Below are 57,671 nucleotides of genomic sequence, written 5' to 3' on the forward strand. Positions count from 1 at the left end.
CTCCGGGATATTCAACCCATTCTCCCCTCCCATTAGTTACCGTGATTTTCGGCATTTTGGTTTCATCCAACTTGGGTTTATAGATGATTTTCCATTCCTCTCCTGGAGTTAATTTCAGTCGAAACGGAAACGAATCCACTATGCCCTGTAAGGAAACTCTGTTTGGACGCCCTTCAACCATTTTCAAGACAGGGTAAATAACCGGCCTGTAATCTATAGTATTCAATGCACGAGTTTCAGAGGCTTCTGAATAATTTTCTCGTTCAGCATCGTTAATAAAAGCGGTTAAACCTGTCCCCGAAGAGGGAACAGCATCTTTCACCAGGTGACTGACATCGGTATAATTCGCCGATACATAAGCCCGCTCAATTTTCCATTTACACCAACCTCCGCCACTAAAAGGCAATTTCGTCTGAAAATAACCCGTTTGGGGATCAGTGGTTACCTTCTGGTAAAGCACATGATAAGTCGGTACTTTATGAGGTGTCATCGTCGCACTAAATTCATATTCAAGACAAGATTTTGAGATATATCTTGCTGCCACGTACGGCTCGGTGTATTTCGGCATGACGCCTTCCACCGTAATCAACTGTTTCTTCTCGTCAGGTGAAAAAGGAAAAAGCCAGTCAAAAAAGGTATCTCCAAACGCCCAGTAAATAGAATAGAGAAATAATAAGAACAGCGTTATTTTCAATGTTTTCATACGGACAGTTCCTTTTAATAACAGTATTCTCATGTTGGCATTTAGATAAACTGGTGATATGACCTTAGTAGAACGTTACTTTATGTAACGGGTATCTACCATTTGGGTATTGATTTCAATATGTCCTCCGGGATATTCAACCCATTCACCTTTCCTAGTTACTATAACCTTCGGCATTTTAGTTTCATCCAGTTTAGGTTTAAAAGTGATTTTCCATTCCGCTCCTGGAATTAATTTTAGCCGAAAAGGAAACGAATCCACTACACCCAGTAAGGAAACTCTGTTTGGACGTCCCTCTACCATTTTCAAAACAGGGTAAATAACCGGTCTGTAGTCTATAGTATTCACTGCACGCGTCTCAGAGGCTTCAGAATAATTTTCTCGTTCGGCATCGTTGATAAAGGCGGTTAAACCTGTCCCTGAATAGGGAACAGCATCTGTCACCAAGTGACTGACATCGGTATAATTCGCCGATACATAAGCCCGCTCAATTTTCCATTTACACCAACCTCCGCCACTAAAAGACAATTTCGTCTGAAAATAACCCGTTTGGGGATCAGTGGTTGCCTCCTGGTAAAGCACATGATAAGTCGGTACTTTATGAGGTGTCATCGTCGCACTAAATTCATATTCAAGACAAGATCTTGAGATATACCTTGCTGCTACATAGGGCTCGGTGTATTTCGGCATAACACCTTCCACTGTGATCCACGGCCCCTTTCCCTTAGATGAAAAGGGAAATAGCCAGTTAAAGAAAGTATCCCCCATCGACCAGTAAATAAAAGACAATAGTAATAATGACAATGTGACCTTGAATATCCTCATACTGGAAGCTCCTTCTCATCGCAGTAGTACTGTAAGGCCAGTTTCCCTTTTTCTTCCTGCTGACTGACGGCCAATGATTTTATTAACTGTTTATCCATATCCAGAAAACAGAGATTACGGTAGTAAACAGCATCTGGTATCAGTCTCTTATAAACATCCATTTTCTCCTTAAATTGATGCTGACTGTCCTGATAAGTCGTCATTTTATCCGGTTCGCATAACTCTTTAAGACGTGCATCAATATAACCGGAATATTTAGATGAGAAGTGATTAAAGATACTTACTTTGTCTTTTAACTCAGGGTTTTTATTTTCATCAAACAGTTTATCCTGTTCTTGCGGGCTTAGCTGATTAAACAGGGCATTTTGTTGTTCACCGGCCTGAACGAAAAGGTGTTCTGTTTCTTTATTCAGTTCAGGAATTAAATACAGTTTTGTTATATTACTTAATATTCCTTCTGCACTCAATCTGGTTATCAGCGATACATTACTGGCGGCAATCAGCCATTCCGGGCAGGCACTGGCTTTTAAAAAATGAACTACTTTGCCATGATGCAGATAAATTTCTTTACTGGCTGTCGCCTGCTTAATTGCTTGAATAATCGGTGAGGGTGACAATAATTTTATGATTTCCCAGTCATACCCCGCCAACGTCCAGTAATTGAAGAAAACATTATCCATATCCTGTTCAAAGGGCACCAAAGGAATAGGGTCATTTTCATTAACATGACGATAATGGATAATAGCAGATAGTTCCTGTACTGCACTGCTGGTTAATGTTCTTGGCATCCCGTAACTGTAGAGACAAGGATTGTGTTCTTTCAGTTGTGCACTGTGCAATAATGCTAAAGCTCCCCCCAAGCTGTGACCACAGATAAATAATCTTTTTTTTACGGCCAAATCCAAAATATCGCTGAATACTTCTTTGGTTTTCTCATCAGGAACTTTTAACTTCCCAACCAGACTGAATGCCGCCCAAAACCCTTTATGTACTTTGCCACGGTGAATAAACCCACTACACAGGGCTTTCTCATCATCGCAACTCAAGCTTAACGGCTGGAAGGTAATATCAGTCAAGTCATTCGCCAGACTGGCTGTACCCCGCCAGCTAACAAGAACATCACTGCTGCTGGCGATATAAAACAGTCGGGTATCACCTTGTTTATTGTCTGCCGTTTTTGAATCAATAAACTCTATCCGGGTATAACGTTCACTAAACGGCACATCGTAAACCACAGGCGTTGCCGAAACATCGTTCATCCGATAAGGCAGCTTCGAAACATCGACCATTTGCCGGTTAAAAAAGTGAAGTACAGAGCCTTCAATATCAACATCCCCATCGGCATAGGCCAGCACGCTCATCAAGCACTGGTTATAAGCATTAACAATGGAATACTCTTTTTGATGATGTAGCAGCAGAATCCAGGCTCGAAACGGGCATACTTCCAGAACATACCGTCGATTTAACGGATGGACCTCATAGCCTTTTGGTTCCGGGTCTGGGAAGTGATAAGGAGGTGGAATATCTTTAGAATCTTTCCAATCCTTAATCACCGGCAATCCATCACTGATCTGCCCGATAGTCACATAGCGATATTGATGGCCTTCGGCTTTCGGTTTCACCACCGAAGCCTCTTCACTGCGTTTTTCCCGCAATGGACGCTGTTCCATCTCATCGGCCAGCGGCTGAGCAGCAATATATAGCGTCACCGGATGAGGTAACAGCTCCTCTTCTCTGAGCACACCAAAACCATTAGTTACCCCTCGGCGCACATAACCCGGGGTTCCGCGACTGATCAGGCGATAAGGCATGTTGACCAGCGGCTTTCCCTGTTCATCCACCAACTGAAATTCCACCCAGTTTTTCAAAAAACGCTTACAATCAAAACACAAGCGTGGATCTGATATACCCATTAGTTTTACTTCCTTCTTTATAATAACGTTATTTCTCCGTCCGGCTATCAATCACCTTTATCAGCATAAATACCCTGTCAGGGATAGCGGTCATTGATTTCGTCACCAAAGAAACAAGATAGTAAAAATCCTATTACCTAAGACAAGCAACATCACTTATGCCGTGGGTAATAGCGAGTTGAATGACAGGAAGACAGAAATGTATTCCCATCAATTAATCCCTTTGAATAAGGGAACAGGAGTTGGAATTTCCTTCATACTGTCCAATATGATGGAGCTTAAGTTATGATTATTAAATCATCACCAAATAGCAAGAGAAAATTTTCATTTTTTTAATTTACAAAAATATAAATTTGTAAGAAAGTGTTACAAACTCAATAGAAATTGAGTCGTCAATTTCAAGTTAAGCGAGTATAGATGCTAATAATTGGCATAACTCAATCCGGTTGGGCTAATATTTTCTTTTTGGCGATTGCCAGATCACTCAAACCGGATTGAGTTTCCTCAAATGAGTTATTATTCAGTGCAAACATGCATACGCTACTTAATAGTCATATATCACTCACCTAATGTCTGTAAGTAATTTGCACTGGTAAGATTATTAATGCCACCTCCGTTTTCTAAACGCGCTTTCAGCCAATCAATAATTCGTTCCTGTAATTTCCCTCTCGGCTTATCCAATTTCTCAGCCAATTCACCGTGGTTTTCCCATAAATCGCTAATAAGTACGAATACCTGCCCTTGCAAGGCGTAATCAGAATGGAACCAAGCTTCAATTAAATGCTGGCCCAAGACAAAGGGCTTTTCATGTTCACTTTGACCACAATTCTCAGGGCGGTAATAAACCTGCGGCTCAGGCGTATCTATCATTAATTCACACACCGGCGTTAGAAACCCCGACCAATCGCTGATAACCATTGCCGGTAATAATTGATTGAGAATACGCGAATCCATACTACGCAAGAGCACCTGTTTCTCCTGTAATATCACCTGCTGGCGTGAACGCCAATGATTAAGCTGTTGCCCCCATAAATTTTCACTGCGATAAGCCCATCCCCAACTGTTATCGCTCAAGGTATGACTATCAAGCAAATGACCAATTACTGACAGGCAACCTGACTTGGGCTGAACCAGCCAGGGGCTTTGCGCCAGCATGTGATCCATCGGGGTATTGCTGTATAGCGGAAAAACCTGCTCTACCCAGTCGTTTTTATAAAAGAGAGTGACAGGGTTCGGCTTCGCCAATGAATTGAGCATAAAGAAAACGGGCGGTTTATTGGCAACATTCAACCATTGCTGCCAGTTTATGGACATGTTCATGCATCCTCCTGGTTATCGATAATCAAGTTAGCTTCCAATTGAGCCTGCACAGCGCAAAGCGGTCTGGCCGGATATTTAACCCCCGGCAGAGGCGCAACGCCCTCTGGCAGTTGTAGTGATAAACCGCGCCCGGTACCGGCTGAACCTTGCCCGACTAATAAATTTGGCGAGGTCAGAATACCGCCGGGAGTTATCCGGATAAAATGACCGCCGACTTTTAAGGTAATTTCTGACGCCGCTTCCAATACCATTTTACCGCCGCTTTTCAGATGCGTTTCCTGACCGCTTTCAGCCACCAATGCATCCCCGGTCTGTAAATGCTGACTGCCGGTGATACGGTGCGACACATCGCCATCGGTACTGTATTTACCGGAACCGGTGATTTTCCGATGGTCATCAGCATGGATTTCACTGTACCGGTTATTATCGATTCGCTGCTTATGGTCGTGTTTAATATGCCAGTAAGCATCATGCTGAATATGGGCGGTCAGATCTTTTTGCCCGTGCAGGTAAATCTCTTCCTGATCTTTTGCATCTTCAAAGCGCAACTCGTTAAAACCTTCCCCTTTGTGAGTCTGGGTTTTGAAGGTGGTTCGGGTCTTTTCGGCGGGTAAATCTAGCGGCGGCCGGTTTAATCTGTTATAGGTGCAACCCGTCACAATCGGGCGATCAATATCGCCGTTCAGGTAGGAGACAATCACCTCCTGACCGATACGGGGGATAGCCATAAAACCGTAACCACTGCCATTCCAACCCTGAGTGAACCGTACCCAACAGGCGGCATTTTCGTTGGCTTTATCATAACGATCCCAGTGAAAATGAATGCGAATACAGCCTTCTTCATTGACATAAATCTCTTCTCCTTCCGGGCCGACCACAGTCGCCACTTCATCGCCATCCGCCAGCGGTTTGTAACGATATAGCGCTCGCCAATCTCTATAGCCCGAAATAAAACTGAATTCGTTATGCAGATAAGTTCCTGACTCTCCGCTACTTTCTTGCCATGCCTGCGGACACTTGCCGTGATGACGAATAGACACGATTTGCCAGCGGGTATTCATGGTATCAACCGGGTGTTCGCTGAGATCAAAGATTTTACCGGGCATCAGTTTAAAGCAGTTGCTTTGCCCGCTACCGGCCTGACGTTGATTCTGGACAGCCTGCTGCTGACGCTGGACGAAGGGTTTCGCCTCCGCGTCTTTCTGAAAACGGCCGTAGCTTTCAAAGAGCGTAAACAGGGTTTCCTGCCCCTCGACACGGGCATCGATATTGGCCCGGTGTGTCAGGCGGTAAGCGGGATTCTGGGGATTGTAGTCCTTATAAATGATCCGCATTGGGGTTGTGGAGACGCCCAGACGCACCTGATTCATCACATTCATTTCTGTGGCCGTCTCTATCTGCGGGTTGTAGACCAGCGGCAGATTGGCCGTCATCCCTAAATGGCTGTCGCTGAAAAACAGCTTGTCGTCTTCAAACCAGAAATTCAGCCCTTCTTCGGCCACTAACCGGACAAAAAAGTCATAATCGGATTCTCGTTTCTGCGTCACATATTCGCGTGTGTAATGAAATTCATCCAATTGGCAATCGAACAGGATGCAATGTTTTTTCAGCAAACTGTTGAGAATTTCCGGCACGCTTTGCCGATGATAAATCCGGCTGTCCTGATTCAGATTCATCCGCCAGAGAGCAGGCCGGACGGTCAGGTAATAAATGGTGCGGTGAGCATGCGTGTCGCCTAATACAGCCTGTGAAATAATGCCGCTCACTTGGCGTTGTTCAACGTCGTTGAAGACCACCCGGAATTTCACCGATTGTAATAACAGTGATTCCAGATCAATATCGGCCCGTTTACTGACCAGCGTTAAGGATAGGGTAAATAATTCGGATAATTCCTCCTGTAGAGAAAATTCAGCGACCGCAAAAGTTTTCTCCGGTAAATCGATAATATGACAAAGAAAGTGTAATCCATCGTTCATATGGACTCCTTATTTATGGTGTTGGTGTTTAAAATACCCTTGTTAATTCGATGAGAAATAAAATAAATAAGCTACACTGATAGCGTTATTTCATATTCCCATACATGAATCGAAAATCCACTTCTTGAGTGCCGTTATCAATCTTGCCGCCCGGATATTCAACCCATTCGCCTTTTCCGTTAGTCACCGTGACTTTCGCCATTTTGGTTTCATCCAGCTTAGGCTTAAAAATAATTTTCCATTTAGCTCCTGGAGTTAATGTGAGTCGAAAAGGACGCATTTTTAATACTTCACCTTGTAAAGATACGCTTTTTGGAAATCCTTCAACCATTTCTAAAACAGGGTAAATAACCGGGCTAAAATCAATTGTATTCGAGGCGGCGATTTCACTAATGTTTGTCTGAACAGCATCGTTAATAAATGCGGTTAAACCTGTTCCCGTATACGGCACAGCATCTTTCACCAGATGTCGGACATCGGTATACCCCACTGCCACAGAAGCTTGATTGATTTTCCATTTACACCATCCTCCACCATTGAAAGGCAATTTCGCCTGAAAGTAACCAGTTTGTGGATCAACTTTTACATCCAAATCCAATCCATAATAAGTCGGCACTTGATAAGGCGACATACCTGCATCAAACTGATATCTAAGACAGTCTTTTGAGATATACTGCGCAGACACATACGGTTTTGTGTATTTCGGCACGACACCTTCCACCGTAATCAATTGTTTCTTCTCGTCAGGTGAAAAAGGAAAAAGCCAGTCAAAAAAGGTGTCGCCAAACGCCCAGTAAATAAAATAGAGAAATAATAAGGACAGCGTTATCTTCAATATTTTCATACGGACAGTTCCTTTTAATAACAGTATTCTCATGTTGGCATTTAGATAAACTGGTGATACGACCTTAGTAGAACGTTACTTTATGTAATGGGTATCTACCATTTGGGTATTGATTTCAATATGTCCTCCGGGATATTCAACCCATTCACCTTTCCTAGTTACTATAACCTTCGGCATTTTAGTTTCATCTAGTTTAGGTTTAAAAGTGATTTTCCATTCCGCTCCTGGAATTAATTTCAGCCGAAAAGGAAACGAATCCATCTTCCCCTGTAAGGAAATGCTGTTTGGATATCCCTCGACCACGTTCAAAACAGGGTAAATAATCGGACTGAAATCAATGGTATTCAATGCTGCAATTTCGCTAATGTTTGTCTGAACAGCATCGTTAATAAATGCGGTTAAACCTGTTCCCGAATATGGCACAGCATCTTTCTCCAGATGACGCACATCGGTATACCCCACTGCCACAGAAGCTTGATTGATTTTCCATTTACACCATCCTCCACCATTGAAAGGCAATTTCGCCTGAAAGTAACCAGTTTGTGGATCAACTTTTACATCCAAATCCAATCCATAATAAGTCGGCACTTGATAAGGCGACATACCTGCATCAAACTGATATCTAAGACAGTCTTTTGAGATATACTGCGCAGACACATACGGTTTTGTATATTTCGGCACGACACCTTCCACCGTAATCAATTGTTTCTTCTCGTCAGGTGAAAAAGGAAAAAGCCAGTCAAAAAAGGTGTCGCCAAACGCCCAGTAAATAAAATAGAGAAATAATAAGGACAGCGTTATCTTCAATATTTTCATACGGACAGTTCCTTTTAATAACAGTATTCTCATGTTGGCATTTAGATAAACTGGTGATACGACCTTAGTAGAACGTTACTTTATGTAATGGGTATCTATCATTCGGGTATTGATTTCAATGTGCCCGTCAGGATATTCAACCCATTCACTTTTCCTAGTTACTATGACCTTTGGCATTTTAGTTTCATCCAGTTTAGGTTTAAAAATAATTTTCCATTTTACTCCTGGTGTTAACTTCAACCTAAAAGGATACAATTTAACCTTACCTTGTAAGGATATACTTTTCGGAAATCCTTCAACCATTTCTAAAACAGGGTAAATAACCGGGCTAAAATCAATTGTATTCGATGCGGCGATTTCACTAATGTTTGTCTGAACAGCATCGTTAATAAATGCGGTTAAACCTGTTCCCGTATACGGCACAGCATCTTTCACCAGATGTCGGACATCGGTATACCCTACTGCCACAGAAGCTTGATTGATTTTCCATTTACACCATCCTCCTCCATTGAAAGGCAATTTCGCCTGAAAGTAACCGGTTTGTGGATCAACTTTTACATCCAAATCCAATCCATAATAGGTCGGCACTTGATAAGGCGACATACCTGCATCAAACTGATATCTAAGACAGTCTTTTGAGATATACTGTGCAGATACATACGGTTTTGTGTATTTCGGCACGACACCTTCCACCGTAATCAACTGTTTCTTCTCGTCAGGTGAAAAAGGAAAAAGCCAGTCAAAAAAGGTATCGCCAAACGCCCAGTAAATAAAATAGAGAAATAATAAGGACAGCGTTATTTTCATATTGGAGTTCCTTTTTATTATGGTATTACAATTGCTATAGATCCTAGACTTTTTTTCCTGAAAATCGATAACATGGCAGAGAAAATGTAATCCATCATTCACATGAACCCTTTATTTTCTGGTGTTAGCGCATCGGTAAACTGGCGGTATGATCTTAATGATGTTACTTTATTTTCCAGTATTCAATTCGATCATTATTCCAATCAATGCTCCCATCCGGGTATTCAATCCTCGCAGGTTCTTTACCCGGTGGAATAATCACTTTCGGCATCTTGGTTTCATTCAGTTTAGGCTTATAGATAATCTTCCATTCCGCTCCCGGAGTTAACATCAACCTGAATGGACGCATTTCGCCTTCACCTAGCAAGGATATTCTTTTGGGGAACCCGTCAATCATTTCTAAAACAGGGTAAATAACCGGACGGTAATCTATAGTATTTAATGTTGCTGTTTCGTTAAGATATGTCTGGGTCGCATCATTGATAAATGCAGTTAAACCTGTTCCCCCATATGGCTTCGCATCTTTCACCAGATGGGTGGCATCGGTATAATTTACTGACACAGAGGCCCGATTGATTCTCCATTTGCACCAGCCCCCGCCATTAAAAGGTAATTTCACCTGAAAATAACCGGTTTGTGGATCAGCTTTTACATTCAACTCCAATCCATAATAAGTCGGCACTTGATAAGGCGACATTCCTGCATCAAACTGATATTCAAGACAATCTTTTGATATATACTGCGCATACACATACGGTTCCGTATACTTTGGCGCCACTCCCTCCACAGTGATCATCTTTTCCTTTCCGTCAGATGTAAAAGGGAAAAGCCAGTTGAAAAAGGTGTCGCCAAACGCCCAGTAAATAAAATAGAGAAACAATAAGAGCAGCGTTGTTTTCAATATTTTCATACAGACAGTTCCTTCTTATCACAGTAATGTTGTAAGGCCAGTGTTCCTTGTTCTTCATGCTGGCTCACGGTTAGTGATTTTACTAACTGCTTATCCATATCCAGAAAATAGAGATTTCGGTAGTAAATATTGTCAGGGATAAGCATCTTATGATTATCCATTTTCGCCTTAAATTGACGCTGACTATCCTGATAGACCGTAATCTTATCCGGTTCGCATAACTCCCTGAGTCGTTTATCAATATAACCGGCATATTTATACGAGCTATGATTAGAAAATCCGAATCCTCCTTTTAAATCAGTACTTCTGTTTTCAACAAACAGTTTGTCTTTTTCTTGTTGACTTAACTGATTAAACAACGCATTTTGCTGCTCGCCAGCCAGAGAAAAATCTTTTTCTGTTTCCTGGTTTAATTCAGGAATTAAATAGAGCTTTGTGGTGTTATCCAATATTTCCTCAGCAACACCCATTATAGGGGAGAAATTCCTGGCGGAAATAAGCCATTCAGGGCAACTGTTAGCTTTAAAAAAATGCACAACTTTACCATGATGCAAATAGATTTCTTTACTGATAGTCGCTTGTTTAATGGCTTTAACAATCGGTGATGGAGACACTAGTTTCACTATTTCCCAATCATACCCTGCCGGCGTCCAATACTTGAAAAACCCATTATCCATATCCTGCTCAAATGGTACGGAAGGAATTACATCATCTTCATTAACATGGCGATAGTGGATAATGGAGGACAATTCCTCTACTGCACTACGAGTTAATGTTCGCGGCATCCCGTAACTGTAGAGACAAGGATTGTGTTCTTTCAGTTGTGCGCTGTGTAGTAATGCCAACGCACCGCCCAAGCTGTGACCACAGACAAATAATCTCCGTCTTTTAGCCAATCCAATGATCTCACCGAATACTGTTTTTTCTTTCTCATCGTGGACAGTTAATTTTCCAATCAGATTAAAAGCTTCCCAGAACCCCCTATGCACTTTGCCATGATGAATAAATTCGCTGCATAACGCTTTATCATCATCGCAATTTAAAGCCAATGGTTGGAAGGTGGCATCAGTCAGGTAATTTTCTAGAGTAACCGTGCCCCGCCAACTGACAATCATGTCTTTTTCGCTGGCGGCATAAAACAGTTTGGTATCACCCTGTTTATTATTCCCTGCTCGTGAATCAATAAATTCCACCTCAGTATAACGTTCACTAAACGGTACATTATAAACCACAGGGGCCGCTGACACTTTTTCCACCTGATAAGGCAGCTTCGAGACATCCACCATTTGCCGGTTAAAAAAGTGTTTAACCGAGCCTGCTACATTGATATCCCCATTGGCATAGGCCAGTACACTCATCAAACACTGATTATAAGCATTCACAATGGAATACTCTTTTTGATGATGCAGCAGCAAAACCCAAGCACGGAATGGACATATTTCTAATACATACCGTCGATTTAACGGATGAACCTCATAACCTTTTGGTTCCGGGTCTGGGAAGTGATAAGGAGGTGGGATGTCTTTAGGGTCCCACCCTTTAATCACCGGCAACCTATCACTGATCTGCCCGATAGTCACATAGCGATATTGATGGCTTTCAGTTTCTGCTTTTGGCTTCACCACCGAAGCCTCTTCACCACGTTTTTCTCGCAACGGACGCTGTTCCATCTCATCGGCCAGCGGCTGAGCATCAATATATAGCGTCACCGGATGAGGCAACAGCTCCTCTTCTCTAAGCACACCGAAACCATTAGTTACCCCTCGACGCACATAATTCGGAGTTCCGCGACTGATCAGGCGATAAGGCATGTTGACCAGCGGTTTTCCCTGTTCATCCACCAACTGAAATTCCACCCAGTTTTTCAAAAAACGCTTACAATCAAAACACAGGCGTGGATCTGATATACCCATTAGTTTTACTTCCTTCTTTATAACGTTATTTCTCCGTCCGGCTATCAATCACCTTTATCAGCATAAATATCCTGTCAGGGATAGCGGTCATTGATTTCGTCACCAAAGAAACAAGATGGTAAAAATCCTATTACCTAAGATAAGCAACATCACTTATGCCGTGAGTAATAGCGAGCTGAACGACAGGAAGACAAAAATGTATTCCCATCAATTAATCCCTTTGAATAAGGGAACAGGAGTTGAAATTTCCTTCATACTGTCCAATATGATGGAACTTAGGCCATGATTATTAAATCATCATCAAATAGCAAGAAAAAATTTTTATTTCTTTAATTTACAAAAATATAAATTTGTAAGAAAGTGTTACAAACTCAATAGAAATTAATTTATTGTTAATCTAATGAAGGATGAAATTACAAAAATAACCCAGTTCTCAGGAAGAATAATCCACAATATATAGAACAACCTGATCTTCACTTAATTTCCTGTTAGGAGTAGAAACATCTTGATGATTCAATCAATGAAATACCGTAATGTCATCGGTATTGTAACTGCCATTATTTAATAAATTTATCTTTAACGGTGAGATACAAGTGATTCGTTATTTAATCACCAACGATATATCAAATCGGCTAACCATTTGTTTTCCCAATAGTTGGCTGATCGTACCCGCTATCTGATACCTTAATTTCTATTAATACAATCTCAAAAATTACCAACGCGTTTGCATTTATAACATCAACGACAAATCGCTTTCCTTGCCTATTTAGTGATATAAGGTCGTTTGGTTGTTACCAAAACTTAAATTATTTTAAAGATTAATACCATATAAGGAGTTAAAACATGAGCAGCTATCACTCTGATATTGACAAAAAAACACCATCAATCAGTGTATTGGATAACAGAAAGTTAAATGTACGTACTTTAGAATATCTACGCACTCAAATTGGTGAAAACAGTGACGAACTGATCACTCTCTATGAATTCAATATGCAGGGATTTCAGGTAAAAAGTACCGATCCGCGTAAGAATAAAAACCTGAGCGGCCCGAATTTCATTCGCGTCTTTAATCTTGCGGGTCAGGTTCTACGTGAAGAAGGTGTTGATGCTGGTCGGTCTATTACCCTCAATGATATTGAAGGTCGCCCAATATTAACCATCAATGCAATCGGTGTCCGCCAAAATCATCGCTACGAAGATAACACCCTACCCGGTCGTCTGCTTGCCATCACTGAACAAGTGCAAGCCGAAGAGAAAACCACCGAACGTCTTATCTGGGCCGGCAACACACCGCAAGAAAAAGATTACAACCTTGCTGGTCAGTGTGTCCGATATTACGATACCGCAGGACTCACTCAACTCAACAGCCTTTCCCTTGCGGGCATTGTGCTATCACAATCTCAACAACTGCTCGTCGATAACCAAAATGCCGACTGGACAGGTGAAGACCAAAGCCTCTGGCAGCAAAAACTGAGCAGTGATGTCTATACCACTCAAAATAGCACTGATGCCACCGGGGCTTTACTTATCCAGACCGATGCCAAAGGCAACATCCAGCGGCTGGCCTATGATGTAGCCGGGCAGTTAAAAGGCTGTTGGTTGACACTCAAAGGTCAAGCCGAACAAGTGATTATCCAATCGCTGACTTACTCTGCCGCCGGACAAAAATTACGCGAAGAGCACGGTAACGGGGTTATCACCGAATACAGCTATGAACCGGAAACTCAACGGCTGATTGGTATCACTACCCGCCGTCCGTCAGACGCTAAAGTGTTACAAGATTTACGCTATCAATATGATCCGGTAGGTAATGTGATCAATATACGTAACGATGCGGAAGCTACCCGCTTTTGGCGCAATCAGAAAGTGGTCCCGGAAAACACCTACACCTACGATTCCCTGTATCAGCTTATCAGTGCCACCGGGCGTGAAATGGCCAATATAGGTCAGCAAAATAACCAACTTCCCTCCCCTGCACTACCCTCTGATAACAATACCTACACTAACTATACTCGCAGCTACAGCTATGATCGCAGCGGTAATCTGACACAAATTCAGCACAGTTCGCCGGCTACCCAAAATAACTACACCACCGCTATCACCATCTCAAATCACAGCAACCGAGGCGTTCTCAGTACGCTGACAACAGATCCCAATCAAGTGGATACGTTATTTGATGCCGGTGGTCATCAAACCAGTTTATTGCCCGGTCAGACGCTGGTCTGGACATCACGAGGAGAGCTAAAGCAGGTCAATAACGGTCCAGGAAATGAATGGTACCGCTACGGCAGCAACGGAATGAGACAACTGAAAGTAAGTGAACAGCAAACCAAGAGTGCTACGCAGCAACAGCGGGTAATCTATTTGCCGGGGCTGGAACTACGCACAACTCAGAATAGCGCCACAACAATAGAAGAATTACACATTATTACGCTAGGTGAAGCAGGTCGTGCACAGGTACGAGTGCTGCACTGGGAGAATGGCAAACCAGAAGGTATCGACAACAATCAGCTACGTTACAGCTACGATAATCTGATCGGTTCCTGCCAGCTTGAACTGGATAATCAAGGGCAGATTATTAGTGAGGAAGAGTATTATCCATTCGGCGGGACAGCGCTGTGGGCAGCAAACAGCCAAATAGAAGCCAGTTATAAAACTATTCGCTATTCAGGCAAGGAACGGGATGCCACCGGGCTGTATTATTATGGTTACCGCTATTATCAACCGTGGGCAGGTAGATGGTTAAGTGTAGATCCGGCGGGAACAGTTGATGGACTGAATCTATACCGGATGGTGAGAAATAATCCAGTAAGTTTGCAGGATGAAAATGGATTGGCGCCAGAAAGAGGAAAATATACCAAAGAGGTGAATTTCCTTGATGAATTAAAATTTAAATTGGCCGCCAGAAATTCACATGTTGTCAAATGGAACGAGAAAGAGAGCAGTTATACAAAAAATAAATCATTGAAAGTGGTTCGTGTCGGTGATTCCGATCCTTCGGGTTATTTGCTAAGTCATGAGGAATTGTTAAAGGGTATAGAAAAAAGTCAAATAATATATAGCCGGCTTGAAGAAAACCCATCCCTTTCAGAAAAATCAAAGACGAATCTTTCTTTGGGATCTGAAATATCCGATTATATGGCAAAAACCATAAAAGATACGATATCAGAGTATGCAGAAGGGCATAAATATAGAAGCAATCACCCTGATTTTTACGCAGAAACAGATTTCTTTGCTTTAATGGATAAAAGCGAAAAAAATGATTATTCCGGTGAAAGAAAAATTTATGCCGCAATGGAGGTTAAGGTTTATCATGATTTAAAAAATAAACAATCAGAATTACATGTCAACTATGCACTTGCTCATCCTTATACGCAACTTAGTAATGAAGAAAGAGCGCGACTGCAAGAAACAGAACCCGATATTGCAATAAATAGAGAATATAATTTCAAAGGCGTTGGCAAATTCCTGACAATGAAAGCAATTAAAAAATCATTGAAAGGGCAGAAGATTAATAGGATATCAACAGATGCTATTAATATTCGCTCTGCGGCTATCGCTGAGAATTTAGGAATGCGGAGAGCTTCATAAATTTGGTAATAGGATTTCAAATAGAAGGTAATATCATTTACTGAATGCGGCTAACATTCCCTCTGAATGAAAATTCAGAGGGAACTCTTTCGTTAATTACAACACATCAACTGCGTTCAATTCTTTGAAAGCCTGTTCCAGACGGGCAATCATAGAAACCTGACCGGCACGCAGCCATACCCGTGGATCGTAGAATTTCTTATTAGGTTTATCTGCGCCTTCTGGATTGCCTAACTGGCCTTGCAAATAGCCTTCGTTCTTTTTGTAGTAGTTGAGAATACCTTCCCAAGTCGCCCATTGGGTGTCAGTATCGATATTCATTTTAACAACGCCATAGCTGACCGCTTCTTTGATCTCTTCCGCGGTAGAACCAGAGCCGCCGTGGAAAACAAAATCCAGGCTGTTATGTGGCAGATTGAATTTCTCAGCAACATAGTCTTGAGAGTTACGCAAAATTTTTGGCGTCAGTTTGACGTTACCCGGCTTATAAACACCATGAACGTTACCGAAAGAAGCCGCAATAGTGAAACGTGGGCTGATAGCATTTAGTTTCTCATAAGCATAAGCAACATCTTCCGGTTGAGTGTACAGCGCTGAGCTATCCATATGGCTGTTATCAACGCCATCTTCTTCCCCGCCAGTACAGCCCAACTCGATTTCCAACGTCATATCGATTTTTGCCATACGCGCCAGATAATGGCTGCAAATCTCAATATTCTCTTCCAGAGACTCTTCTGACAGATCGATCATGTGAGAAGAGAATAAGGGTTTACCCGTCGCTGCGTAATGCTTTTCACCCGCATCTAACAGGCCATCAATCCACGGCAGCAATTTACGCGCGCAGTGGTCAGTATGCAGGATCACAGGAACACCATAATGTTCAGCCATCTGATGAACATGGTGAGCACCAGAAATTGAACCCAGAATAGCCGCTTGTTGACCTTCAACTTTCAAACCTTTACCGGCAATAAAAGCAGCGCCGCCGTTAGAAAACTGAATGATCACAGGAGAACGAACTTTAGCAGCGGTTTCCAGCACGGCATTGATTGAATCAGTACCTACACAGTTGACCGCCGGCAAAGCAAAGTTGTTTTCTTTGGCTATAGCGAACACTTTTTGAACATCATCACCAGTGATGACACCCGGTTTTACGAAATCAAAAATTTTAGACATGTTACGTGGGTCCTGTTGAGAACGGGCAACCAGCCAACCGGCCGTTACCCGTCATGACTTAATTACTGTTTTGCACGTTCTTCCAACATCACAACCGCAGGCAGTTTTTTTCCTTCCACGAACTCGAGGAAAGCGCCGCCACCCGTAGAAATATAAGAAATTTTGTCAGCAATACCGAACAGGTCGATCGCTGCCAATGTATCGCCGCCGCCAGCGATAGAGAAGGCATCACTATCAGCAATGGCACGTGCGACAATTTCAGTTCCTTGACGGAAATTAGGGAATTCAAATACACCAACCGGGCCATTCCACAGAATCGTTTTGGCGTTTTTCAGGATATCAGCCAGACGTTGAGCAGATTCATCCCCCAGATCAAGGATCTGTTCATCATCTTTAATATCGCTGGTAGATTTCAACGTTGCTTCGGCCGTTTCAGAAAATTCTGTCGCCACACGAACATCGGTCGGCACCGGAATATCACAGCTTATCAGCAATTTTTTCGCTTCCGGGATCAAATCATCTTCATAGAGAGAACGACCGACATTGTGGCCTTCCGCAGCAACAAACGTATTCGCGATACCACCGCCAACAATCAGTTGGTCGGCAATCTTAGACAGCGTATCCAGAACGGTCAGCTTGGTTGAAACTTTAGAACCCCCGACGATTGCCACCATTGGGCGAGCCGGATTACCCAACGCTTTACCTAATGCCTCTAATTCTGCGGACAGCAAAGGACCGGCACAAGCAACAGGAGCAAACTTAGCCACGCCGTGAGTAGAAGCCTGAGCGCGATGAGCAGTACCGAATGCATCCATGACATAAATGTCACACAAGGAAGCATATTTTTTAGCCAAGGTTTCGTCGTCTTTCTTCTCACCTTTATTAAAGCGAACGTTCTCCAGCACAACCAGCTCACCTTCCGCGACATCAACCCCTTCCAGATACTCTTTTTCCAGTCGAACAGGGGAAGATAATTTCTCTTTTAGATAGTCTACTACTGGTTTCAGCGAGAATTCTTCATTGTATTCGCCTTCAGTAGGACGGCCAAGGTGAGAAGTGATCATCACTTTAGCACCCTGCTTTAATACTGCTTCAATGGTCGGCAAGGAAGCACGGATACGCGCATCAGAGGTGACTTTGCCATCTTTTACCGGAACGTTCAGGTCAGCGCGGATCAAAACACGCTTACCCGCCAGATCTAAATCGGTCATCTTAATTACAGACATGGTGAATCCTCTCATTGATTCTCTAAATTATTTAATCTTGCGCCGTGTGCGGATCTATTATGGACCGTCTATCAACAACAGATCATTTGAAACCCGTAGCAGCCATTGCTAACGTTGTATCTAACATTCGGTTAGCAAATCCCCACTCATTATCACACCAGACTAATGTCTTAATCAGATGTTTCCCACTGACTCGCGTTTGTGTGCCATCAACAATCGCACTGTGGGGATCGTGGTTAAAATCCGTTGAGACTAACGGCAATTCGGTATAATCAACTATACCACGAAATGAAGTAGCTGCTGATTTTTGCATTAATTCGTTGATTTTTTTAACAGTTACTGAAGATTTTACCGTAACGCTCAAATCGATAGCCGTAACGTTAATCGTTGGCACACGCACGGAGATAGCTTCAAAACGGTCACAGAACTTTGGAAAAATCCGGGTTATCCCTGCGGCCAACTTGGTATCCACCGGAATAATAGACTGACTGGCAGCCCGAGTACGCCGTAAATCTTTATGATAAGCATCAATGACCGGTTGGTCATTCATTGAGGCATGAATGGTTGTCACTGTGCCAGATTCAATTTCAAACTCATCATCCAATAATTTAATGATGGGAATAATGCAATTAGTGGTACAGGAAGCGTTGGACACTATACGATCCTCTGCTGTCAGTAAGTGTTGATTCACACCATAAACCACCGTCGCATCTAAATCATTGCCCCCCGGATGAGCAAACAGCACTTTTTTGGCGCCGCTGGCAAGATGCGCCTCGCCATCGGCTCTGCTGCCATAAATCCCACTGCAATCAAGAACAATATCAATTCCCAATTCTTGCCAAGGCAACATCGATATATCGGGTTGATGAAACAAGCGAATATTATCATCGCCAACCTGCAACACATCATTATTCAGACGCACATCCCAGGCAAAACGGCCATGACTAGAGTCATATTTCAGCAAGTGAGCAATTCCTTCGGCATCTGCCAGCTCATTAACAGCAATAATCGAAATTTCAGCCCGGCGCCCAGATTCATAAAGAGCACGTAAAATACTACGCCCTATTCTGCCAAAACCGTTTATTGCTACCTTGATTGTCATGTTACTCCCTGAATATAGTTATTACCACGCAACCGCTTAGAATAACTGACTAAATCACCGATGTACTGATTGCTTATCACAAAATTATTAAAACCGTGCACAGAAAACCGCTTTAGATAATAAAATGAAACGATTCAGCTACAAATAATGAGATTACGGGAAAAGGAGATTGATAGCAATAGTCGTTGGATATTAAAGACTGTTGTTCATATTCGTCGAACGTAAGCAAGCAGAAAGAAACAATCCCACCGTTATTTACTCACATCTGCGACATTGATCATCAATATCATTTGCTGAAATATTGACATTCAATTTCAATAAATGGAAACTGGTTGTCGTTTTTTGAGGTACTAAGGAAAAGGAAGTAAATCGTGTCAACCGAGAAAACTTCGGCGTTTGAGGTATTCACTGAGATCACATTGGCGGTATTTCGGCTCAACGCCCTACTGCTCTCTAAAGGGGATCAACTCGTCGCCCCGTTGGGAATCACGAGTGCAAGATGGCAAGTACTGGGTGCGATTGCGCACGCGCCACATCCACTTACCGCGCCTCAGATCGCCGCCGCAATGGGTATCACACGTCAAGGCGTGCAAAAACAATTGAATCTCGGGCTGAGCTCAGGGATGGTGAAAACCATCACTAATCCTCGGCATGAACGCTCACCACTCTATCAACTGACCGAGCTTGGTTGGCGTACTTTTGATGCGGCGATATCGCTGGAAGCTGAATGGGTCGACTCACTGGTGAAATCCTCTGATCCTAACGAGCTAAAAGTGACATTAAATACCTTAATCAGTTTGGAGACGAAGCTGGAAGAGTCACCAGTGCCAAATAGCACGACATAGCGCTACGGATTCGTTTGTTAGTAATGACAAAGAATTACCAAACAGTTAAATGAGATACAACGTGGAAACAGCATATAATTGGTGGAACGCATTTGTTGCTACGTTGACATTGTCTCTACGTTGACATATTGCCGTCAAAAGCCGCGTAAATCGCGCGACTCGCTTCGGTAGGATAGCAATACAAACATAAAATTTTCAGGAGAATAGAAATGGTCAAGCTAGAAGAAATGGACACCCACGTAACCCTGCGGGAACAGTTATTTTCGAACACCGATGGCTCCATCGTACTGGTGAACATATTTCATGTTGATCCCTCAATGGCTGACACCCTGATAGAGACTTGGAAAGAAGATGCAGAATATTTCCGGTCTAAGGTCGGTCTGATTTCCGCACAATTACATCGCGGAATCGCTGGTAGCGGCACATTTATGAACTATGCCGTTTGGGAGAGTCTGGAACATTTTCGCGCTGCGTTCACGAATCCTGAATTCAAGGAAAAACTCGCCAAGTATCCTGATGGGATTGTCGGTTCGCCTCATGTATTCCAAAAAGTAGCCGTCCCTGGAATTTGCGTGGCATAAGCTGAGGAAAACTGTCACGATCCCTCTTCGATAACAACATCGTGCAGAAAAAGAGCGCACCCGCTCAATGTTTACCTCAGGTGCGCTCATTTATGAATTAGCTCATTATTTCAGCAGAGATTTAGCCTTAGCGACCACATTCTCTACAGTGAAACCAAACGCTTTAAACAGTTGATCAGCCGGTGCTGATTCACCAAATGTATCCATACCAACGATAGCGCCATTCATACCGACATATTTAAACCAGTAATCGGCGATACTCGCTTCGATTGCAACACGTGCAGAAACCGCAGCAGGTAGAACCGCTTCTCGGTATGCAGCATCCTGCTTATCAAAAGCATCAGTAGACGGCATGGAGACGACGCGCACTTGACGACCTTCCTCAGTCAATTGGTGGTAAGCGCTCACCGCCAACTCAATTTCTGAACCGGTTGCGATCAGAATCAGCTCTGGCTGTCCCTGACAATCTTTCAGGATGTAAGCCCCTTTCTCAATATTAGCCAATTGCTCGGCAGTACGTTCTTGCTGTGCCAGATTCTGGCGAGAGAAAATCAGCGCTGATGGACCAGTTTTACGTTCGATAGCATATTTCCACGCCACCGCAGATTCCACCTGGTCACATGGGCGCCATGTGCTCAGATTTGGCGTCACACGCAAACTGGCAAGCTGTTCGACTGGCTGATGAGTCGGACCATCTTCACCCAAACCGATTGAGTCATGGGTGTAAACAAAGATGCTGCGAATCTTCATCAATGCCGCCATACGCACTGCGTTACGGGCATATTCAACGAACATCAGGAAAGTTGCGCCATAAGGCACAAAACCACCATGTAGAGCGATACCGTTCATAATGGCTGACATGCCAAACTCACGAACGCCGTAATGGATGTAGTTACCGGCCTGATCTTCGTTCAATGGCTTAGAACCTGACCACATCGTGAGGTTACTTGGCGCCAAATCAGCAGATCCTCCCATAAATTCAGGCAACACCTTGCCAAAAGCTTCCAAAGCATTCTGGGATGCTTTACGGCTGGCAATATTGGCTGGATTTTTTTGCAACTGTTCGATAAATGCTTTTGATTCAGCTTCCCAGTTCGCCGGCAACTCACCACCGGTACGACGTTTGAATTCAGCAGCTAATTCAGGATACGCTTTTTCATAGGCGGCGAATTTTTCATTCCAAGCGGCTTGTTTCGCATTGCCAGCTTCTTTTGCATCCCACTCAGAATAGATGTCCGCTGGAATTTCAAATGCCGGATAATTCCAATCCAGTGCTTCGCGAGTCGCAGCAATTTCCGCATCACCCAATGGCGCGCCATGAGAATCATGGGTACCCGCTTTGGTCGGCGCGCCGAAACCGATAATCGTTTTGCACATTAGCAGAGAAGGTTTATCCGCAACTTTACGTGCTTCTTCAATGGCAGCTTTGACCGAAGCTGCATTATGGCCATCGACACCGCGAATCACATGCCAGCCATAAGCTTCAAAACGGCTTGCCGTATCATCGGTAAACCAGCCTTCAACATGACCATCAATGGAGATGCCATTGTCATCATAGAAAGCAACCAACTTGCCTAGCTTTAAAGTACCCGCCAGAGAGCAAACTTCATGAGAAATGCCCTCCATCATGCAACCATCACCCATAAAGACATAAGTATTATGGTCAACGATCTCATGACCAGGACGGTTAAATTGCGCGGCCAGAGTACGTTCAGCAATCGCAAAACCTACTGCGTTGGCGATCCCCTGCCCTAAAGGACCGGTCGTAGTTTCTACGCCTGGAGTATAACCATACTCAGGATGGCCTGGGGTTTTAGAGTGTAATTGACGGAAATTTTTCAGATCATCAACTGAAACATCATAACCGGTGAGATGCAACAGGCTATAAATCAGCATAGAACCATGACCGTTAGACAACACAAAGCGGTCACGATCGACCCAATGTGGATCAGTTGGGTTATGATTCAAATAATCACGCCATAAAACTTCAGCGATATCAGCCATTCCCATAGGCGCGCCAGGGTGCCCTGATTTTGCTTTCTGCACAGCATCCATGCTCAGGAAGCGAATAGCATTAGCAAGGGTTTTACGAGTGGTCATTTTCTACTCCAAGTGGGATAAAAACGTTTAGGGGGATAATTTTCTCAGCACAGCGCACAAACCGCAATCTTTAACGCCAAATACCAGAAAACTATCTTAATTTCATCTGAACGACAATTCTTTGATTTGCCTTATGTCTCTATATAAATTTCAGCCTCATCAGAGTAATAAAACAAACTCATTGAGCATATAAAGGGGTAAATGAATTAAACACAGCTATATCCGTCATCTTTCAAGTTGCCTCTTTGTTGGCTGCACTCACTCACCTCAGTCACAGAGTTATCTATGCTCCCGGGGATTCGCTCCTTTGACCGTCGCGATGTATCTTGAAATCCATTGGGTATATTAGTTACAAATCAAGCGATAAAATAACCCATTAAACAGAGACATATTCTCAATTTATGACCATTTTCAGCAACTAAATTGAGTGTTTATATTGATCCTAATTATATGCTAATAATCTCTTAATAATTTGATGTATCAACAGTGAATATATAGAAAAAACACCAATCAAAAACCAATGTTATTTCGACATCAATAACCCAATAAATAATTTAAAGAGAAATAATATTTACAGTTATATTTTCTTATATTATGATATTTTTACCCAAAATAATAAGCCATTTGATTAACAAACATAGATAAAATAAAAAAATATTATTTTTTGGCGAATTAATTATTGCAATCCATTATATAATCAGGTTATTTTAAATAGAACATATAAAATAGACACGCAGATGACTACTTAATTAACAACTAGGGCATTTTCATGTCAAATATCAAAAACGAACCAAATAATATCACTCCACAATTAATTCACATGTGGGAAAAAAGTAATGAACCTTGGGGCGCAAAAGATCGCCAATCAAGATTTATATATGCAAATCCTGCTTTTTACCAACTGCTCAATCTGCCCGAAGATTTCGAAATTATGGGGCTTTCAACAGGGGAATTGCCTTCATCTATTGCAGAGTATACAGAAGAATATTGTCGCCAAGACCAAAAAGTGATGCAAACCATGAATACAGTCACTTCACTTGAGACTCATCTATTTGGTGAAAATAAAATCAAGCAAACCTATCGCTGTAGTAAATACCCACTTTGTGATGAAAATGGGAACTGCATCGGCATTACTTTTCATATGTCCAAAGCTCAAAATTTTTCTATTGCTTACTATCATGAAAAAGTATCTCCAGCCGCTTTGGAATTTACCCCCCCTAATGACATTCTGACCCAAACTGAATGGGAAGTTCTTTTTTTAGCTCTTCGCTCACTGGACGAAGAAAGTATCAGCGAAGAATTAATGATAAGTACAGAAGATGCTATTCATCATATTCAGTCAATTTACCAAAAATTTAATCTACCGCTGCATATAGAATTAGAAGACTTCTGCAAAGCAAATAAGTTTGATCTATATATCCCAGAAAGGTTCGTCGCTATTGGCAGCCAAAGTTTATAAATTCCCATTAATTCAAATCTAAGACCCAGATATTTTTCCAATAACAATAGGAATTATGTTATGAGCTATAAAAAATTAACCGTATCGCCTCAAATTATTAATCTCATGGAAAGCAGTCATGAACCCTGGGGCATAAAAGATCAACATTCTCGTTTTGTCTATGAAAACAAAGCAATGGCTATGTTGCGCGATCTTCCCCGTGGTTTTAATGTAGAAGGACGTCTAGACAATGATCTGCCTTGGGAAGGCGCCGCTTTTGCAGAACAATTTCAGATCCATGACAGAGCGGTAATGCAAGCAGAACAAAGAATATGCTCATTAGAAACCCATTTATATGGTAAAGAAAAATTACTTTCTTCTTACTTCTTCGAAAAATTTCCATTTTATAATGAGAATAATCAATGTGTCGGCGTCATTTTCCATGCCTGGAAAGCCGAAGCCTATTCTCTGACACGCTTCTTTTATGGTAAGCTCCCGGCTTCTATCATGTTCCAGCCCCCTTCTGAGCTATTTACTCAACGGGAATGGGATGTCATTTTTCTATTTTTACAGAGATACACTAGTAAACAGATCGGGCGAATGCTGAATATTTCTTATCGCACGGTAGAAACGCATATGCTACGGATATACAAGAAAATTGGTATTAATTCTGGTCAGCAATTAGATGAATATTGCCGCCTTAATGATTTTGATCTCTATGTTCCTGAGAGATTTTTAAAACCCGGCAGTAAAATGTTTATATAATGTGGTAAATAAAACAGATGAAAACAACGAATAATATATCAGCGCAGATAATAAACACCATAAAACATAGCCATGACCCCTGGGGTATTAAAGATAAAAGCACTCGCTTTATTTATGAGAATACCGCAATGGTTATGCTACAAGATATCCCGCTTGACTTGAACGTCGAAGGACGTTTCGATTGTGAATTACCCTGGGAAGGGGCCATCTTTGAAGAGCAATTCCAACGGCATGACAGAACAGTCATGCGTTTAGAAAAAAGTATATGCTCGTTAGAAACACATCGATTTGGCAAAGAAAAACGCCTTTGTTCCTATTTCTTCGAGAAATACCCATTTTATAGTGAAGATAATGAATGTATTGGCATTATTTTTCATGGACGGAAATCAGAAGCGCTTTCTTTAAAGGAATTTTTCAATGGAAAATTGCCGCCTTCCATTATGTTTTGCTCTCCCTCAGAACAATTTTCTCAACAAGAATGGGAAATTATTTTCCTATTTCTGGCAAAACATAGCAGAAAGGAAATCAGTGAGAGACTTAATATTCCTTATCAATCGGTCAAAGACCAGATAGAAAAAACATATCAGAAACTAAAAGTGAACTCTGATTCTCAATTTGAGGAGTATTGTCGTATAAATAACTTTCACCTTTATATCCCAGAGAGATTTTTATTCCCGTATTTATAAATCTGAACTTTAGATTCAAGTTATTATAAAGGCAAAAATATTATAAAAGCCAAATATGAACCTATTAAACTGGTTATACCACGACTCAACTAGATTATATACCCTATGGATTTTAAGATGCATCGCGACGGCAAGGGAGATAATCACCGGTCACATAGCTAACTATGTGACCGGGGTGAGCGAGTGCAGGCAACTTGAAAGATAACGGGTACATTATGAAATAAAATCCCAAAGTCGTAGCTTGCAAAAGATAATGAATTTCTCTGCATTATATGTAAATGTAATATTCATCACCGTTAATAAATTGTCTAAAAAATAGCAAAAAAGTACTCATAAGGAACTATTAGTTATTTAAGCTATTAAGATAAGAATATTTTTCACGGATAATAATAATGCTCTTTACATTCAGAAAAAACACTTCCAATATATATGGAATACTCTGTTATAAAACAATCGATAATATTATTCAGTATTCTTTCCGATAGCCCATTCAATTAACCTTGATCGATAATCTGCACCTAATTACTACCAAACAGCAAAACATTGATAATTTATCTATTATCAATGTTTTTCTCACAATTAAAACCTGGAGATTATTTATGGATATTCACGACTGGCATCCGGCAGATATTATTGCAGCACTGAGAAAACAAGGAACAAATCTTTCGGCCGTTTCTCGCAAAGCCGGCTTAGCATCATCGACGCTGAGTAATGCATTACATCGTCCGTGGCCAAAGGGAGAAGCATTAATCGCCACTGAATTAGGTTTACATCCATCGGATATTTGGCCATCACGCTATAAACCTGGCAAAGAAAATAAATTTCTAATAAGGGTTGAGGAAACAAGCAGTATAGAAAGCTGGTAGTCTCTCTATGTCTTATTTCAATGCAATTTCATTACCATTTATATTGTCTATCGAGAGATTACTACATGATACATACCCAATGGATTTCAAGATGCATCGCGACGGCAAGGGAGCGAATCCGCGGGAGCATAGATAACTCTGTGACCGGGGTGAGTGAGTGCAGCCAACAAAGAGGCAACTTGAAAGATAACGGGTATAAGTATAAACAAAAAGCCCCGGGCAACTACCCAGGGCTTCAGAATCTTTGGCGGTGCGGACGGGACTCGAACCCGCGACCCCCGGCGTGACAGGCCGGTATTCTAACCGACTGAACTACCGCACCGCGCAGCGTTCTGGTTGAGAACGAGGTGAATATTACGAATCCAAGATCATTCCGTCAATATCTTTTATAACAAAGTGACGCGTTTGATCAACTTTTCACCCCGAAAGGTGATTTATCCGCAATTTTATGTTAACTCTGTCCAGAACTTATACGCCATAAACAGCTCCCGCCTTTCTTCTCAACTAAATCCAATCTAGATTCGTGAGCGGCGAGCTCTTCATCCGTTGCATAAACAACTTTTAATGCCGTTTGAGGCCGGGTAATACGCTGTATTTCAGAAACATTCGCACCGCCAGCAATTTCCCCTTCCATTGAAAAAGTAAGAGAAGTCTGACCGCCGGTCATTATCAAATAGACATCAGCCAATATCTCGGCATCAAGTAACGCCCCATGTAAGGTTCGTTTAGAGTTGTCTATATCATAACGATCACATAACGCATCAAGGTTATTTCTTTTCCCCGGAAACAACCCTCTCGCAAGTTGTAAGCTATCAGTAATCTTGCAAAAATCCGCAGTTGGCGAAATATCACGATTCAGCTTGCCAAACTCATAATCGATAAAGCCGATATCGAAGGGAGCGTTATGGATGATCAATTCAGCGCCGCGAATAAATTCAATAAACTCATCTGCAATATCAGCAAACAGCGGTTTATCCTGCAAAAATTCATCACTGATCCCATGCACTTCAAATGCTTCCGGATCGACCAATCTATCCGGCTGAATATAGACATGAAAATGGCGTCCAGTTAAACGACGGTTAATAACCTCCACAGCCCCAATTTCAATAATTTTGTGCCCTTCATAGTGAACACCTAATTTATTCATACCGGTAGTTTCGGTATCAAGAACAACTTGTCGTGTAATTGCCGTGCTCATAATGCCTTTTTATGTCAGACTTAGGGTTTTGAATTGAATAAGAAGAGTCTACCAGATATGAGCAAGCAGGTAGAAATTTTCACCGATGGATCTTGTCTCGGCAATCCGGGGCCAGGAGGTTACGGTGTGTTATTACGTTATCAACAACACGAAAAAACCCTTAGCGAAGGTTTTTATCGTACAACAAACAACAGAATGGAGCTCATGGCAGCAATTATTGGCCTGGAAACGCTAACTCGCCCTTGCAAAATTGTCTTGACCACCGACAGCCAGTATGTACGTCAAGGCATTACACAATGGATACATAACTGGAAAAAACGCGGCTGGCGTAAAGCAGATAAATCTCCTGTCAGTAATGTCGATTTATGGCAACGGCTTGATCAAGCCATTAACCGCCATGACATTGATTGGCAATGGGTCAAAGGCCACGCCGGACATGATGAAAATGAACGTTGTGATGAATTGGCCCGCGCCGCAGCAAACTTACCAACAGAAACCGACGCTGGATATCTTGAAAATAGAGATTAACCGCGCTTTCGGTAACATTTTGTTACACCAACGGCACTGCCCAATTTAGGTTTTAATAATGTCACTTTTATCTGGTTTAATGTTAATGGCAGTGTACGTTTGCGAGCAATAATCAGACTGACGCAACCTAATACAGACAAGTGCCGATTAACAAAACCCGTTTCATTTCGCCAAGGCAATATTTGAAAACTGTCACGGTACACCACTTCATAATTAAGCAAACTCAACCAATCAAGTTGGCGCATCAGAGAAAACATCCGGCTGCAATAGGGTTGATGACGCCATAATCCCGGTACTAATTTTCCCAAACCAAGCAGACTTAATGAATTAAAACCACTAATAATGAGCCAACCATCATCAATCATCACCCGGTCAACTTCCCGCAAAAGACGATGGGGATCAGCGCTGTAAGCCAGCATATGACTTAGCAAACAAGCATCGACGGACTTTTCTTCAAACGGTAAATGGTAAGGATCAGTAATCACATGCATATTCTTGCCTTCCTTACCCACATTAATTTGATTAAAAATCGGACACTCCTTGCTATCAATTTCAGCGCTCAAATTACCGACTTTCAACAGATGGAAACCAAATATTTTCGGCCACCAGGGTTGTAATTGACGCTCCAAAGCGGCACGGTAATACTCCCCCCAAGGTAAATCAGCCCAAGAAGCCGGGGGATTTATGTTCTGTATTGTATGTGCAGATTTCATGGCTTCTTTTCCTTATAACCCGCTGTTAATAAGAGGTATACAATGGAGCTTATCAGCATTCCTGCCCTTTCGGATAATTACATTTGGTTACTTTGTGACGAAAATAGACATGTTGTAATCGTTGATCCGACAGAATCACAACCTGTTCTTGATACCTTAAAATCCCGCGGCTGGATACCCGATGCAATTTTACTTACCCATCATCATCACGATCATGTTGGCGGCGTTCCTGGAATTATTGATCGATTCCCTGAGCTACCAGTATACGGCCCAAAAGAAACCCAGAGCAAAGGTGCGACGATGATAGTACGTGGCGGCGATAACATCCATTTCGGTCATTTTTCTTTCCAGATCATCGACGTTCCAGGCCATACTCTGGGGCATATTGCTTTTTATCAAGCACCTTACCTCTTTTGTGGGGATACTTTGTTCTCTGGTGGTTGCGGGCGCCTATTTGAAGGAACCGCTGAGCAGATGTACGCATCTCTAAGCAAAATAGCTGAACTGCCCGATGACACACTGATCTGTTGCGCCCATGAATATACCGCTTCTAATATGAAATTCGCTCATGCTGTTTTGCCCAATCATGCTATCAGCGAATATCAGCAAAAAGTAACCAAAATGAGGGAAAACAATCAACCAACAGTACCAACCACATTACAAACCGAGAAAAAAATTAATATTTTCTTAAAATGTGATGATATTGATTTACAAAGGAATATTGGAATTACCCCCAACGCTCAACCGCTTTCCGCCGTTTTCCGTCAACTAAGAAGACAAAAAGATCAATTCTGATTTAGAGAGTTGCTATATCAAGCCAAGATAAGTATTATTGGTCGTCTTTTAAGCAACCATAAAAATTAATTATGAAGACAAAAGCGATTCTGTTCGCATCTGTCTTGCTGGTTGGCTGTCAATCCGGGCCTGATTGGTCGACGACAGCCGGACAACGGGTACAGAATTCGTCTTCAACGAGTCTAAAGACAGGCAAGATAGCAGCAACTGATGATAGCAATCAGTTTGCTGCCTACTGGGGAGAGGGTGATTCTGGCGCTCAGCGTGAGCTGTGGGGATACATCCGTGATGAGTTGAAGATGAAAATCCCTGATAATTACAGGGTTCGTGAACAACGAAATTATTACCTAAAAAACAAGAGCTATCTCCACGATGTAACTTTACGGGCTGAACCGTATATGTACTGGATAGTCAGGCAGATCAAGCAACGCGACATGCCGATGGAACTGGTACTGGTACCCATAGTGGAGAGTGCTTTTAACCCGCATGCTACCTCACGCGCTAAGGCGGCCGGGCTGTGGCAAATTGTCCCGGATACAGGGCGCAATTACGGCCTTACTCAGGATAAATGGTACGACGCACGCCGAGATGTTGCCGCATCAACAACTGCTGCCCTGAATCTGTTACAACGCCTGAATAAAATGTTCAACGGCGACTGGTTATTGACTATTGCTGCTTATAACAGCGGCGAAGGCCGTGTTATGCGCGCAATAAAAGAAAACCAGATAAAAGGTAAGCCAACCGATTTCTGGTCATTATCACTACCACGGGAGACTACGCTCTATGTGCCTAAAGTTCTGGCGCTCAGTGATGTCATCCGCAACAGCGATAAATATGGCATTACGCTGCCAAAATCCAATAACCAGCGAGCACTTGCTCAAGTTGATGTCGGTCAACAAATCACACTGTCTCAAGCCGCAGAACTGGCGGGTATGTCTCTAACTTCAATTAAAGCCTATAACCCTGGCTATAAGCGAGGAATGACATCGCCTAACGGTCCACATTACATCATGCTGCCAAAGGCAAAAGTTGACCAGTTTAAAAACTCGCTGGCAAATAAAACAGTTCTGAGCAATATTCGTCAAGAAGTTGCTAAAAACAACCGCCGATTGAGTAAACAAAGCCAATATAAAGTGCGTTCAGGCGATACATTATCCGCTATTGCAAAGCGGTTTAATATTTCCATCCGCGAATTACAACACATGAATAATCTGAAAACTGCCAGATTATTAAAAATTGGACAAATATTGAGGGTAAATAGTGACAATGCCATTATTTACCGTGTACGCCAAGGCGATTCAATTGCCAGTATTGCTAAACGTCACGGTATCAACATTAAGGATTTAATGAACTGGAACGATGGCATAAAAACAACAGATATAAAACCAGGAATTGAGTTAACGCTTTATATCAATGAATTTTCTGATGAAGCTTAAAAATTTTTCTATTGAGTATTGTTGAAACAAGATAATAGATGGTTCTATCTTAGGGCCATCTATTCATGTTTAGTGGAATCACCCTTAGCTTATTATTTTCGAAATAAAACGAATCGATAAACATCACAAGAGAATAATATAATCACGATAAAATATTAATTACTAGATTTAATTAAAAATATCATTGATGAATTATCACATTTAACAATGAATAATAAAAGCAATAAAACCAACCAAGCAATTTATAAAATATTAATATTAACAATAGATTAAAAAACATGATTCTATTATGCCCCTTCATATCCCCATTATTTCTCATATATAAACCATCAAATTCTTGTAATATTCAAAAAGTCAGCTAGGATAGTTAACTATCAATATCAATTACTTTGCCGAATAGTTACTTAGCGTTTTAACAAATAAACTTGTCAATATAATTACCCAGACTTTAATATAACGAAAAAATATATTAATACACTATAATAAACAATATAAAAATAAGCACCACATATAATATTGGCAATATACATTTCCGAGATACAAAAGAATAAACAAAAGTTCTTTTACCACATCTAAGGACGATCATTATGACAACATCCTCAACAATGCGAACTCCGGTGAAACTACCACCAATGCCATCGGAAAACGAAGTCTCAAAAACATATAAATCAGCAGATATGGCGCGTTCCTATCTAGAGGGAGATAATCTCATTTTTACTGACAACGATGGTTTTGACCGAGCACTCCGAGATGGTTTTTTCCTCCTGAAAGCACCACCATATATGGATTTTGAATATGGCGATCGATTTGCACACCACTTCTTTGAACCCGCCGCAGAAGGTGACCTTCGACCCTATACAGGATTTAAATCATGTACTTTTTCCAATGGTTACGAAGGTTATTTCGATAGAGAACATGATCAATGGGAACAATTTCGCCTCGAACGGGAACACTGGAACCTCATGCCGTCAGAGATCACGACACTAGGTCACCATATGGCACACGTCGGTATATGTGTACTACGCTCTGTGTTAACTTATGTTGGCATTCCTCGTCGTGACTGGGAACTCGTCACCGATGGTGTTTCAGAGGGGCGAGGAAACCAGATGTTATCGTTTAACCACTTCCGCTCAGAGAAAGCCACCCGAGGCTCTAAATTCCATCGGGATTTAGGATGGGTAACCATCCTAAGATCGACTGAACGTGGCCTACTGGCTTACATAAATGATGAGCTTTTGGCTATTGATCCTGTCCCGGGACACCTGATTATTAACTTTGGTAGTTCGATCGAAGTGCTGACAGAAAATTTAATGCCGAATGTTCGGGCTAATGTGCATGGCGTTGCTCGTACCGAACGCAATGGGCAGCGCAATAGAATGTCATATGTCATGTACTTAGTCAGCAGTCTGGCTGGCAATATCTACAAATATGGCCCCAACGGCCCACTCAAAGTTCAATCCGTCGAAGAATTTATTGCCCAAGAGATCGATCGGACATACGGTGATGATAATGACGCTTTGTAGATATTTTCTGCATGATAAATTTGGTGTAATGACGCCTCAGCACCATCGGCCTTAACCAAATCTGCGACAGCAGGTACAGCGCCACACTGCTGTCGATGAAACCGCAAGACTTAGCCCCCGGCATTCGCTTTATCTCTACTGAACTTGAAATCTGCCGGCAACTTACCGCGGAATGTCCGAAGACGCTCCAGCAACACCTCAGATCTAGGCTTCTCACACACCGCGAAGGTACGCGGATCATCCACGGCAATCTCAATATCATCACCTTCACGCAATGCCAGAATTTCAACTAAGCTAGCCGACGGACTGTTACCCCATTTTGCTATTTTCATGATATTACCTCCTTTAAATATACATTTTTACTGTATAGCCATTCTTGCAAAATACAAGCTTAACCAAATGCACCTCGCTCGAATAATGGTATTCAATCTGCAATACCGTGTGACTGCCATAAAAACAATCTTGCCGAAAAAGAAGAGGTCAATGGAGTTTGAGAACCTATATTTACTCGAAAGAATTTAATAATAATTGCTATTGCCGGAATTAAATTTTCTAAAATTGTGTTTTTTATTCACTGGGTTACTACGATAGTAAAAGGATAAAACCGTATCATGACGTGGATTTACGATTTATTAAAATAACCACAATTATGGTTAAAAAAATACCGATAAATGTTGTAAAAAAAACGATGCTTATGGAAAAAAAATAGGATATTGTGGAACCTATCAAAGGGCCAATAAACATGGAAAGACCAACAGAAATTGACGTTAAGCCAAATATTTTAGCCGAGTTATCATTAGTTGCAAATTTCTGCATATAAATGGTAACAATAATATTATTCATAGACGATCCTACTCCTATTATTATCATTGCTAAAAATATAAAAAACAAATTAATTTTATCAGGAGATAAATCGTTAAATTGATTTGTTACTCCTATTAAAAGATACCCCACTCCCCACAAAAAGAATGAAAATAATATAATATTTAAAGATATGTTAATCTTATACTTTCCAAATACTAAACCAATTAAAACACCTGAAACACCTGAAAGGCACACAGCAAAACTATAATGGCTTCCATTTAGTCCCTGTTCCATAAAGCTAAGAGCTATTAAGCTATCTGATAGATAGCCAAAACAAGTTAAAGTAGAAATAACAACAAATGGAAACAATATTTTATTATCTTTCATTATATTGAAGTAATTAATGAGTGATATCTTGTTTTTCTTACGGTTAGCATTAATCAATGGTTCTGAAACAAAAATATATAAGACTGCTGAAATAAAATAAAGCATTGATATTAAAATAAGAGTCTGTTTTATTGAGTAATAGATAAGAATAAAACCTAAAAATAATGGAGCCGCCATTTTGTATATTTGAAATAAAACCTGCCAATAACTAAATTTCTTTTCAAACTGGTTGGTTGATATGTTTTTTAATATTATAAAATTAGAAGGTCCTAGAAATAAACGAAGGATGTTTTTAATAAAAGAATAAAGAATATATATATTAATGTCATCAATGTTGTATTGAAATGTGGTAATAACACCGCAAAGTAACGAAATGATAATAATACATTTTTTTGGTTTTATATTTTCATCTACAAATGACGAAACATAGGGCGTTAAAAATAGTAACGATGCAGCATATGAAATTGTATATAAAGATGAGTATATCGCTCCACCATTCCAATGATATGTGATTAGTGTGAATGATATTATCATCTCCAAATACAAGGTGAAAGAATTTCCTGATGAGGCTAATATTAATTTGCGAAATTCTTTATCCATTATTTTTCTCCAACTAAAATAGACTTAATAAATATAGTACTTACAGTAATTGCATCTTTCTTAGTATTTCCCCCTGAATAATATCCACTGTTAATTTAATGACTGCATCTTTAGTTAAAGTGTCAGTATCAATAATCTTCCAAGTGTCATCATAAAATGTCTGGTATTGATTAAAAACGTGTTTTTGATACTCTATAAAATCATATTTTTCATTTATCTCTAACTTTCCAGATTCACTAGGCTTTAATATTTTTTTCCTTTTTTCAGCAATGCCTGGAGGAACATCAAGATATATAACCATATCCGGCTTTGTATTTATAGATAGAACCGAATCACTTAATTCTGCTAATTCCGTGGATTTAAGTAAGAACCTTGCTAAATATTTATAATACCAACTATCACATATAATATTTGGATGAAAAAATCAAACCATTATCATAATTCAACGCTTCATCATTAGTTAGTGGTCTAAATGCTTGTACAGTTATCATATTCACTTTATCCTCATCTAAGATTTTTTTTAACAAATACACCGGGTTAAAATTTAATCCAGCGTTGTAATACTAACAGTTTTTATTATTTCAGCTATATAATAGTTAATATATTTGTGAATTCCATCACAACTAAAAATATAACCCATTGAAAAAATTGTAAATTATTTGTTATTTTTTGTGATAAAAATTGTATTAAGCTTGGTATGCTTTCCAATAGGTTTATTTGATATAATTATTTGAATTTATTGTTATTATTATTTTGGTCATGTATTCAATGCGGTGATCATCATATAAAATTCTGTCATTTATTAGAGAATTCTTGATGATCAAAGTTGACGTGAAATACCCGTTTTGTCAGCAGACCTCATCTGTGAAAAAACATGGGTATAGCATCAGCGGTAATCATTCCAACAGTATTTGCCTTGATAGCTGATGAATTCCTATAATCTTCAAGCCGGAGCGATAGGTGTCGTTATATTCGGAATGATTTTTGGTGTTGCATTCGGTCCAGCTTTAGCCGGGATAGGATACTGACAGATTTAATAAATTGACAATATTAGATTTTTGGCTGACGCGTTCGGCAAATCTTTCTCTATGAATCTTCGCCCTCTGGCTTTATTTCCCCACCATATATTTGATGGGGATATTGAATAGTTATTATATCCAGAGGGATATGAGTAAATTTTCAGTTACAACCAGAATAACCAAGCAAATAGAGAGATGATCGCAATACAGGCAATATTCAGCACCATACCCACTCTGACCATTTCTGTCTGTTTAATATGACCGGAACTGAAAACAATTGCATTAGGCGGTGTGGCAACCGGCAACATAAAGGCACAGGATGCCCCGAAACCGATAATTAGCGTCAGCGTCATTACCGGCATACCCAATGCTTCCGCAACGGTTGCGAATATTGGTACTAGCAAAGCTGCGCTAGCTGTATTACTGGTAAATTCAGTCAGGAAGATAATAAATGCCGCGACCGCAACAATAATCACAAACCAGTGGCTTGCGCCAAAAGTAGCAGCCATACCATTCGCCATGATTTCACTAGCGCCTGAGTTTTTCAAAATAGCGCTTAAAGTCAAACCACCGCCAAACAGTATCAACACACCCCACTCGGTATTATTTTGAATCTGGGACCAACTCGCCACCCCCGTTATACCAATCAAAATGGCAGCACCGATAGCAATAATGGTATCCAGATCTTTCACACCCCCTAAGGCAGAACTGATAACCGAACTAAAGATCCAGCAAAATACAGTTAATAGGAAGATCAGCATGGTCATCAGACGTTTGCCAGTCCAATCCTGTTTTTCCAGCTTCATGTCGAATTTATGATTCAAATTCGGGCGCAGCATCAGATACATAACACCCATCATCATTGGCATCAAAATAACAACCAGAGGAATACCAAATTTCATCCAATTGAAGAAATCAATACCCAGTTGAGCCGCTGCAATCGCGTTTGGCGGGCTTCCCACCAAAGTACCTAAGCCACCGATACTTGCACTATAAGCCACCCCCAGCAGCACAAATACAAACGTATGACGCTCAGAACGCACATCCAAATTGGACAAAATACCCAATACTAATGGCAACATCATCGCGGCAGTCGCAGTGTTACTTATCCACATGGAAAGGCCAGCCGTCACACCAAACAACAACACCACCGCTACAGACAAACGTCCACGGGCAATCATCAGCAGACGGTTAGCAATCAGTCTGTCCAGTCCTTGGATATGAAGTGCGGTTGCCAGAGCAAAACCACCAAAAAACAGGAAGATGATGGGATTAGCAAAAGATTTCAGCGCGTCTCCCGTATTCATCAATCCCATACCAACTGCCAGCATTGGAATACATAATGCAGTAATTGTGACGTGGATAGCTTCGGTAAGCCACAGCACACCAACAAATACCATTAGGGCTAAACCCGCATTAGCCTTTTCACCAAACGGTAATGTATTAAGTAAAATAAATAGTAATACAACATCAGCAACCAGAATAATTAAGCCTTTTTTATTAGAAAAATTTAGCTTCATGGCTGGTGTTAAAGATTCAGAAGCATCCATGGTGACTCCATTAGCGCCGGTGATATCTGATCCACCATTGCTACAATTGTTAAAAAATACAAGGCGTGTGAATATAAGGAGTCTTCTCCAAGAAGCAAATGTTGTTTTTTGAATTTTGGGATCTAAAGCGCGAGAACTAGCCAATTAAATCATAACAGACGGTATTTTATACAAATTTTCGTTGTTATATCACATTATTACATCTTTATAGGTATAGAAAAGCGCTACGTTTTATGTAAGTTTTCGGACATAAAAAATAGATGAATTCTCTCCTTCCCGAACTACCGACAAACCAATTTTTTCTCATCTTTCACTGATAACTTTATGAGGGGAAAGCTTTATTACTTGAATAAGTAAAAGTTTATATAGTCATTTACTTTCAGATAGCACGAAAAACGATAGTTCACATGATCTAACCTGAACGAGTCAGGTCCTACGGCGTAAATTCTCTCAAATTCCATCCAGCGTATTTCATATTGAAATATTTCATTAATAACATAATCAACAAGGAAAATTTTACACAATATAAAATATTGGCATATTGAAGATATTCACCCTTTGTAGAATTATCCGCACCAAATAGGTGCCCCAAAACTCATAAATATAATTATCCATTATGTCGTAAAAGTGATAGCTTTATATGGAAATTTTTACAGTTTAATCATGATGGATGAAATTATGAAAGATAACACGATGAGTTTCTCTGTAAATAAAGATCTGGATGTTCATTCAAAAAGCTTTGATGCCTTCATATCATACATGGAGAACAGCAATGATCTTTGGATTATAAAAGACAACGAATCTCGATTCGTCTATGCGAATGATGTTGCTCTTTATTACAGCGACCTTCCTAAAGGTTTTAACATAGAAGGCAGACTTGATAGTGAATGTCCAGCACCGTGGGCTGAGTTTGCAGATATTATACAAGCCAATGATAGAAACGTAATGATGAGTCAAAAGACCATTCCAGTACTAAACACTTTCATCTATGGCGGGAGAGAGAAAATGATCCAGCCATTTTTAGCCGAGCTTACACCGCTAATGAAGGATGGAAAATGCATTGGGGTTGTGGGACACGGTAGAAAACTTGAAATTTATTCCATGTACCACTTTGAAAACAACAGACATCCTGATTCATTAACTTTTGGCAAACCAACTGATTTATTTACCGACAGAGAGTTCGATATAGTATTTTTTGCTTTGCAATCGCTAAGCGCTAAAGATATAGCTAAAAAATTAGGTATCACATATAGAACGGTACAAAGCAGGCTGCATATCATTTACCAAAAAATAGGGATAAATTCATTAACCCAGTTAAAAGAATATTGCCGGGGTAAGGGGTACGATAATTATGCGCCTACCCGATTTATTAACCCTAATCCCTATATACCTCTGGCATAACAATGCACAACATTTCTGTCGTCACTATGCCATTAAGGTTCTGCCTAACAGAACCTTATGCTCCAACCAAAACTCGCTTAACAACGCGAAAAGCAGTTTTGTGGGATACCTAACATGGAGGTTATCGCGGTTTTACAGTTCAATCATAATGGGTGAAATTATGAAAGATAACACGATGAGTTTCTCTGTAAATAAAGATCTGGATGTTCATTCAAAAAGTTTTGATGCTTTCATATCATATATGGAAAATAGCAATGATTTTTGGGTTATAAAAGACAACGAATCTCGATTCGTCTATGCCAATGATACTATGATTTATTACAGCGGTCTTCCTAAAGGTTTTAATATAGAAGGGAGGCTTGATGGTGAGTGTCCAGCACCGTGGTCTGAGTTTGAGGATATTATACAAGCTAATGATAAAAACGTAAGGACAAGTCAAAAAACCATTCCGGTATTAAATACCTTCACTTATGGCGGGAAAGAAAAAATAATCCAGCCGTTTCTAGTTGACATTACACCGCTAATGAAGGATGGAAAATGCATTGGGATTGTGGGGCACGGTAAAAAACTTGAAATTTATTCCATGTATCATTTTGAAAACAACATTCATCCAGAGTCATTAACTTTTGGCACACCAACTGATTTATTTACCGACAGAGAGTTCGATATAGTATTTTTTGCGTTGCAATCGCTAAGCGCCAAAGACATAGCTAGAAAATTAGGTATCACATATAGAACTGTACAGAGCAGGCTACATGTCATTTACCAGAAAATAGGGATAAATTCATTAAGCCAGTTAAAAGAATATTGCCGGGGTAAGGGATATAATAACTATGCTCCTACCCGATTTATTAACCCTAATCCCTATATACCTCTGGCATAACAATGTGTCGTCACTATGCCATTAGGGCTCTGTCTAACAGAGCCTTATATTCCGACCAAAACTCGCTTAACAACGCGAAAAGCAGTTTTGTGAGATACCTCACATGGACGTTATCACGGTTTTACAGTTCAATCGTAATGGGTGAAATTATGAAAGATAACACGATGAGTTTCTCTATAAACAAAGATCTGGATGTTAATTCGAAAAGTTTTGATGCTTTCATATCATATATGGAAAACAGCAACGATGTTTGGGTTATAAAAGACAACGAATCTCGATTCATCTATGCCAATGATACTATGATTTATTACAGCGGTCTTCCTAAAGGTTTTAATATAGAAGGCAGGCTTGATGGTGAGTGTCCGGCACCGTGGTCCGAGTTTGCAGATATTATACAAGCTAATGATAACAATGTCATGACGAGTCAAAAGACCATTCGGGTACTACACACCTTCACTTATGTCGGAAGAGAAAAAATAATCCAACCATTTCTGGTCAATGTTACTCCTCTAATGAAGGATGGAAAATGCATTGGGATTGTGTCGCACGGTAAAAAACTTCAAATTTATTCCATGTATCATTTTGAAAACAACATTCATCCAGAGTCATTAACTTTTGGCAAACCAACTGATTTATTTACCGACAGAGAGTTCGATATAGTATTTTTTGCTTTGCAATCGCTAAACGCTAAAGATATAGCGAGAAAATTAGGTATTTCATATAGAACGGTACAAAGCAGGCTACATATCATTTATCAGAAAATAGGGATAAATTCATTAAGCCAGTTAAAAGAATATTGCAGGGGTAAAGGGTATGATAACTACGCCCCGACCCAATTTATTAATCCTAATCCCTATATAACTCTGGCATAACGATGAGCTTCACATGGAGGTTATTACAGTTTTACAGTTTTACAGTTTTACAGTTTTACAGTTTTACAGTTTTACAGTTTTACAGTTTTACAGTTTTACAGTTTTACAGTTTTACAGTTTTACAGTTCAATTATGATAGGTGAAATTATGAAAGATAACACGATGAGTTTCTCTGTAAACAAAGATCTGGATGTTTATTCAAAAAGCTTTGATGCCTTCATATCATACATGGAGAATTGTAATGAGTTCTGGTATATAAAAGATAAAGAATCGAGATTTATCTATATGAATGATTATGGAATTCATCATAGCGGATTACCCAAAGGGTTTAATGTTGAAGGTAAACTGGATAGTGAGTGTCCGGTTTATTGGTCTGAGGTTGCTGATATCATTCAATCTAATGACCGCAGAGTGATGGAGGAAAAAAAAGTCATTCCTACTTTAATTACATTTATGTATGGCGGCAGGGATAAAATTATTCAACCATTTATGGCGGATGTCACGCCTTTAATGAAAAACGGAGAGTCGATTGGCGTAGTAGGCAGAGCTAGAAAGCTAGAAGTTTTTTCAATGTATCATATAGAAACTAATAAACCTCCTGAATCATTATCATTTGGCAACCCAACTGAGATTTTTACAGATAGAGAGTTCGATATAGTATTTTTCGCGTTGCAATCATTAAGTGCTAAAGATATAGCGAGAAAATTAGGTATCACATATAGAACGGTACAAAGCAGGCTACATATCATTTATCAGAAAATAGGGATAAACTCATTAAGCCAGTTAAAAGAATATTGCAGAGATAAAAGATATAATAACTATGCGCCTACCCGATTTATTAACCTTAATCCCTATATACCTCTGGCATAATAATGCACAACATTGCTGTCGTCACTATGCAATTAGGGTTCTGTCTAACAGAACCTTAATGATCCGACCAAAACCCGCTTAACAGCGTGAAGGGCGGTTTTGTGAGATACTTCACATGAAAGATATCACAGTTTTACTGTTCAATTATGATAGGTGAAATTATGAAAGATAAAAGTATGAATTTCTCTGTAAATAAAGATCTGGATATTCATTCAGAAAACTTTGATGCTTTCGTATCATACATGGAAAATAGCAACGATTTTTGGGCTATAAAAGACAACGAATCTCGATTCGTCTATGCAAATGATATTATGATTTATTACAGCGGCCTTCCTAAGGGTTTTAATATAGAAGGGCGGCTTGATGGTGAATGTCCAGCACCGTGGGCTGAATTTGAAGATATTATACAAGCTAATGAAAAAAACGTAAGGATTAGTCAAAAAACCATTCCGGTATTAAACACTTTAACTTATGGTGGGAGAGAAAAAATAACCCAACCATTTCTGGTCAATGTTACACCGCTAATGAAAGACGGAAAATGCCTTGGAATTGTAGCACATGGCAAAAAAATTGAAATTTATTCCATGTATCATTTTGAAAACAACATTCATCCTGACTCATTAACTTTTGGCACACCAACTGATTTATTTACTGATAGAGAGTTCGATATAGTATTTTTTGCTCTGCAATCGCTAAGCGCCAAAGACATAGCTAGAAAATTAGGTATCACATATAGAACTGTACAGAGCAGGCTACATGTCATTTACCAGAAAATAGGGATAAATTCATTAAGCCAGTTAAAAGAATATTGCAGGGGTAAGGGATACGATAATTATGCGCCTACCCGATTTATTAACCCTAATCCCTATATACCTCTGGCATAACAATGCACAGCATCTCGCGGGTTCTGCCTAACAGAACCCGACACGTAGAAGATCCTCTACGCTTCTGTAATCGATTTTCGTACCTTAACAAGTAAGGCATTTTGACTCTCATCACTCCGTATATCAAATTTTCTCATTCCGAACCCCGATCTTCGACATACTTTAATTATCGGTTGAATACTCATGGATTAGATATATTCAATATAAAACATCCATGAAATCATAAAATATATGAAGGAGCTCCATAAATAATACAACAAGTTAAACAGTTGATACGGAAAAATTAATTATGACAAACATCAAAGCAAAGTATTAATAACGTTACTTTAATTCAACGATCATACCTAAAGCTTTCCAAAAAACACAAGAAAAGCTTCAGGTATTTAATCTCTTCTCATTGAATTTTTTTCGAGAAGTCTATTTTAATTTATTTAGAATATCTGCTTGGCCATATTTCGAAAGGCTCACAATCTAAAGCAGTAGCAATAAGTTGTTCACCCTTAGGCCACGGACGGTGCAAAGCATTTGATAAAGTGGATGATGCAAGCCCCGCACCTCTTGAAATAGCAGATAACGACGTTCCCCGTTTTTTAAGTCCGGCAATAATATCCGCTGGGTGCCAGTCGTTTTTTACAATCATTCCTTCCTCTCCTTTCAGCTTGGTTATTCAAGGTGCTATATTCATACTCTCTTCAAATTAATATTTTTATATTGTTACAGCTTTTCCCTGAGTCCGCACTGGTGCGGAATATTTAAAAATAGCTGCACTAAGACGTAAACCCTCGTTAAGTACAGCCAAATATTCTCCGAATAGGAACATGTCATGCCTAACGATTAAAGAGTCATAAATGAGCTTTAATTGTTAAGCAATGTTCTTTTCTGGATACTAGAATATTTAAAAAGTTTAGTTGTTTTGGGAAATGTTGGAAGCCGCATTAAATACATTAGCGAATGTCCTAAAAAAGCGCTTCAATTACGAGGAATGACGCCAATTAAATACTTTAATAGTCATCGAAAAATTGCTTACGCAACAGCAAATCAGCCAGTCGATAATTATCGACTGGCTGAATGACAGTTAACGTGCTTCATTCTGTGCCGTCAACCTGTCCTTAATACGATAAAACCACCGCCCTCCCAACAACGCCACCACAAGTTCAAGAGCAGCTATTGCAGCTAGAGTTAGGATAAACAAGGTCTTACCGGCGCCAACTAATATCCATCCGCCTAGCGCTGGAAATCCAAATATCCCCACAAAGTAGGCGACAACAAACCAGGTGAGGGCAGCATGACGATTCTCAAGCGCAGAGTCGTTTACTGCCCATGTTTGAATAACGGGATACACCAATCCATACCCTATCCCCGTTAACATGGCCGCCGCAATCTGGAACATAGGATTAACGGGTATGCCTAACAGGGCCAGAATACCCATGATTAAGAATAACATCAACGCGGTAACTAACGGGATACGGGGCATCGTCGATAAATGACGGGCCAACAAAAGCCGCGCTACAACCACGGTCGCTGCATGTACAGCAAAGAATGTACTTGCATTTGCTCGAGTCCCTTCAACCAGCGAACTCTGAAACGACATCATTCCGGAGAATACACAGCCTCCCAAGCCCACCATCACAATGGGACGGATCGCACTACTGGCAGCAATCTTGGTTATCTTTTTCACCCAAGGTCTCAGTGATAACTCCCGTTGACCATGCGGTTCCTTGATCCCAAAGGTCGCCAGAAGTAGTGAGGCGAAGATGCCAATAACACCAACAAAGAGAAATGTTATGCGGATGGGTACTCCTGCCTGTTCAACCGCGGCGGCGAGGAGGATGGGACTGCCGCAAATCCCAGCCATTTGAAACGCGCTGAAACGAGTAAACCAGTGCCCCCTGTCAGCATCAGTGACACGCTCCGACAATGCCATAGGCCCACTGATGTAGAACATTCCCCAACCGAGTCCAATCAAGAATGCCGCGATACGCGGGATGTAACTCAGTTCACCGCTGAAACCGCCTAAAAGAAGATAACCACAAGACATCGCCAATGCCGCGAGGGCTGCAAGGCTTGACGCTTCCAGTTGCCCGGCAAACCATCCCACCAAAGGAACGCCAATCAGGGTACCGACCAAGGCCACGCTAAGGGTCGTCCCAGTATCAATGTCACTCCCCCCTTGTGACCGAAAATACGCGGAAATAAGAAAGGTGGCGCCATATCCCCCCGCAGTGAATAGGGTTCCGAACAGGAGAAAAAGTGCCGACATTGTTCGCATGAGTCAAACTCCATCTTAATTATTACAAGACGCCGAATGGCTTTGGCGCCATCGACCTCAGTTTATTCACCGCTTTTTGTAGACGGAGACAAACATACCGTATCTCGTCCTCATTATTAAATCTGCCCAGTCCGAAGCGCACACTGGCTTGAGCCTGAGCATCACTGAGCCCTATTGCCTTCAGTACATGTGACGGAGCTCTGTTAGCGGATGTGCATGCAGACCCAGAAGACAACGCAACCTCGGAAAGCTCCAGCAAAAGCGAGTCAGCATCCAAACCGTTAAAGGAGACATTTAACAGACCGGGAAGGCATTCGGTAAGATGGCCGTTTATCCGAACATCAGCTACATTCTCGATAATATACAATCGAAGCAAATCCCGTAAATAACGTAACCTCATCGACTCATCAGGCAAGTTTTTAACAGACAGTTCGACGGCACGCCCGAAGCCTACTATCCCCGGGACGTTAAGAGTTCCAGAGCGTAAGCCTCGCTCATGTCCCCCTCCAACAATAAGAGGAGCAAGTGTTATATTCTTATTGCGTGAATCAATATAAAGTGCGCCGATTCCCTTTGGTCCATATATTTTGTGCGCTGAAAATGAGGCAAGGCTTATATTCATGCGTTGTACATCAAATTTTATTTTGCCGAGCGCTTGCGTGGCATCTGTATGAAAAGGAATATCACGTTCTTTACAGATCGCGCCTATCTCTTCAATTTTTTGTATTGAACCAATCTCGTTGTTAGCGGCCATAATCGAAACGAGATAGGTATCATCTCTTATTGCTCGAGATATTAAGTCTGGGGATACGATGCCGTCGCTTTGCGGCGGTAAATAGGTTACCTCGGTTCCCATTGATTCGAGCCTACTACAACAATCAAGAACCGCCTTATGCTCAATTGTCGATGTGATGACATGCCCTTTTTTGCCCCGACGTTGAAGGCCCATGATTGCAAGATTGTTCGACTCGGTGGAGCCAGACGTGAATATAATATCGGAATGACTCATCGCATTTATCGATGTTGATATCATTTTTCTTGCATTATCAACAGCTTCCATCGCTTTCCACCCAAATACATGGTTATTACTGGCAGCATTTCCATAAGCGCAGGTAAAATAGGGCATCATAGTTTGAAGCACATCGGGATCTAATGGCGTTGTAGCATTGTTATCCAAATATATCGGCCGAGTTAAGTTGTACATAATTTTCCCCCTTAACAAACAAAGATGAAATTATTTTTTTATTATCTTGACTATTATCTGCTAGGCAGTAACTACATCGCCTTTACTCACCTCCCCTTCTTCATTAACCAGATTAAGACGAATGGCAGTTGAAACACCGAGCATATGGCTGAGTTGTAGCCCACGCACATATGCCAAAGCTCTCGACCAAGCGCAATCCTCAAAGAACACCTCCAGAATAGCGTCTGAACCTTTGTGATCACCTGCGGCTTTCTCAAAATATTCCTTCGTAATTGCCGCACAGGTGAGTTTCTGAGTCGGCTCTTCGTAAGAAGCATCTGATGTCAGCGGTTTGCCGTCAGCGAGGTTTTTGGACACCATCCTCCGTGTGATGATTTCGGGTATTTCTCCAGAGTCTAAGATGTGGACAAGGTGCTGCCTGGCTGAATCTTCGTGAATAACACGTATTTCGCTGAGCGGAATCTGATATTTTTCTGTTACGGGCGAGAAGATATTCCTGATCGAGGCGTGGAGATGACTCAAACGGGGGTTCCGTTTTTGAGAATTGGTGAGGTTCTCTATCAGGAACTGGAGGCGGAATATCCCATGATGATCGAATGCCACGGATATCCTCGGTAATTGACCACATTCATCTTGGCTTCGCTTGGCAAACATCAAAGCAGCCTCAAAGGCTTTCAACTGAGCCTCGACAACTATCTCACTATCCTTATTAAGATAAACTCGAGAATTCCCTGCCAGTATGCTTACGTTAGTTTCTCGCTGATTCATTTTCATCAATATCCTTTTCCATGATGGATCGTATGTATAAGGATGCCCGAAGCATCCATTAATTTTTGGAGCAAAGGGAGTTCTTAAAGAGTGATTGATATAACGTATGGAAGATAAGGAGATCTTTATAATTTCACGTACGCTGAATACCGTTTTCTCTTGCGATCTCGGTTATAAAACAAGTATGTCTGATATTAGGCAAGGGTATAATTCCCATAAAAGAAGTTGGATAAAGGTTAGCGTATCTTTTTTATCAAAAAATAGATCTTCGTCTTGTTTAAACATTTTTTCTTTTTGACCTTGCAGCCGAGGCTCTGAGCCCGGCCATCGGACATCATTTAGCTCTCAGCTTACCGGGTAATTCTGTCACACCAATACAAGGCTCTAGTTGCCAAGTATGGATATGTCCGAACTGTTGTTGAGACAGCTAACTAAAATCCGTTATATCAAGGTAAATCTTCTCAGCAACATTAAAGGGGGGATTCTCGCTATTAAGCCATCGGCGAAAAGTTTCATATGTGAAAACATGGCTGCACCGACCGACGGCCTCAGGAAAACTCAAAAATTGACGTTGTAGAAGTTATCAGGCTATTACCCTTATGAAGGAGGGTTTTAGCCTTTCATTTGGAAGAATAAAATTATTTCAGGTTTGTCATGCTCAAACATCAACCTATTACACACAGCTCAACTTAATTTTTTCTCTTCGAATCACAGCTAGCTCTCCGCTCAACAAACATATTTAAAAATCCATCAGTTATCCTCTTACTATCCGAATAAATCAGCATGGCTACCAACTCGATACAAGATCAATTCAGTGTCCGTACGTCGATAAATCAGTAGTAAATCCGGTGCTCCATGACACTCCAAATAACCAATATAGTTACCATTCAGGCGGTGTTCTTTATACTTCGGTGGTAATGGCTGGCCGGTTTGCAAAAGCGCAAGGGTTTTCATAATGATTTCTTGCGCTTTTTTATTGTTGACGTACTTTTTGGCATCCCTTTTAAATCGGCTCTGATAAACGAAAATCAACACTGTTACCAGCCTAAATCACTTTTTAATTCATCAAGCGTGTTGGCACGGTGAACACCTATCCCGTTCTCTAGATCATGAATTGCCTGTAACGTCTCGCTATTCGGTTGCAGCAACCCATCCGGTAGCCGACCTTCTGCGGCTAATCGATTAATAACCATACGTATAACGGTAGATAAATCGAGCCCAAGTGCTTTGGCATTTGCCATTGCCGCCGCTTTGCAGGCTGGTGACACCCTGGCTCTGACAACAGTATCAGTCATAGTAAATGCTCCCCTGTGTGTTTGATTAGAACACCGTAGCCTTTTTGTAGCCACACGTCAAAAGATTATAAATATGACTTGGTAGCCAATTATCTGAGGAGGGTTTTACCCCTCCTGTTTAATTCTAATACTTAATTAATTACCTATTAAGACTGACCTTTTACTTCTTTCAGGCCATAGAAAGGAGCGCGGTTACCCAAAGCTTCTTCAATACGGATCAACTGGTTATATTTAGCAACGCGATCAGAACGGCTCATAGAACCGGTTTTGATTTGACCTGCGGCAGTACCTACGGCCAGATCAGCAATAGTCGCATCTTCAGTTTCACCAGAACGATGAGAGATTACCGCCGTGTAACCTGCGTCTTTTGCCATTTTAATCGCGGCCAGTGTTTCCGTCAGAGAACCAATCTGGTTGAATTTAATCAGAATGGAGTTAGCAATGCCTTTCTCAATACCTTCTTTCAGAATCTTAGTATTGGTAACAAACAGGTCGTCTCCAACCAATTGGATTTTCTCGCCCAATACTTTTGTCTGGTAAGCAAAACCTTCCCAGTCAGATTCATTCAATCCATCTTCGATAGAAACAATCGGGTACTTTCTGGTCAAATCTTCCAGGTAGTGAGTGAACTCTTGAGAGGTGAAAGTTTTACCTTCGCCTTTCAGCTCGTAGTTACCCGTTTCTGAGTTGTAGAATTCAGAAGCGGCACAATCCATAGCCAAAGTGACATCTTTGCCCAAAACATAACCGGCTTGTTCTATCGCTTCTTTGATAGCAGCCAGTGCAGCCGCGTTAGATTCCAAGTTAGGCGCATAGCCCCCTTCGTCACCAACCGCAGTGCTCATGCCTTTCGCTTTCAGAACCTTAGCCAAGCTATGGAAAACTTCAGAGCCAATACGAACCGCCTCTTTCAGCGTTTTTGCACCAACCGGCTGAATCATAAACTCCTGAATATCAACGTTGTTATCCGCATGCTCGCCGCCATTGATGATGTTCATCATCGGCAACGGCATAGAGAATTTACCCGGAGTGCCATTCAATTCAGCAATGTGCTCGTACAACGGCATGCCTTTCGCTGCTGCTGCTGCTTTAGCGTTAGCCAGAGAAACCGCCAGAATCGCGTTAGCACCGAATTGGGATTTATTTTCAGTACCATCCAGGTCGATCATGATTCTGTCGATGTTAGCCTGATCTTTAGCATCCTGACCGATAACTGCCTGTGCAATCGGGCCATTTACTGCATCAACAGCTTTCAATACACCTTTACCCATAAAACGGGATTTGTCACCGTCACGCAGTTCCAACGCTTCGCGAGAACCGGTAGATGCGCCAGAGGGCGCAGCCGCTAAACCCACAAATCCCCCTTCCAGATGCACTTCTGCCTCTACGGTTGGGTTACCACGGGAGTCAATGATTTCACGACCGATCACTTTAACGATTTTGGACATTAGGTTTTCCTCAGTACAAGTTACATTTCAGGTAAGCGACGGGATACTTCATACCGTCACTCACTGCACATCTTATTTGAGCTGGCCTTTCTGATATTTACCGGCAGCTTTAACAAAACCAGTAAACAATGGATGACCATCACGAGGAGTGGAAGTAAATTCTGGGTGGAACTGACAAGCCACGAACCAAGGATGGTCTGGGATCTCAATAATTTCTACTAATTTATGGTCTACTGAACGACCCGCTACCCGCAGACCAGCATTTTCAATACGTTTCAACAGTAAATTATTCACTTCATAACGATGACGATGACGCTCAACAATCGTATCCGCCCCATACAAGGCGCGCACCAAGCTATCTTTTGTCAGGTGGCATGGCTGACCACCTACACGCATCGTTCCACCAAGATCGCTCTCTTCGCTACGCACTTCTAAATTACCGTCTTCATCACGCCATTCGGTGATCAGACCAACAACCGGGAACCGGCAATCAGGTTCAAATTCTGTTGAGCTGGCTTTTTCCAAGCCCGCAACATGACGAGAAAACTCAATCAATGCTACCTGCATGCCGAGACAGATCCCCAGATAAGGAATTTTGTTCTCACGCGCATAACGGGCTGTCGTGATTTTGCCTTCCACACCACGACCACCGAAACCACCAGGAACCAGAATCGCATCCAGTCCCTTCAATAATTCAACACCACGAGTTTCAACATCCTGGGAATCAATCAGTTTGATATTCACCGTCAGACGATTTTTCAATCCGCCGTGTTTCAATGCTTCAATCACGGACTTGTACGCATCAGGCAGTTCAACATATTTACCCACCATCCCAATCGTGATTTCACCGGAAGGATTAGCTTCTTCGTAAATAACCTGCTCCCATTCGGACAAGTTTGCTTCCGGACAATCAAGGCTGAATCGTTTACAAATATAATCATCTAAGCCTTGAGATTTCAATAGCCCTGGGATTTTATAAATGGAATCAACGTCTTTTAGGGAGATAACCGCTTTTTCCGGCACATTACAGAAAAGAGCAATTTTTGCACGTTCGTTAGCAGGGATGACGCGATCTGAACGACAAATCAGAATATCCGGTTGAATACCGATAGAAAGCAGTTCTTTTACCGAGTGCTGAGTCGGTTTAGTTTTGACTTCGCCAGCCGCTGCCAGATAAGGCACCAGCGTCAGGTGCAAATATAACGTGTGTTCACGGCCAACTTCTACCGCCATTTGACGAATAGCTTCAAGGAATGGCAACGATTCGATATCACCGACAGTACCGCCAACTTCCACCAGCACCACATCATGACCTTCACCACCGCTGATGATGCGATCTTTAATTTCATTGGTGATGTGAGGAATAACTTGAACGGTCGCCCCCAAATAGTCGCCACGGCGCTCTTTGCGCAGAACTTCGGAATAAACCCGCCCCGTCGTAAAGTTATTGCGGCGAGTCATTTTAGTACGGATGAAACGCTCATAGTGACCTAAATCGAGATCAGTTTCAGCACCGTCTTCGGTAACGAAAACCTCCCCGTGTTGAATTGGGCTCATCGTACCTGGATCGACATTGATGTACGGGTCCAGTTTCATAATAGTGACATTGAGTCCACGGGCTTCGAGTATAGCCGCCAAAGAGGCTGCGGCAATGCCTTTACCCAGAGAGGATACGACCCCGCCGGTCACAAAAATATAATTAGTTTTCATGCTGAACCTGAAAGTTTAGGTTTAAAGATGATGGATATAACCAGGACGGGAAAGCAGTATACCTGAACCTTAAATTCGCCACAAATAATCTGAACGCAAATAAGGTATTTTTCCCGCATTTTGTTGTCCCTCATTAACTCCATCTGTGCTTAAAAATAGCCGATTCATTCGTTGTACGCGGATAGCGGCCCCTTTCACAGCATTGTCAATCTCGACATGAGTACATACAGAAACTTTATTTTTCATAAAGTCAATCACTCTTGTTTCTTCTTAATATTGGATGATTTCATTGCTTTAATTGATTAAAAAACAGTATGATTGTTTGCAATGCAATCATTTCAGCTAAATTGCACTCAGATAAAAGGCCCAATATAGGTAATAGTAGCTTATGAGTTGAGGAGCGATACCATGATTATACTGACTCAGGAACAATTCGATAGAATTATTGATTCAGGGGACAATGCTTATATTGAAAAAATCAAGCAATGCATTTTGTCAAAACATGCCGACTTGGTTGTGCATGAGGATGAGAAAAATTTGCATAAGCGACTGAGAGAGGCATATCGATATCTAATCGACGACCTAGGATTTAGAAATAAAAAGCTTATTAAATCATACCTTTATTTAACCGCCTTCAATCTTAATTTCCATGATGCGCCAGAAATCAAAAATGCCCTTGAAACAGGAGAAAACCCGGAACAACAATACAAAGATATCCTGAGGATAACAGATAACTTATTGAAAAGGAGAAATTAACATGCCTTTACCTCTGTTAGTTCCGGTAGCCCTGACTGCTGCCGAATATGCAGCATCAGCCCTTGCGGGCATATTAGTCGGCGTTGGGGTTGGCCTCGGTGTTGAGGAGATAACAAAAGAGGATGAAAAAGAGGAATCGCTAGCCCAAACAGATGAAATCAGTACAGCAAGGGAAGAATGCAAGGTGTGTCCAGCCACTGAGAAAGTGAGTTCTGGCTGGGAGAGCACCAGTTCATATTCGCAGATTACCCTTGATTATCAACTCCAAATAGCTAAAACCATTTACAAACCGGACGCCAAACTTATACAAGTTTGGGAATGCTTAGGCGTGAGTTTTGATGGCTGGCGCCCGGAATGGTGCCTGTTTCTGGAATCCAAAGCTAAATATGATCAGTTTTTTAGGAAGGGAAAGCCAGTGATATGGTGGACAGGTGATGAATCCATGAAAAAGCAAGGTAGGCGACAACAAGACGTGTGCGCCTCATTGAGTGATATTCCACGTTCTCACTGGCATTTTATGGAGCCTGTAAGCGCCGCTTACTACTCACAGGAATTTGCTGAATATTTCAATATTAAAGTATTTCACACCCCCTTACTCAGATAATGCGAGACAACATATGACTATTTTATCACCAGAAATAAAGCTATATTTTGACCGGCAAGAACCCTTGACTCCCCAAGCAGTACTTGCTGATTTATATAAAATAACACAGCGGATTGACCTATTCTTCGGGCGTCATAAAACTTGGTATTTAACAGGTCATACTCGTAAAGAAGCATTGGAACACCTTGTTTTTGAAGAGAACCACCCGACGGAAAAAGCGTTTCGATTGTTTGAAAAAAGTTACAAAGAAGATTTCCCTTTTATAGGAAAAAAAATCTGGGATGGCGAAGATGATGATCTTGCCTGTTCCCTATTTTATGAAAACTATCGTAGAGACAGGTTAGGGCAAATTAAGGTAAGAATGGATCTTAATATTGACGAAAAGGAGTTTCAGTTTTCACGGTTGATTGATTTTATTACCTTTTTGGTTTTCAGCCGTAATTCCCCCTATATTATGGTGGAAACTAACGGCTATACCTTGAATCGAAATCAGGTATTTCCCGACAGGTTAAGTGCAGGTTGGATGATTTATTTACCCTTCGTTATAGACCCCTCATTGTTACCAATGGCAGATGAAATCTTGCCTATTGCAAATGATAAAGAGCAATTGGGGACATTAATCATCACCAAAAAAGGCATTTTTGACGGCGAAAATCAGGACGATATTGATAAAGCCAATGATGTTGAAATTCAGTTGGTAAATCTGGGATTACTGCCATTAATTACTGAGGTTTAGTTGCTACCCTTAATCAGGTAGGCATTTCATACTCCCTTATTTAGATAATCTGAGGTAATACATGGCTATTTTATCACCAGAAATAAAGCTATATTTTGACCGGCAAGAACCCTTGACTCCACAAATAGTATTAGCTGATTTATATCGAATTACTCAGCAAATCGATCACTTTTTTAGCCGTCATAAGACTTGGTATTTGACTGGTCATACTCGTAAAGAAGCATTAGAACACCTTGTTTTTGAAGAGAACCTCCCGACGGAAAAAGCGTTTCAAGTGTTTGAAAAAAATTACAAAAAAAATTTTCCTTTTATAGGAAAAAGTATTTGGGATGGTGAAGATGATGATCTTGCCTGTTCCCTATTCTATGAGAACTATCGTAGTGACAGGTTAGGACAAACTGAAATAACAATAGATCTTAATATTGACAAAAAGGAGTTTCAGTTTTCACGGTTGATTGATCTTATTACCTTTTTGGTTTTCAGCCGTAATTCCCCCTACATTATGGTGGAAACTAACGGCTATACCTTGAATCGAAATCAGGTATTTCCCGACAGGTTAAGTGCAGGTTGGATGATTTATTTACCCTTCGTTATAGACCCCTCATTGTTACCAATGGCAGATGAAATCTTGCCTATTGCAAATGATAAAGAGCAATTGGGGACATTAATCATCACCAAAAAAGGCATTTTTGACGGTGAAAATCAGGACGATATTGATAAAGCCAATGATGTTGAAATTCAGTTGTTAAATCTGGGATTACTGCCATTAATTACTGAGGTTTAACGGCAACGAGATAATTTTCTATTCTTCATCATTCCTTTGATATCTTTTCGTGAATTAGCGCCGCTTTCTGTTTCCGCTTTTTTCGCGTTGATAACAGCCCTCTTGGGCTGTTTGCCATCCCTTTCCGGTTACTGTTTCTTAACCTGCTGCCACATTTGTTCCATTTCTTCCAATGTCGCCGCTTCCAAGGTTTGGCCTTGGTTCAGGATCAGCTTTTCTACTTCTCTAAATCGGTTATCAAACTTATTGCATGCTTTTTGCAATGCCATTTCCGGCTTGTATCCCAGATGGCGGGATAAGTTCACAACGGCAAACAACAAATCGCCAATCTCTTCTTCCAGATGCTGTTCATCAACTACCGCCTGATGAGCCTCATCCATCACTTCGTCGATCTCTTCATAAACTTTGTCCAGCACTGGCCCCAACGTATCCCAGTCAAAACCAACCACAGCACAACGTTTCTGTATTTTATACGCTTTCATCAACGCTGGCAGACTTGCCGGAATGTCATCAAGGACCGAATGTAGATCTTTTTGCGCTCTTTCCTGCGCCTTACGTTTTTCCCAACCATTGATAGCTACATCACTGTTGATATCCTGCTGCTGACCGAAAATATGTGGATGGCGGCGCTCCAGCTTATCGCTAATCGCATGACAGATATCATCAAAATCAAACAACTGTTGCTCTTTGCCCATTTCAGCATAGAACACCACCTGAAATAACAAATCGCCCAATTCTTCTTTTAGATCAGAAAAATCGCCCCGTTCAATAGCATCAATGACTTCATAAGTCTCTTCCAGTGTATAAGGTGCGATAGTTTTGAATGTCTGTTGTTTGTCCCAAGGACATCCCTGTTGAGGATGGCGCAATTGCGCCATAATCTCTAATAACCGTTTTATACCCGTCATCTTTCAAGTTACCTCTTTGTTATCTGCACTCGCTCACCCCGGTCACATAGTTCGCTATGCTCCCGGGAATTCTCTCCCTTGCCGTCGCGATGCATCTTGAAATCCATAGGGTATATAGCAAATGATTTCATTTTTTATCCAAATTTTCCTGCGGTCAGTTGCCATGAAGACGTTTGGCTTCAATAACATCCGGCAACTGATTGGTTTTCGCCAAAATCCGCCCCAATACTTGCAGGTTATAAATCTCAATATTCATATCAATGGTAGCAATCTGCTGTTTTACATCACTGCGGCTACTCACCCCAAGCACGTTCACCTTCTCATTCGCCAGAATCGTGGTGATATCACGCAATAATCCACTGCGATCATTCGCAACAACACGCACAATCAGTGAGTAACCGCTGGAATAGCTCTCTCCCCAAACCGCATCCACCACCCTTTCAGGCGCACTTGCCTGCAACTCCGCCAACTGCTCACAATCAACCCAGTGGATAGAGATCCCCCGGCCACGCGTGATAAAGCCGACAATCTCATCGCCAGGAATTGGCTGGCAGCAACGAGCAATGTGATGCATTAAATTACCCACACCTTCTACCACAATCCGCCCATCATCTTTAGTAGAACTACGCTGCGGATGTGATTTACTCTCTAAATTGCGAAGCGCTTCCCGATCTGCATCCTCTGCGGTGGTTTTCTTAAGTTTGCTTTGTAAGAAATTGACCAACTGGTTAATACGGATATCACCAACTCCAATTCCCGCCAGTACTTCATCAAGTGTATGAACGTTATAACGCGCAATGAGTAACTTTTCCGCCTCTTTTAGGCTGATATCCAAGTGTTCCAGTTCGTTATCCAGCATCTGACGACCAGCGATAATGTTTTTATCCCGATCCTGTTTGCGGAACCAGTTATGGATTTTCGCCCGACCGCGGCTTGTAGTGACATAACCCAAGTTTGGATTTAACCAATCACGACTTGGATTCGGGTGTTTCTGTGTGATGATTTCAATCTGATCGCCCATTTGCAATTGGTAGCTGAATGGCACAATGCGGCCACTGATTTTCGCCCCAATACAACGATGCCCCACATCACTGTGAATATGGTAGGCAAAATCCAGCGGCGTAGAACCAGTAGGTAGATCAATAACATCGCCTTTCGGTGTAAATACATATACCCGATCATCAAACACTTGGCTGCGAACTTCATCCAGCATCTCACCAGAATCAGCCATCTCTTCCTGCCATGCGATCAGTTTACGCAGCCATGCAATGCGTCCTTCATATCCAGCACGACTGCCCGCCACTGCCCCCTCTTTATATTTCCAGTGGGCGGCGATGCCCAATTCGGCATCTTCATGCATCTGACGGGTACGGATCTGAATTTCCAATGTCTTACCACTTGGCCCAAGCACGACGGTATGAATGGATTGATAGCCATTCGGCTTCGGGTTAGCCACATAATCATCAAATTCATCCGGCAAATGACGATAGTGAGTATGTACTATCCCCAGTGCCGCGTAACAATCCTGCAAACGTTCAACCACAATCCGAACAGCCCGAACATCAAACAACTCATCAAATGCCAGTGATTTTTTCTGCATTTTGCGCCAGATGCTGTAGATATGTTTAGGACGCCCGTATATTTCAGTAGCGACGCCCTCTTTAAGCATGTGCTTACGTAATGTACTGACAAAGTGATCAATATACTGCTCACGATCAATTCGGCGCTCATGCAGTAATTTAGCAATTTTTTTATATTCATCAGGATGGAGATAACGGAAGCAATAATCCTCAAGTTCCCATTTCAGTTGACCAATGCCTAGTCGGTTCGCGAGCGGCGCATAAATATTGGAACACTCTTTCGCAGCCAGTACGCGCTCATCTTCAGTCGCCTCTTTAACCTCCCGCAAATGGGCAATCCGCTCTGCCAATTTGATAATGACACAACGAAAATCTTCCACCATTGCCAGTAGCATCCGGCGAACATTATCAACCTGTACAGAGCAGATTGAATCGTGATGAGTGGCTTTTAACTGGCGAATAGCATCCATTTCCATAACGCCTTTCACCAGATTGGTAATTACACTACCAAATGCCTCGGTGACGGTTTGATCGTCAAGTAATTTAGCATTCACCAATGGGAACAGTAGCGCAGCACGCATACTGTCATTATCCATACTCAGGGTAGAGAGGATCTCAACCATCTCTACGCCACGCCATAACAGAAGTTCTGCATCAGGATGATTTTGCGCTTTTTCATGACAATAACGCCAGGTTTCGGCTAATTTCTCACCCAATTGAAGATTCGCTACATTTAAACTAGCGATCCACCTGTTTACTGCAAACTCTCCCGCAGGGGTTAAATGAGCACTTCTTACCGCAACCATAATCTCTCCCGACTACTTCATAGCTTCTACCCAACCACAATCTAACGACTAAATAGCGCCATTGACTCCAGATGACCTGTATGCGGAAACATATCCAGCATCCGCACACTGATAATTCGATAGCCAGCCTCAAGCAGAATCTTACTGTCTCTCGCCAATGTTGTTGGATTACAAGAGACGTAGACCACTTTTTCCGGGGCTAACTCAACAATGTGTGACATGACGCCTGCCGCGCCAGCACGCGCCGGATCTAATAAAACCTTGTTAAACCCCAGTTTCGCCCAGGGTTGATGATGTATGTCAGCTTCCAGGTTCTCATGGCAGAAAGATATGTTATCCAAATTATTTAATCTGGCATTATATTGCCCATTAGCCACCAGCGTGGCAACCCCTTCGACTCCGACCACAGATTGCACTACGCGACCAATAGGTAAGGTAAAATTCCCCATTCCACAGAACAGATCGAGCACCCTGTCATTCGGTTGTAAATCAAGCCACTCTATCGCCTGAGCAACCATTTGTTGATTCACCTGATCGTTAACCTGAATAAAATCTCTTGGACTGAAAACCAGTTTCAGGTCACCTACTTGATACCAGGGTTCTGGCGGTTCATTCAGCGATTCAAGTGAAGTTTCATCCGCCGCCAGATAGACAGCAACGTTATGTTGCACAGAAAACGTGCATAGTTGCTCTTTATCTTCCTGTTTCAAGGGATCAAGATGGCGCAATATTACCAATGGACCATTATCTGCTAGCACCAACTCCACATGCCCTAACCGTTTAACCGCTTTCAAGTTATTCAGACACTGAGATAATGGCTGCAATAACTGTTCCAATTCAGGCCGCAAAACAGGGCATTCTTTTATAGCAACTAATTCATTGGATTGATTTTGACGAAATCCCATCACCAGTTGGCGCTGTTTGATTTGATAATGTAAAC

At 41.4% G+C, this 57,671-nt stretch carries 53 protein-coding genes and 1 tRNA gene (1 of these 54 running past the window's edge); 21 read left to right on the forward strand and 33 right to left on the reverse strand.

The genetic code is table 11. The features are described from left to right. From V2H77_RS19985 to V2H77_RS20030, 10 genes are all read right to left on the reverse strand, one after another. Window positions 1-703 (reverse strand): hypothetical protein (locus V2H77_RS19985; protein WP_341500213.1); only part of this gene is annotated, 703 nt, incomplete at its 3' end. Between the two features lie 75 nt (window positions 704-778). After that, a complete protein-coding gene (locus V2H77_RS19990) occupies window positions 779-1,528 on the reverse strand; it encodes a hypothetical protein (protein WP_341500214.1) in 750 nt (249 codons plus the stop codon). Further along, the gene (locus V2H77_RS19995; RefSeq protein ID WP_341500215.1) at window positions 1,525-3,441 is read right to left on the reverse strand and encodes a lipase family protein; all 1,917 of its coding nucleotides are present in this window, start codon (window positions 3,439-3,441) and stop codon (window positions 1,525-1,527) included. The genes V2H77_RS19990 and V2H77_RS19995 overlap by 4 nt, the downstream gene beginning before the upstream one ends. Before the next feature lie 558 nt (window positions 3,442-3,999). Further along, window positions 4,000-4,761, reverse strand: a complete 762-nt coding sequence (locus V2H77_RS20000; RefSeq protein WP_341500216.1) for a DUF4123 domain-containing protein — start codon at window positions 4,759-4,761, stop codon at window positions 4,000-4,002. After that, the gene (tssI, locus tag V2H77_RS20005) at window positions 4,758-6,737 is read right to left on the reverse strand and encodes a type VI secretion system tip protein TssI/VgrG (RefSeq protein WP_341500217.1); all 1,980 of its coding nucleotides are present in this window, start codon (window positions 6,735-6,737) and stop codon (window positions 4,758-4,760) included. The genes V2H77_RS20000 and tssI overlap by 4 nt, the downstream gene beginning before the upstream one ends. 85 nt (window positions 6,738-6,822) lie before the next feature. Continuing rightward, a complete protein-coding gene (locus tag V2H77_RS20010; RefSeq protein WP_341500218.1) occupies window positions 6,823-7,581 on the reverse strand; it encodes a hypothetical protein in 759 nt (252 codons plus the stop codon). A gap of 75 nt (window positions 7,582-7,656) precedes the next feature. After that, window positions 7,657-8,397, reverse strand: coding sequence for a hypothetical protein (locus V2H77_RS20015; protein WP_341500219.1), 741 nt, complete (start codon window positions 8,395-8,397; stop codon window positions 7,657-7,659). Between the two features lie 75 nt (window positions 8,398-8,472). Further along, window positions 8,473-9,204 carry a hypothetical protein gene (locus tag V2H77_RS20020; RefSeq protein WP_341500220.1) on the reverse strand — a complete coding sequence of 244 codons (732 nt, stop codon included), beginning with the start codon at window positions 9,202-9,204 and terminating at the stop codon, window positions 8,473-8,475. A 163-nt stretch (window positions 9,205-9,367) separates the two neighbouring features. Further along, window positions 9,368-10,114 (reverse strand): hypothetical protein, encoded by a 747-nt coding sequence (locus tag V2H77_RS20025; protein ID WP_265377943.1) that lies wholly within the window; start codon window positions 10,112-10,114, stop codon window positions 9,368-9,370. Then, window positions 10,111-12,027, reverse strand: a complete 1,917-nt coding sequence (locus tag V2H77_RS20030; protein ID WP_341500221.1) for a lipase family protein — start codon at window positions 12,025-12,027, stop codon at window positions 10,111-10,113. The genes V2H77_RS20025 and V2H77_RS20030 overlap by 4 nt, the downstream gene beginning before the upstream one ends. Window positions 12,028-12,870: 843 nt before the next feature. Here V2H77_RS20030 and V2H77_RS20035 point away from each other — a divergent pair. After that, window positions 12,871-15,618, forward strand: coding sequence for an RHS repeat protein (locus tag V2H77_RS20035; RefSeq protein ID WP_341500222.1), 2,748 nt, complete (start codon window positions 12,871-12,873; stop codon window positions 15,616-15,618). A 96-nt stretch (window positions 15,619-15,714) separates the two neighbouring features. Here V2H77_RS20035 and fbaA read toward each other — a convergent pair whose 3' ends face one another. From fbaA to epd, 3 genes are all read right to left on the reverse strand, one after another. Then, the gene (gene fbaA, locus V2H77_RS20040; protein ID WP_341500223.1) at window positions 15,715-16,791 is read right to left on the reverse strand and encodes a class II fructose-bisphosphate aldolase; all 1,077 of its coding nucleotides are present in this window, start codon (window positions 16,789-16,791) and stop codon (window positions 15,715-15,717) included. A 62-nt stretch (window positions 16,792-16,853) separates the two neighbouring features. Then, complete coding sequence (pgk, locus tag V2H77_RS20045) at window positions 16,854-18,017, reverse strand: phosphoglycerate kinase (protein WP_341500224.1); 1,164 nt, start codon at window positions 18,015-18,017, stop codon at window positions 16,854-16,856. Window positions 18,018-18,099: 82 nt separating this feature from the next. Beyond that, on the reverse strand, window positions 18,100-19,119 hold the full coding sequence (epd, locus tag V2H77_RS20050; protein ID WP_341500225.1) for an erythrose-4-phosphate dehydrogenase: 1,020 nt from the start codon (window positions 19,117-19,119) through the stop codon (window positions 18,100-18,102). A gap of 371 nt (window positions 19,120-19,490) precedes the next feature. Between epd and V2H77_RS20055 the strand changes: the two genes are divergently transcribed. Next, window positions 19,491-19,964: a MarR family winged helix-turn-helix transcriptional regulator gene (locus V2H77_RS20055; protein ID WP_265377938.1), complete on the forward strand. Its 474-nt coding sequence runs from the start codon at window positions 19,491-19,493 to the stop codon at window positions 19,962-19,964. 209 nt (window positions 19,965-20,173) lie between these two features. After that, window positions 20,174-20,545 carry an antibiotic biosynthesis monooxygenase family protein gene (locus V2H77_RS20060; RefSeq protein ID WP_036808094.1) on the forward strand — a complete coding sequence of 124 codons (372 nt, stop codon included), beginning with the start codon at window positions 20,174-20,176 and terminating at the stop codon, window positions 20,543-20,545. Window positions 20,546-20,650: 105 nt separating this feature from the next. Here the strand turns inward: V2H77_RS20060 and tkt are convergent, their stop codons facing one another. Continuing rightward, window positions 20,651-22,645 (reverse strand): transketolase, encoded by a 1,995-nt coding sequence (gene tkt / locus V2H77_RS20065; RefSeq protein WP_341500226.1) that lies wholly within the window; start codon window positions 22,643-22,645, stop codon window positions 20,651-20,653. A gap of 769 nt (window positions 22,646-23,414) precedes the next feature. On the opposite strand from tkt, the gene V2H77_RS20070 reads away from it, so the two are divergent. From V2H77_RS20070 to V2H77_RS20085, 4 genes are all read left to right on the forward strand, one after another. Continuing rightward, window positions 23,415-24,104, forward strand: a complete 690-nt coding sequence (locus V2H77_RS20070) for a PAS domain-containing protein (RefSeq protein WP_341500227.1) — start codon at window positions 23,415-23,417, stop codon at window positions 24,102-24,104. A 60-nt stretch (window positions 24,105-24,164) separates the two neighbouring features. Next, a complete protein-coding gene (locus V2H77_RS20075) occupies window positions 24,165-24,848 on the forward strand; it encodes a helix-turn-helix transcriptional regulator (protein ID WP_341500228.1) in 684 nt (227 codons plus the stop codon). A 17-nt stretch (window positions 24,849-24,865) separates the two neighbouring features. Continuing rightward, window positions 24,866-25,534, forward strand: a complete 669-nt coding sequence (locus V2H77_RS20080) for a helix-turn-helix transcriptional regulator (RefSeq protein WP_341500229.1) — start codon at window positions 24,866-24,868, stop codon at window positions 25,532-25,534. A gap of 599 nt (window positions 25,535-26,133) precedes the next feature. Then, window positions 26,134-26,400 carry a helix-turn-helix domain-containing protein gene (locus V2H77_RS20085; protein ID WP_088373513.1) on the forward strand — a complete coding sequence of 89 codons (267 nt, stop codon included), beginning with the start codon at window positions 26,134-26,136 and terminating at the stop codon, window positions 26,398-26,400. A gap of 245 nt (window positions 26,401-26,645) precedes the next feature. Here the strand turns inward: V2H77_RS20085 and V2H77_RS20090 are convergent. Together V2H77_RS20090 and dnaQ are read right to left on the reverse strand one after the other, a co-directional pair. Continuing rightward, window positions 26,646-26,722, reverse strand: a tRNA-Asp gene (locus V2H77_RS20090). A gap of 129 nt (window positions 26,723-26,851) precedes the next feature. Next, a complete protein-coding gene (gene dnaQ, locus V2H77_RS20095; protein ID WP_088373514.1) occupies window positions 26,852-27,598 on the reverse strand; it encodes a DNA polymerase III subunit epsilon in 747 nt (248 codons plus the stop codon). A 57-nt stretch (window positions 27,599-27,655) separates the two neighbouring features. Between dnaQ and rnhA the strand changes: the two genes are divergently transcribed. Further along, window positions 27,656-28,126: a ribonuclease HI gene (gene rnhA, locus V2H77_RS20100; protein ID WP_341500314.1), complete on the forward strand. Its 471-nt coding sequence runs from the start codon at window positions 27,656-27,658 to the stop codon at window positions 28,124-28,126. On the opposite strand, the gene V2H77_RS20105 is transcribed toward rnhA, so the two are convergent. Next, window positions 28,123-28,839 (reverse strand): class I SAM-dependent methyltransferase, encoded by a 717-nt coding sequence (locus tag V2H77_RS20105; protein WP_341500230.1) that lies wholly within the window; start codon window positions 28,837-28,839, stop codon window positions 28,123-28,125. The two genes, rnhA and V2H77_RS20105, sit on opposite strands and share 4 nt — an antisense overlap. A 42-nt stretch (window positions 28,840-28,881) precedes the next feature. Here V2H77_RS20105 and gloB point away from each other — a divergent pair, with 42 nt between their 5' ends. From gloB to V2H77_RS20120, 3 genes are all read left to right on the forward strand, one after another. Continuing rightward, window positions 28,882-29,634 carry a hydroxyacylglutathione hydrolase gene (gene gloB / locus V2H77_RS20110; RefSeq protein WP_341500231.1) on the forward strand — a complete coding sequence of 251 codons (753 nt, stop codon included), beginning with the start codon at window positions 28,882-28,884 and terminating at the stop codon, window positions 29,632-29,634. A 71-nt stretch (window positions 29,635-29,705) separates the two neighbouring features. Continuing rightward, window positions 29,706-31,070, forward strand: coding sequence for a murein transglycosylase D (gene mltD, locus V2H77_RS20115; RefSeq protein ID WP_341500232.1), 1,365 nt, complete (start codon window positions 29,706-29,708; stop codon window positions 31,068-31,070). Window positions 31,071-31,657: 587 nt separating this feature from the next. Next, window positions 31,658-32,593 (forward strand): 2OG-Fe(II) oxygenase family protein, encoded by a 936-nt coding sequence (locus V2H77_RS20120; protein ID WP_341500233.1) that lies wholly within the window; start codon window positions 31,658-31,660, stop codon window positions 32,591-32,593. 110 nt (window positions 32,594-32,703) lie between these two features. Here the strand turns inward: V2H77_RS20120 and V2H77_RS20125 are convergent, their stop codons facing one another. The 4 genes from V2H77_RS20125 to V2H77_RS20140 all read right to left on the reverse strand — a co-directional run bounded on the left by V2H77_RS20125 (window position 32,704) and on the right by V2H77_RS20140 (window position 36,953). Then, on the reverse strand, window positions 32,704-32,925 hold the full coding sequence (locus V2H77_RS20125; RefSeq protein ID WP_341500234.1) for an AbrB/MazE/SpoVT family DNA-binding domain-containing protein: 222 nt from the start codon (window positions 32,923-32,925) through the stop codon (window positions 32,704-32,706). Window positions 32,926-33,202: 277 nt separating this feature from the next. After that, the gene (locus tag V2H77_RS20130) at window positions 33,203-34,384 is read right to left on the reverse strand and encodes an MFS transporter (RefSeq protein ID WP_341500235.1); all 1,182 of its coding nucleotides are present in this window, start codon (window positions 34,382-34,384) and stop codon (window positions 33,203-33,205) included. 40 nt (window positions 34,385-34,424) lie between these two features. After that, on the reverse strand, window positions 34,425-34,685 hold the full coding sequence (locus V2H77_RS20135) for a hypothetical protein (RefSeq protein ID WP_341500236.1): 261 nt from the start codon (window positions 34,683-34,685) through the stop codon (window positions 34,425-34,427). A gap of 882 nt (window positions 34,686-35,567) precedes the next feature. Continuing rightward, entirely contained in the window at window positions 35,568-36,953 is a 1,386-nt protein-coding gene (locus tag V2H77_RS20140; protein WP_341500237.1) for an SLC13 family permease, read from the reverse strand. A 678-nt stretch (window positions 36,954-37,631) separates the two neighbouring features. Here V2H77_RS20140 and V2H77_RS20145 point away from each other — a divergent pair. From V2H77_RS20145 to V2H77_RS20165, 5 genes are all read left to right on the forward strand, one after another. Then, on the forward strand, window positions 37,632-38,354 hold the full coding sequence (locus V2H77_RS20145) for a helix-turn-helix transcriptional regulator (RefSeq protein ID WP_341500238.1): 723 nt from the start codon (window positions 37,632-37,634) through the stop codon (window positions 38,352-38,354). 160 nt (window positions 38,355-38,514) lie between these two features. Then, entirely contained in the window at window positions 38,515-39,237 is a 723-nt protein-coding gene (locus V2H77_RS20150; RefSeq protein ID WP_341500239.1) for a helix-turn-helix transcriptional regulator, read from the forward strand. A gap of 149 nt (window positions 39,238-39,386) precedes the next feature. Continuing rightward, entirely contained in the window at window positions 39,387-40,109 is a 723-nt protein-coding gene (locus V2H77_RS20155) for a helix-turn-helix transcriptional regulator (protein WP_341500240.1), read from the forward strand. A 147-nt stretch (window positions 40,110-40,256) separates the two neighbouring features. Then, window positions 40,257-40,979 carry a helix-turn-helix transcriptional regulator gene (locus V2H77_RS20160; protein WP_341500241.1) on the forward strand — a complete coding sequence of 241 codons (723 nt, stop codon included), beginning with the start codon at window positions 40,257-40,259 and terminating at the stop codon, window positions 40,977-40,979. 161 nt (window positions 40,980-41,140) lie between these two features. Continuing rightward, window positions 41,141-41,863, forward strand: coding sequence for a helix-turn-helix transcriptional regulator (locus V2H77_RS20165; RefSeq protein WP_341500242.1), 723 nt, complete (start codon window positions 41,141-41,143; stop codon window positions 41,861-41,863). A 427-nt stretch (window positions 41,864-42,290) separates the two neighbouring features. Here V2H77_RS20165 and V2H77_RS20170 read toward each other — a convergent pair whose 3' ends face one another. Continuing rightward, a complete protein-coding gene (locus V2H77_RS20170) occupies window positions 42,291-42,500 on the reverse strand; it encodes a helix-turn-helix domain-containing protein (protein ID WP_036808528.1) in 210 nt (69 codons plus the stop codon). A gap of 222 nt (window positions 42,501-42,722) precedes the next feature. Between V2H77_RS20170 and V2H77_RS20175 the strand changes: the two genes are divergently transcribed. Continuing rightward, window positions 42,723-42,935, forward strand: coding sequence for a hypothetical protein (locus V2H77_RS20175; protein WP_341500243.1), 213 nt, complete (start codon window positions 42,723-42,725; stop codon window positions 42,933-42,935). Between the two features lie 3 nt (window positions 42,936-42,938). On the opposite strand, the gene V2H77_RS20180 is transcribed toward V2H77_RS20175, so the two are convergent. The 8 genes from V2H77_RS20180 to V2H77_RS20220 all read right to left on the reverse strand — a co-directional run bounded on the left by V2H77_RS20180 (window position 42,939) and on the right by V2H77_RS20220 (window position 50,803). After that, window positions 42,939-44,132, reverse strand: coding sequence for an MFS transporter (locus tag V2H77_RS20180; protein ID WP_341500244.1), 1,194 nt, complete (start codon window positions 44,130-44,132; stop codon window positions 42,939-42,941). A 22-nt stretch (window positions 44,133-44,154) separates the two neighbouring features. Continuing rightward, a complete protein-coding gene (locus tag V2H77_RS20185; RefSeq protein ID WP_341500245.1) occupies window positions 44,155-45,336 on the reverse strand; it encodes a cysteine desulfurase family protein in 1,182 nt (393 codons plus the stop codon). A 60-nt stretch (window positions 45,337-45,396) separates the two neighbouring features. After that, window positions 45,397-46,104 carry a hypothetical protein gene (locus tag V2H77_RS20190; protein WP_265377915.1) on the reverse strand — a complete coding sequence of 236 codons (708 nt, stop codon included), beginning with the start codon at window positions 46,102-46,104 and terminating at the stop codon, window positions 45,397-45,399. Between the two features lie 765 nt (window positions 46,105-46,869). Beyond that, the gene (locus tag V2H77_RS20200) at window positions 46,870-47,139 is read right to left on the reverse strand and encodes a type II toxin-antitoxin system RelE/ParE family toxin (RefSeq protein WP_112876846.1); all 270 of its coding nucleotides are present in this window, start codon (window positions 47,137-47,139) and stop codon (window positions 46,870-46,872) included. A 2-nt stretch (window positions 47,140-47,141) separates the two neighbouring features. Continuing rightward, window positions 47,142-47,399, reverse strand: coding sequence for a type II toxin-antitoxin system RelB/DinJ family antitoxin (locus V2H77_RS20205; protein WP_049583252.1), 258 nt, complete (start codon window positions 47,397-47,399; stop codon window positions 47,142-47,144). A gap of 146 nt (window positions 47,400-47,545) precedes the next feature. Continuing rightward, the gene (gene eno / locus V2H77_RS20210; RefSeq protein WP_139654660.1) at window positions 47,546-48,847 is read right to left on the reverse strand and encodes a phosphopyruvate hydratase; all 1,302 of its coding nucleotides are present in this window, start codon (window positions 48,845-48,847) and stop codon (window positions 47,546-47,548) included. A gap of 72 nt (window positions 48,848-48,919) precedes the next feature. Continuing rightward, complete coding sequence (gene pyrG, locus V2H77_RS20215) at window positions 48,920-50,557, reverse strand: glutamine hydrolyzing CTP synthase (protein WP_341500246.1); 1,638 nt, start codon at window positions 50,555-50,557, stop codon at window positions 48,920-48,922. 69 nt (window positions 50,558-50,626) lie between these two features. Further along, window positions 50,627-50,803 carry a hypothetical protein gene (locus tag V2H77_RS20220; protein WP_341500247.1) on the reverse strand — a complete coding sequence of 59 codons (177 nt, stop codon included), beginning with the start codon at window positions 50,801-50,803 and terminating at the stop codon, window positions 50,627-50,629. A gap of 162 nt (window positions 50,804-50,965) precedes the next feature. On the opposite strand from V2H77_RS20220, the gene V2H77_RS20225 reads away from it, so the two are divergent. From V2H77_RS20225 to V2H77_RS20240, 4 genes are all read left to right on the forward strand, one after another. Continuing rightward, window positions 50,966-51,313, forward strand: coding sequence for a hypothetical protein (locus tag V2H77_RS20225; RefSeq protein ID WP_341500248.1), 348 nt, complete (start codon window positions 50,966-50,968; stop codon window positions 51,311-51,313). Window position 51,314: 1 nt separating this feature from the next. Beyond that, on the forward strand, window positions 51,315-51,917 hold the full coding sequence (locus V2H77_RS20230; protein ID WP_341500249.1) for a restriction endonuclease fold toxin 5 domain-containing protein: 603 nt from the start codon (window positions 51,315-51,317) through the stop codon (window positions 51,915-51,917). A gap of 13 nt (window positions 51,918-51,930) precedes the next feature. Next, window positions 51,931-52,653: an Imm52 family immunity protein gene (locus tag V2H77_RS20235; RefSeq protein WP_132343818.1), complete on the forward strand. Its 723-nt coding sequence runs from the start codon at window positions 51,931-51,933 to the stop codon at window positions 52,651-52,653. A 61-nt stretch (window positions 52,654-52,714) separates the two neighbouring features. After that, complete coding sequence (locus tag V2H77_RS20240; RefSeq protein WP_341500250.1) at window positions 52,715-53,437, forward strand: hypothetical protein; 723 nt, start codon at window positions 52,715-52,717, stop codon at window positions 53,435-53,437. 128 nt (window positions 53,438-53,565) lie between these two features. Here the strand turns inward: V2H77_RS20240 and mazG are convergent, their stop codons facing one another. From mazG to rlmD, 3 genes are all read right to left on the reverse strand, one after another. Beyond that, the gene (mazG, locus tag V2H77_RS20245; RefSeq protein ID WP_341500251.1) at window positions 53,566-54,345 is read right to left on the reverse strand and encodes a nucleoside triphosphate pyrophosphohydrolase; all 780 of its coding nucleotides are present in this window, start codon (window positions 54,343-54,345) and stop codon (window positions 53,566-53,568) included. Window positions 54,346-54,499: 154 nt separating this feature from the next. After that, the gene (gene relA, locus V2H77_RS20250; protein WP_341500252.1) at window positions 54,500-56,731 is read right to left on the reverse strand and encodes a GTP diphosphokinase; all 2,232 of its coding nucleotides are present in this window, start codon (window positions 56,729-56,731) and stop codon (window positions 54,500-54,502) included. A gap of 41 nt (window positions 56,732-56,772) precedes the next feature. After that, on the reverse strand, window positions 56,773-57,671 hold the 3' portion of the coding sequence (gene rlmD / locus V2H77_RS20255) for a 23S rRNA (uracil(1939)-C(5))-methyltransferase RlmD (protein WP_341500253.1). Its footprint extends 418 nt past the window's final position; 899 of the gene's 1,317 nt are visible here — the last part of the coding sequence; its start codon lies off the right edge, out of view; the stop codon is at window positions 56,773-56,775.

The sequence above is a fragment of the Photorhabdus sp. P32 genome, from assembly GCF_038085095.1.
Classification (GTDB): domain Bacteria; phylum Pseudomonadota; class Gammaproteobacteria; order Enterobacterales; family Enterobacteriaceae; genus Photorhabdus; species Photorhabdus luminescens.

What these genes read in the sequence shown, in the direction of transcription:
- V2H77_RS20135 (WP_341500236.1), bottom strand. Translation starts at nt 34,685, where the DNA reads ATGGTTATATATCTTGATGTTCCTCCAGGCATTGCTGAAAAAAGGAAA.
- V2H77_RS20150 (WP_341500239.1), top strand. Translation starts at nt 38,515, where the DNA reads ATGAAAGATAACACGATGAGTTTCTCTGTAAATAAAGATCTGGATGTT.
- V2H77_RS19995 (WP_341500215.1), bottom strand. Translation starts at nt 3,441, where the DNA reads ATGGGTATATCAGATCCACGCTTGTGTTTTGATTGTAAGCGTTTTTTG.
- V2H77_RS20235 (WP_132343818.1), top strand. Translation starts at nt 51,931, where the DNA reads ATGACTATTTTATCACCAGAAATAAAGCTATATTTTGACCGGCAAGAA.
- V2H77_RS20060 (WP_036808094.1), top strand. Translation starts at nt 20,174, where the DNA reads ATGGTCAAGCTAGAAGAAATGGACACCCACGTAACCCTGCGGGAACAG.
- V2H77_RS20185 (WP_341500245.1), bottom strand. Translation starts at nt 45,336, where the DNA reads ATGTACAACTTAACTCGGCCGATATATTTGGATAACAATGCTACAACG.
- V2H77_RS20155 (WP_341500240.1), top strand. Translation starts at nt 39,387, where the DNA reads ATGAAAGATAACACGATGAGTTTCTCTATAAACAAAGATCTGGATGTT.
- gloB (WP_341500231.1), top strand. Translation starts at nt 28,882, where the DNA reads ATGGAGCTTATCAGCATTCCTGCCCTTTCGGATAATTACATTTGGTTA.
- rnhA (WP_341500314.1), top strand. Translation starts at nt 27,656, where the DNA reads ATGAGCAAGCAGGTAGAAATTTTCACCGATGGATCTTGTCTCGGCAAT.
- V2H77_RS20105 (WP_341500230.1), bottom strand. Translation starts at nt 28,839, where the DNA reads ATGAAATCTGCACATACAATACAGAACATAAATCCCCCGGCTTCTTGG.
- V2H77_RS20205 (WP_049583252.1), bottom strand. Translation starts at nt 47,399, where the DNA reads ATGACTGATACTGTTGTCAGAGCCAGGGTGTCACCAGCCTGCAAAGCG.
- V2H77_RS19990 (WP_341500214.1), bottom strand. Translation starts at nt 1,528, where the DNA reads ATGAGGATATTCAAGGTCACATTGTCATTATTACTATTGTCTTTTATT.
- fbaA (WP_341500223.1), bottom strand. Translation starts at nt 16,791, where the DNA reads ATGTCTAAAATTTTTGATTTCGTAAAACCGGGTGTCATCACTGGTGAT.
- tssI (WP_341500217.1), bottom strand. Translation starts at nt 6,737, where the DNA reads ATGAACGATGGATTACACTTTCTTTGTCATATTATCGATTTACCGGAG.
- V2H77_RS20180 (WP_341500244.1), bottom strand. Translation starts at nt 44,132, where the DNA reads ATGCGAACAATGTCGGCACTTTTTCTCCTGTTCGGAACCCTATTCACT.
- V2H77_RS20120 (WP_341500233.1), top strand. Translation starts at nt 31,658, where the DNA reads ATGACAACATCCTCAACAATGCGAACTCCGGTGAAACTACCACCAATG.
- mazG (WP_341500251.1), bottom strand. Translation starts at nt 54,345, where the DNA reads ATGACGGGTATAAAACGGTTATTAGAGATTATGGCGCAATTGCGCCAT.
- V2H77_RS20230 (WP_341500249.1), top strand. Translation starts at nt 51,315, where the DNA reads ATGCCTTTACCTCTGTTAGTTCCGGTAGCCCTGACTGCTGCCGAATAT.
- V2H77_RS20020 (WP_341500220.1), bottom strand. Translation starts at nt 9,204, where the DNA reads ATGAAAATAACGCTGTCCTTATTATTTCTCTATTTTATTTACTGGGCG.
- V2H77_RS20075 (WP_341500228.1), top strand. Translation starts at nt 24,165, where the DNA reads ATGAGCTATAAAAAATTAACCGTATCGCCTCAAATTATTAATCTCATG.
- V2H77_RS20030 (WP_341500221.1), bottom strand. Translation starts at nt 12,027, where the DNA reads ATGGGTATATCAGATCCACGCCTGTGTTTTGATTGTAAGCGTTTTTTG.
- tkt (WP_341500226.1), bottom strand. Translation starts at nt 22,645, where the DNA reads ATGACCACTCGTAAAACCCTTGCTAATGCTATTCGCTTCCTGAGCATG.
- V2H77_RS20070 (WP_341500227.1), top strand. Translation starts at nt 23,415, where the DNA reads ATGTCAAATATCAAAAACGAACCAAATAATATCACTCCACAATTAATT.
- pyrG (WP_341500246.1), bottom strand. Translation starts at nt 50,557, where the DNA reads ATGAAAACTAATTATATTTTTGTGACCGGCGGGGTCGTATCCTCTCTG.
- V2H77_RS20130 (WP_341500235.1), bottom strand. Translation starts at nt 34,384, where the DNA reads ATGGATAAAGAATTTCGCAAATTAATATTAGCCTCATCAGGAAATTCT.
- V2H77_RS20085 (WP_088373513.1), top strand. Translation starts at nt 26,134, where the DNA reads ATGGATATTCACGACTGGCATCCGGCAGATATTATTGCAGCACTGAGA.
- V2H77_RS20025 (WP_265377943.1), bottom strand. Translation starts at nt 10,114, where the DNA reads ATGAAAATATTGAAAACAACGCTGCTCTTATTGTTTCTCTATTTTATT.
- relA (WP_341500252.1), bottom strand. Translation starts at nt 56,731, where the DNA reads ATGGTTGCGGTAAGAAGTGCTCATTTAACCCCTGCGGGAGAGTTTGCA.
- V2H77_RS20225 (WP_341500248.1), top strand. Translation starts at nt 50,966, where the DNA reads ATGATTATACTGACTCAGGAACAATTCGATAGAATTATTGATTCAGGG.
- V2H77_RS20125 (WP_341500234.1), bottom strand. Translation starts at nt 32,925, where the DNA reads ATGAAAATAGCAAAATGGGGTAACAGTCCGTCGGCTAGCTTAGTTGAA.
- V2H77_RS20080 (WP_341500229.1), top strand. Translation starts at nt 24,866, where the DNA reads ATGAAAACAACGAATAATATATCAGCGCAGATAATAAACACCATAAAA.
- V2H77_RS20165 (WP_341500242.1), top strand. Translation starts at nt 41,141, where the DNA reads ATGAAAGATAAAAGTATGAATTTCTCTGTAAATAAAGATCTGGATATT.
- pgk (WP_341500224.1), bottom strand. Translation starts at nt 18,017, where the DNA reads ATGTCTGTAATTAAGATGACCGATTTAGATCTGGCGGGTAAGCGTGTT.
- V2H77_RS20160 (WP_341500241.1), top strand. Translation starts at nt 40,257, where the DNA reads ATGAAAGATAACACGATGAGTTTCTCTGTAAACAAAGATCTGGATGTT.
- V2H77_RS20035 (WP_341500222.1), top strand. Translation starts at nt 12,871, where the DNA reads ATGAGCAGCTATCACTCTGATATTGACAAAAAAACACCATCAATCAGT.
- V2H77_RS20015 (WP_341500219.1), bottom strand. Translation starts at nt 8,397, where the DNA reads ATGAAAATATTGAAGATAACGCTGTCCTTATTATTTCTCTATTTTATT.
- V2H77_RS20010 (WP_341500218.1), bottom strand. Translation starts at nt 7,581, where the DNA reads ATGAAAATATTGAAGATAACGCTGTCCTTATTATTTCTCTATTTTATT.
- V2H77_RS20145 (WP_341500238.1), top strand. Translation starts at nt 37,632, where the DNA reads ATGAAAGATAACACGATGAGTTTCTCTGTAAATAAAGATCTGGATGTT.
- epd (WP_341500225.1), bottom strand. Translation starts at nt 19,119, where the DNA reads ATGACAATCAAGGTAGCAATAAACGGTTTTGGCAGAATAGGGCGTAGT.
- mltD (WP_341500232.1), top strand. Translation starts at nt 29,706, where the DNA reads ATGAAGACAAAAGCGATTCTGTTCGCATCTGTCTTGCTGGTTGGCTGT.
- V2H77_RS20240 (WP_341500250.1), top strand. Translation starts at nt 52,715, where the DNA reads ATGGCTATTTTATCACCAGAAATAAAGCTATATTTTGACCGGCAAGAA.
- eno (WP_139654660.1), bottom strand. Translation starts at nt 48,847, where the DNA reads ATGTCCAAAATCGTTAAAGTGATCGGTCGTGAAATCATTGACTCCCGT.
- V2H77_RS20140 (WP_341500237.1), bottom strand. Translation starts at nt 36,953, where the DNA reads ATGGATGCTTCTGAATCTTTAACACCAGCCATGAAGCTAAATTTTTCT.
- V2H77_RS20220 (WP_341500247.1), bottom strand. Translation starts at nt 50,803, where the DNA reads ATGAAAAATAAAGTTTCTGTATGTACTCATGTCGAGATTGACAATGCT.
- dnaQ (WP_088373514.1), bottom strand. Translation starts at nt 27,598, where the DNA reads ATGAGCACGGCAATTACACGACAAGTTGTTCTTGATACCGAAACTACC.
- V2H77_RS20190 (WP_265377915.1), bottom strand. Translation starts at nt 46,104, where the DNA reads ATGAATCAGCGAGAAACTAACGTAAGCATACTGGCAGGGAATTCTCGA.
- V2H77_RS20000 (WP_341500216.1), bottom strand. Translation starts at nt 4,761, where the DNA reads ATGAACATGTCCATAAACTGGCAGCAATGGTTGAATGTTGCCAATAAA.